The following is a 56506-nucleotide window of genomic DNA, read 5'->3' on the forward strand; positions in this document are numbered from 1 at the left end:
GCCGCGGCCGTGAGCACACCGGAACCGACGCCGGAACCGACACCGGTGCCGCAGCAGACCGCCGCCCCCGCGGGTGATGTCAATCCAGGAAACGGAAACGGCAACAACGGGAACGGGAACGGCGGGGGCAACGGAAACGGCAACGGCGGAGGCAACGGAAACAGCGGCGGGAACGGCAACGGCAACAACGGCGGGAACGGCAACGGCAACGGCAACAAGGGCGGCTGACGGCCGCGGCGTCATTCCGGGAAGTCGATGACCACCTCACCGTCCGCAGACCGGCGCGGCGTCGGGCCGAAGGTGCCCAGAAGGGTCATCGCCCGCTCGTTGCCCGCCGAGATCTGGGTGACGATGCGCCTCGCCGGCCGCGGCCGGTACTTCGCCAGCATGTCCGCCAGCACCCTGCCGAGCCCGCTGCCCTGGTAGTCGTCGGCGACGGTGATGGCGACATCCAGGCTCTCGGGGTCGTGCGGGTAGCGCAGGATCCGGCCGATACCGACGAGATCACCGTGGCCCCCGGGCACCGGGGAGTCGAACGCGGCGAACGCAACGTGGTCGACCCCGTCGACCGTGTCGACCAACTGGCGGAGGGCCGCGGCGTTCAGGATCCGCGTCGGCGACCCGAAACGGGCCCGGACCGACTCCTCGGACAGTCGCAGAAACGCGTCGGCCAGTGCCGGACCGTCGCCGTGCCGAAGGGGTCGCACCAGCACCCGCCGGTCGTCCCTGAGCGATACGACACGCTCGGCCGGCCCATCTTCGCTCAGTGTGCTTCCTCGGCCGTCTTGATCAGCAGCTCGTCGATCATCGTCTGCCGGAACGGCAGCGAACCGGTCTGCACCACCGTTGCCGCCACGTCCCGCAGTTTGCTGTTGGCGTGCTGGCTGGCCCGCACCAGCAATTGGAATCCCTGCTTCGCGGTGAGCTGATAGGAGGCCATGACGATCCCGACGGCGGTGCCGATCGAACGGTTGCTCTCCAGTGCGCTGCGGATCTGCTCGGCGCGCTGTTCCGCGTCACCAACGGCCTTCTCCCGCAGCTCATGCAGCTCGTGGTTCGACCGCACCCTGGCCAGGAGCTCTCGCGAGGAGAACGGCTTGGTGATGTAGTCGTCCGCCCCGGCGGCCAGCCCGCTACCGGCGGCGTCAGCACCGCCGCGCGCCGTCAGGATGATGATCGGCACGCGCGATGTCGGCTCGGCCGCCCGCAGGTCACCGACGAGGTCGAGCCCGCTGCGACCCGGCAGCATGATGTCGGTGACGACCACGTCGACCGGCCTCGCCGTCGATTCGGTCGCTGCCAGCAGCCCGTCCTCGGCGCTCGCGACGGCGTCCACCGCCCAGCCGTCGGCGGCCAGCAGCCGGGTCAGGTACCCGCGCAGGTCGGCGTCGTCCTCGACCACCAGCACCCTGGGCCGTTGCCCGTCGAGGGCGATCTGCTGCCGCGGCAGTCCGTCGGCGTTGCGGGTCACCGGCACAGCGTTCAACGGCAGGGTGACCGTGATGGTGGTTCCGCTGCCAGGGGTACTGGAGAGATCGATGTGGCCGCCGTTCACCCGCACCAGGTCGGCGACGATCGCCAAACCGATCCCGCTGCCCTGCTCCGCACGCGCGCCGCTGCCGCGATAGAAGCGGTCGAACACCTTGCTCTGCTGATCCGGCGCGATGCCCGGACCGGTGTCGGACACCGTCAGTTCCGCGTCCGTGCCGGACGACCGCAGGGTGAGGGTCACCTCGCCGCTGTGGGTGTACTTCACCGCATTGGACAGCAGGTTGGTGACCACCGTCGACCACATGGCACGGTCGAGCAGCGCGGTGACCGGGGCGTCGGGGACGTCGACCGAGAAGGTCAGGCCGGCGTGCTGCGCCGTCGAACGGAACATGCTGGCCACGTCCGCCGTCAGCCCGGCGAGGTCGATCGGGACCGGATCGGGATCCACTGCTGCGGCGTCGGCGCCGGAGAAATCGAGCAGTGCGTCCACCATCCGGCGAAGCCGCTCGGCAGCTCGGAGCGCCGCCTGCAGGTCTTCGCGTTCCACGCCGGAGCGGGCGTCGGAGTCCAGGAGGTCCTGCAACGGAGCGAGCAGCAGCGTGAGCGGGGTGCGCAGTTCATGGCTGACGTTCTGGAAGAACTCCATCTTCGCCCTGTCCAGATCGGCCAGGGCCTGGACCCGTGCCCGTTCCGCCTCGTAGGCGACCGCGTCGGTCAGCGCCACGCGGATCTGCCGCCCCACCACGGTGAAGAACGACCGGTACTCGTCGTCCAGCGGGCGGTAGGGGTTCACTCCCAGGATCAGGGCTCCGACCGGCTCCGTGCGACCGCTGACGGTCAACGGCTGCACCACGGCGGAATCCGGGTGCAGCGGGCCGAGCGGCCCGGCCTCGAACGCGCCGGGGAACATCCCCCGGAGACCGTTCACCTCCTCCACGGACCCGGACGCGATCACCCGGTCGAGGATCCCGGCCGGGTCGCCGGCGACATCGGTCAGCCCGGAGACGCAGGCATCGGCGGCGAGCCCGTAAGCGGCCACCCGCTCCGGTGGTCCGCCGTCCTTCGGCTTCAGGAAGGCGACCGCGAACGGCACGCTCTCTCTGGTCCGCGCAACCACCTCGAGCGCTGCGACACATGTCTCCGCTGCACTGCCCGTTGCGGTCGCCGACAACGCGCCCAGTTCACGCACCATGCGCATTCGGCGCTCGTTCAGGATCTTGCCGGTGACCTCCTTGGCGATCGTCAGCATGCCGACGATGCGACCGTCACTCTCGATGATCGGGCTCTGCGAGAACGTGAAGTAGCACTCCTCCGGGTAGCCGTTGCGGTGCAGGATCGTCTGCTGGTCCTCCGCGTCGACCGTCAGGCCGTCGACGACGACCTTCTCGATCCGCGGGCGGATCGCCTCCCAGCGCTCGGGCCAGGTCGTCTGGGTCCCGACGCCCAGCGCCGCCGGGTGCTTGCCACCGATCAGCGCTGCGAATGCGTCGTTGTAGATGGCTGCGAGTTCCGGACCCCAGTTGACGACGATCGGGAACGACGAGCGCATCGCCATCTGAACCGTGCCGCGGAGCAGCGTGGACCAGGCTCGGGTGGGTCCCAGCGGCGTGCCCGCCCAGTCCATCGATCGGCACAGCCGGCGAACGTCCCCGGGACCGTCGAACAGCGAATCGGCATCCTCGCTCATGGCGGCCACCACCCATCCCGGTCGCGTCGATGGGATCCGTACACGCCGGATCCGCCGCCCATCGTAGGTCCACGAGCGACCATGGTTGGTGGTAGAGAAAGGTGCAAAGGACCCGCCGTCAACAATCCACGCAAACCGGCCGTTAGTCCAGTTGTGCGGACCGGCTAACGGCCGGGGGCGGGTTGTCCGTAGCCCAGCTCGGCAGCGGTCTGACGTGCGCCGTCGTCGATCGGCACCGCGATCACCGCCGTCCCGTAGGCGCAGATCTCGGTCCAGGTGTCGCCGATGTCGGAGGTGTCGAACCGCATGCAGATGATGGCGTTCGCGCCCCTGCCCTTGGCGGAGTCGAAGAGCCGGGTCATCGCCTCGTTGCGGCTCTCGGTGAGCTGCTTGGTCATGCCCTGCAGCTCCCCGCCGAACATCGATTTGAAACCTGCGCCCATCTGGGCAAAGGCGTTTCTCGACCGCACCGTCAGGCCGAAGACCTCTCCGCAGACCCGCTGAATCTGCCAGCCCGCGATCTCGTTGGTAGTGACGACCAGCATGCGCACTCCTTCAGTAAGTGGCGGTGAGTTGCAGTCTCTGTCACTCGGTCACGATTCGCACGCCATGCCAGGCCTCAGGTTGCGTCGTCCTTCTGTTCGGCAACGTCCGGTCCCCCCTCGGAGGTGGCCGACGGCTCGGGCTCCGGCTGGGACATCGGCCCGGGGTTCTCCCCGGTGGCCACCGGGGCGGGCGGGTCCGGGATGGGCAGCACCTGCGCGGTGTCCAGCGCCCTGCGCAGTTCGGCCAGCCGCGCCGTCAGGGCCGCGATCAGTTCCATGTCGGTCGCCTCGGCGAGTGCGCGCTGCTCGATCAGCGGCTGCGGAACGACCTTGACCGGCTCCGGGTGCGCGGCGATGAAGTCCGACAGCTTCGCCTGGCCGGCCCGCAGCCGCGCCCGCTTTCCCTTCTCGTAGTCCCGCAGCGTCTTGACGTGCACCCCGAGCAGGTCGGCGAGCTGTTGCTGGGTCATTCCTGCACGGTTGCGTGCAGCCTTCACTTCGCCCGGTTCTGGCATGCACGCGATGGTAAGGGGCTGCCCCTCCCCATCGGCGCAGCGGCAGCGGTGCGGCACGCCGGGATGTCCCAGAGGGATGTTGCGGAGGAATGTGGATGAGCCGGCCTGTAAGCCGGGTTCTGTTCCCGGGCGCCTTGCGGCGATCCCGTTCGGCGACCATCCATCTCGGCGTACCGTCGCCGGCACGCTCATGCGGTCCACCCGCAGGCTCGGGCGGGCCGCCCTCGAACGCCTGCGCACCGCAACCCTTTGGGGTTGACGGCTTTTCGACCTTGCTCCGGGTGGGGTTTGCCGAGCCGTCCCGGTCACCCGGGGCGCTGGTGGTCTCTTACACCACCGTTTCACCCTGACCGGCACACCCGAAGGTGGCCGGCGGTCTGTTCTCTGTGGCACTTTCCCGCGGCTCACGCCGGGTTGCCGTTGACAACCACCCTGCCCTGTGGAGCCCGGACTTTCCTCGACGGTCCCGCTCTCGCGATCGGGACCGACGCGGCCGCCCGGCCGACTCATCCGCAGGTCATCCTACGACCGGCCGGGTCGCTCCCGTACCGTCGCTGCGTGACGAACGGGGCCCGACAGCGATGACGCCGGCGGTGGCGACTTTCGCCGGTGGTGTCCTGCTGCTGGCCGTTCTCGCGTTCGCCATCGCGCGCCCGCGCGGCCTGCCGGAGGCGGTGGCGGCGGTACCCGCCGCCGTCATCGCCCTGGTCATCGGGCTGATCAGCCCGCAGGCCGCGCTCGACGGGGTTCTCGCCCTCGCGCCGACCATCGGCTTCCTGGCGGCGATCCTGGTGATCGCCCACCTGGTGGAGGCGGACGGGGTGTTCCGCTGGTTGGGGACGGTGCTCGCGGACCGCAGTCGTGGTGCACCGCAACGGCTGCTGACCCTGGTGTTCGGCGCCGCCGCGGTCACCACGGCCGTGCTCAGCCTGGACGCCACCGTGGTGTTGCTGACCCCGGTCATCCTGACCACCGTGCGGCGGCTGGGCGTGCGCGGCGCCCCGCCGGTCTATGCGACCGCCCACCTGTCGAACAGCGCCTCGCTGCTGCTGCCGGTCTCCAACCTGACGAACCTGTTGGCGTTCAACGCCTCCGGGTTGACCTTCCTCGGGTTCGCCGGCCTGATGGCGGGGCCGTGGCTGATCTGCATCGCCGTCGAGTACGTCACCTTCCGGTGGTTCTTCCGCTCCGAGTTGGCCGAGACACCGGAGCCGCGGGCGACATCCGTTGCGTCGCTCCCGGTCCCGTGGACCTCGCTGGTCGTCCTCGGCCTCATCCTCGTCGGCCTTGCAGTGGCTCCCGCGCTGAACCTCGAGTCATGGGTGGTCGCGGCCGTCGGTGCGGTCGCGCTGTCGGTGCGGGCTTTGCGGCTGCGGCAGGTGACGGTGCGGAGCATCGCCACCCAGACCAACCCGTTGTTCCTGATCTTCGTGGCCGCGCTCGCCGTCGTGGTGGACGCCGCGACCGGGCACGGCCTGCAGGCGGCGCTGGCCGCCGTCCTGCCCACCGGTACGTCGCTGCCGTCGCTGATCGCACTCGCCGTCATCGGCGCCATGCTGGCGAACCTGATCAACAACCTGCCGGCCACCCTGGTCCTGCTGGCCGCACTCGGGTCGATGCCGACCGCGGGCGCCGTGCTGGCCGTGCTGATCGGGGTGAACGTCGGACCGAACCTGACCTACACGGGATCGCTTGCCACGCTGCTCTGGCGCCGCGTGTTGCACAGCAAGGGGCACCGGCCCTCGTTGCGGCGGTTCACCGTGCTCGGGCTGCTCACCGTCCCGGCCTGCCTGCTACTCGGCACGACCGCGCTCTGGGCCGCCCTGGCCGTCGGTTGACGGCGGGTTCGACCGGGTCGGTGCTCCGGCCAGGGCCGCCAGCACCTGCTCGTCGGTGGTCTGGCCGAAGTCGTCGTAGCCCTGGTGGACCGCGGAGAACAGTGCCGGGGTCAGCGCGCAGACCACCTCGACGTCCTCGCCCCAGGCACCGTCCTGCTGCTGCGGACCGACCGGCACCGCCACCACCAGTTTCGCCGGCCGGTGCCGGCGGATCGCGGCGACGGCTGCCCGCATGGTCGCGCCGGTGGCCAGCCCGTCGTCGACGACGATGACCACCTTGCCGTCGACGGCCACCGGCGGCCGGCTCCCCCGGTAGCCCGCGGTCCGCCGGCGCAGTTCGGTCAGTTCCCGTCGGTAGACCTCGTCGAACTCGGCGGGGCTCACCCCGAGCCGTTCGAGGATCTGCGGGTTGGTGACCATTTCGACAGCCGTGCCGACGTCGGCGATGGCGCCGATGGCGAGTTCCGGCCGTCCCGGGGCGCCGAGTTTGCGCACCACCAGCACGTCCAGCGGCGCATCGAGCGCGCGCGCCACCTCGGCCGCCACCGGCACGCCACCGCGCGGCAGGCCCAGCACCACCACGTCGTCGCGGCCGGCGTAGCCGGTCAGCAGGGACGCCAGGTGGCGACCAGCCTGTACGCGGTCGGCGAATCTCCTGGGGGTCGACCAGAGCGCCACCCGACCAGTCAATCCCGGTCGGGGCGGACCGGCAAACGGGAACTCAGCCGACCAGGTGGCCGGTGTCGTTGATGGCCCAGACCATCACCGCGCCGCCGTCCTCGACGGTGAACCCGGACAGCGATGCCGTGTCGATCCGCACCCGGTAGGCGACGGTGGAGTCCACCCCGAGCGCGGCCGCCAGGATCATCTTGGCCGGGGCCGCATGGGTGACCAGCACCACCGCAGCGCCCGGGTACCTCGTCGTCGCGTCCTGCACGACGGGTTCGACCCGTTCCCGGATCTCGGTGAAGGACTCACCGCCGGGCGGCGCCGCATCGGGATCCGACCGCCAGGCGGCGAATTCCGCCGGCCACTGCGCCGCGATCTGGTCGGCCCTGAACCCGGTCCAGTCCCCGAGCAGGCCGTCGATCAGCCGCTCCTCAGTGACGACCGGAGCGCCGACCTCGCCGGCGATCGACGCGGCCGTGTCGGCACAGCGCAGCAGCGGCGAACTCAGCACCACGGCCGGGGACAAGGCGCTGACCCGTTTAGCGACAGCCGTTGCCTGCCGTCGGCCCCGTTCGGTCAGCGGCACGTCCCGCCGGCCGGCGAAGCGCAACTCCGCTCCCCAGGTGGTCTGGCCGTGGCGCACCACGACGATCCGGGTCGGCCCCGCCGTGCCGGACCGCGGTAACACCGCTGCCGGCGCGGCCGCGGCCGGATCCTCGCCCGGGGGCTCGGCGGACGGACCGGTCCAGCTGGTTCCGTCCCGGGCGGCGTCCATCGCCTCGTTGGCGAGCCGGTCGGCGTGTGCGTTCTGCGCCCGCGGCACCCACTCGAAATCCACCCTGTCGAACCCGGCCACCAGCGCCGCCGCACGGTTGGCCAGCGGCTTCATGTCCGGGTGCTTGACCTTCCACCGCCCGGACATCTGCTCGACCACGAGCTTGGAATCCAGCCGGGCCGTCACGCGCGACGCGCCGAGTTCCTGTGCGGCTTCGAGCCCGGCGATCAGGCCGGAGTACTCCGCGACGTTGTTGGTCGAGATACCCAGTGCGGCAGCACGTTCGGCCAGCACCGCGCCGTCGAGGGACAGCACGACGGCGCCGTAGCCGGCGGGCCCGGGGTTGCCCCGCGACCCACCGTCCGCCTGCACGATGACCTCACGGGGCGCCATCACGAACGGATGAGGATCGCGCCACATTCCGAACAGCGGACGACGTCCTCGACGCCCGCCGCCCAGATCGCACCGAGCGCGCTCCGGTCGAGATCCATCCGGCAGGCCTCACAGCGCGAGCCGTTCAGCGCGGCGGCCGCCACCCGGCCGCGGGCCCTGATCTGTTCGTACAGGCCGATCAGCTCGGCGGGCATCCCGTCGACCAGGGCGGCCCGTTCGGTCACGGCGCGCCGCAGTTCGTCATCGATGTCGGCGAACGCATCGTCGCGCCGCCGCTCCGCGGCTTCGAGTTCCGCACGGGCGGCCGCGAGGTCCGACTCCGCGGTCGCCAGCACCGCGTCCGCCACCTCCCGGCGCTCCATCAGCTCCAGCGCCTCGTCCTCGAGCGTCGACTGCCGGCGGGCCAGCGACACGACCTCGTGCTGGATGTTCTCCAGGTCCTTGGCAGGCGCGGTGCCCGACGCCAACCGGTCCGCGTCGCGTTTCGCCCTCGCCCGGACCGCGTCGATCTCGTTGTCCAACTTCCTGGCCGCCCGGTCGAGGTCGCTGATCTCCGCCTGCGCGAGCAGGCCCGCATTGCGCAACTCGTCGACCCGCGCGCTGCCCGCGGCGATCTGCGCGAGTTCGGGCAGCGTCCGGCGGCGGTGCTCGGCTGCCGACCTGACCTGGTCGAGGCGCGCGACGTCCAGCAGCCGTCGCTGGACGAAGGGATCAGCTTTCGGGGGCACGGGACCATCCTGTCAGCCGGTGGCAGGGCCCGGCGAACCGGCGTGCAGCGTCCAGGGGTCGGTCCGGGTGTGCGAGACGACCGTGCTGATCGCCGGCAACCGGTCGCCGAGCAGCGCGGCCGCGGCCGGAACCCACGGCCACTCCCCCGCCCAGTGCGCGACCTCGACCACGGCGGGGGCGCCGGGAGACCCGACGAACTCGGCGACGACGTGGTGCCGCAGGTCGCTGGTCAGGTAGACGTCCGCACCCGCGGACCGGGCGTCGTCGAGGAATCCGTCGCCGGCGCCGCCGCAGAGCGCGACCGTGGACACCTGCCGGTCCGGGTCACCGGCCGCTCGGATGCCGCCGACCGTCGCGGGAACGGCGCCGGCGACCAGATCGAGAAATGAGCTCAGCGCGACGGTCTGCGGCAGCCGGCCGACCCGGCCGCTGCCGGTGACGGCCCCGGGCGTGTGCGGCACCAGCGGCCGAAGGTCCGCCAGCCCGAGAGCATCGGCCAGCGCGTCGTTGACACCGCCCGTCGCGGCGTCGGCGTTGGTGTGCGCGGCGTAGTGGGCGACGCCGGCGCGGATCATCCGGTGGATCAACGTCCCCTTTGCCGTGGGCGCCGCAACCGTCTGCACCGGCCGGAACAGCAGGGGGTGGTGGGTGAGCAGCAGCTGCGCGCCGGCGCTGATCGCCTCGTCCACCGTCACGGCGTCGGCATCGACGGCGACCAGCACGGTGTCCACCGCGGCCGACGGGTCGCCGCAGGTCAGCCCGATCCCGGTGTCCCAGTCCTCGGCGAGGTCGGGCGGGTAGGCGGTCTCCAGCACGTCGAGCACGTCCTGCAGTCGGATCACGGGTGCCCCTTCCGGACGCCGGCGGCGCTCACCGGTCACGCGGCGTCCCAGTCTGTCAGCCCGGTGGACAATGGGCGGGTGAGGTCCGACCGACGCCCGTCCGAGGCCAGTGCCCGTTTCCATGTCTGCGTGGTCTGCTCGGGCAACATCTGCCGTTCCCCGATCGGCGAGCAGGTGCTGCGCGCCGCGCTCGCCGACGCCGGGCTGGGCGATCGGGTCCTGGTCAGCAGTGCGGGCACGGGCGACTGGCACGTCGGCCAGGGCGCCAACACCCGCGCGGTCCGCGTCCTGACGGCGGCCGGGTACCCGGAGCACCGGCACGTCGCCCGGATGATCAGCAGAACCGATCTCGCCGGCATCGACCTCGTGCTGGCTGCCGACCGGGGACACCTGGCCGACCTGCGTTCGATGACCGACGAACCCGACAAGGTCGTGCTGCTGCGCTCTTTCGACCCGGATGCCGACGACGACGAGGTGCCCGACCCGTACTACGGTCCGGATTCCGGCTTCGACGAGGTGCTCGCGATGACGGCGGCCGCCGCCCCGGGGATCGTCGCGGAGATCCGCCGCCGGCTGGATGATCCCCCGCTGGACGATCGCCGGTGACGACCACACCCGCCCGGCCGGACGCCGCCGCGCCCACCCGCGGCCGGTTCGCGTTCCTGCTGAGCCCCGGCTGGATCGCCGCCATCCTGGCCGCCATCGCGTTCGCCGTGACCTGTTTCCTGCTGCTGGCGCCCTGGCAGTTCGCCCGGCATTCCGAACGCTCCGCCCAGAACGCGGCCATCGAGGCGGCCCTGGCGGCGCAGCCCGTCCCGGTCGCGGACCTGATGAACCCGGCCGGGCAACCGCCGCAGAGCGCGCTCTGGCGGGTGGTGACGGCCACCGGCACGTTCGACGCAGAGCGGCAGGTGCAGGTCCGGCTCCGGCAGGACTCGAACGGCAACCCGGTCTCCGAGGTGGTCACCCCGTTCCGGCTGGACAGCGGGCAGTGGCTGCTGGTCGACCGCGGCTATGTGTCGTTCACCGACGTCCGCAACGGCGTGCCGATCGCCGACCCACCGCCCGGCCGGGTGACGATCAGCGGCCGGGTGCAGGCCGAGCAGGTCGACCCGCTCAACCGGCAGCCGCTGGCCGTCGACGACCGGATCGAGGCGTACGCCATCAACGTCGGCGCGGTGACCAGCCCGGCCACCGGAGGGCCGGTGCCGGACACCGAGTTCCTGCAGGGCTATATCCAGCTGACCGGCGGAAGTCCCGGTGTGCTCACCCCCATCGACCTGCCGCAGACCGACGCCGGGCCGTTCCTGTCGTACGCCCTGCAGTGGGAGGCGTTCGGCGTCATCGCACTGATCGGCATCGGCGTCTTCGCGTACCGGGAGGTCGCCGCACCGCGACCACCGGACGACCGGGTCGATGAAGGGGCCGGTGAAACGGCCGAAGAAGCGGCTGGCGGCCGGCGGTCCCGCGAACGGTTCGACCGCTCCCAGCTGTACGACGAGTGAGCTCCGCGACCCCGCGGGCCGAGTGGAACGAGCGGGCCGCCGCCGCCGAGCACGCGGTGCTGACCCGGTCGGTCCGCCGGCTGTGGTGTCTGCCGGGCACCAGGCTCGGCGTCATCTCCTGGCCGGCCGGGTGGGGGCACCGGCTGTTCCTCGGCTGGAACTACTGGTGGCAGGCGCACCTGCTCGACTGTGTCGTCGACGCCGCGGTCCGCGACCCGGGCATCGACCGCAGGCCGCTCGCGACCCGCATCGCCCGGGGTATCCGGCTCGCCAACGCCGGCCGGTGGACGAACTCCTACTACGACGACATGGCGTGGCTGGCGCTCGCGCTGCAACGGTCGGATCTGCACCTCGGCACCGACAACCGCTGGGCCGTACGGCGGCTCGCCGCGACGATCCACGCCGGATGGTCGGACGCCGAGGGCGGCGGCGTGCCGTGGCGGCTCGGCGACGTGTTCAAGAACGTCCCGGCCAACGGGCCGGCAGCGATCCTGGCCGCGCGGACCGGGGATTCCCGGCGTGCGATCGACACCGCCGACTGGATCGACGCCCGGCTCCGCGACCCGGCGACCGGCCTGATCTGGGACGGCCTGCGGCCCGACCCCGCGGGCGGCACCCTGTTCGAGCGGACCGTCTACAGCTACTGCCAGGGCGTGGTGCTGGGCGCCGACACCGAACTCGCCGTGCGCAGTGCCGGCGACAGCCAGCGGTTCGTCGCGCGGGTCTGCCGACTGGTCGACGCGGTCCACGCGCGGCTGTCCACCGACGGGGTGCTGCACGGGCACGCCGGCGGTGATTCCGGACTGTTCGGCGGCATCCTCGTCCGCTACCTGGCGCTGGTGGCGGACCGGCTGCCCGGCACCGATGACGCGGCGGAACGGGCGCGGCGGGAGTCCCGGGACCTGGTCCTCGCGTCGGCGGAATCCGCCTGGCGCAACGCCGCCGCGGTCGGGCCCGACACCGGGCCGGTCGGTCCGGTCTTCGGGCCGGAATGGGGCCGTCCCGCGGTTCTCCCGGCGCCCGGGTGGCCACCGGAGCGCGACCTGTCGGTGCAGCTCTCGGGCTGGATGCTGATGGAGGCCGCGGCGGCGATGTCGTCGGTGCGGACCGACCCGATCAGCTAGCCTTCGGCGATGCGTGTCGGTGTCGTCGTGCTGCCCCAGTACCACTGGCCCGAGGCCCGGGCGCGGTGGAAGTCCTTGGAGGACAGGGGCTTCACCCACGGGTGGACGTACGACCATCTGGCCTGGCGGGACCTGGCCGAGCAGCCGTGGTTCGGTACGGTCCCGACCCTGACCGCCGCGGCGGCCGTCACCGACACCCTCCGGCTGGGCACCTGGGTGTCCTCGCCGAACTTCCGCCATCCGGTCACGCTGGCGAAGGACTTGATGACCATCGACGACATCTCGGCGGGTCGCCTGCTGGCAGGCATCGGCGCCGGCGGCATCGGCTGGGACGCCACCGTTCTCGGCCAGTCGACGCTGACGCCCGCGCAGCGCGTCGACCGCCTGACCGAGTTCGTCACGCTGCTCGACCTGCTGCTCACCCAACCCGAGACGTCATGGCACGGCGACTATTTCACCGCGGACCGGGCGAGGATGATCCCCGCGGGGAGCAGGTCCCGGATCCCGCTCATCGTCGCCGCCAACGGCCGCCGCACCATCCAGATCGCGGCCGGCCGCGGGGACGCCTGGGCGACCACGGGTCCGGAGGCCACCGACAGCACCGCCGACCTGTGGTGGGCGGCGGTCGAGGAGCTGGTGCGTCGGTTCGAGAGCGCTGCGACCGGCGCCGGCCGCGACGCCGCGACGATCGACAGGTACCTCAACCTGGATTCCGCACCGATCCTGTCGGTCAGCAGCATGGATGCCTTCACCGACGCGGCCGGCCGGGCCGCGGCGCTGGGCTTCACCGACGTGATCGTGCACTGGCCGCGACCGGAGGGCATCTACGCCGGTGACGACGCCATCCTCGACGAGATCGCTGATCGGCTGACCGGCGGCGAGCTGACGCCGGGCTGAACCTGGACCCTCGGGCTCAGCGCGGCTGAATTCCGCGCCGGGTCGCCGGGTCCGGCGGGTCGATCCGGCCCGCGAGGACCACCGCAGCCGCACCGATCGCGAGCAGGCCGCCCAGCGCCGTCAGCCACGGCCCTGCGCCCACCGACACGTCGCCGGCCTCGAAGACGCCGGCGTCACCCGGGTTGATCGCCCGGTACAGGCCCCACCCGGTACCCATCAGCCCACACAACACCAGCAGGGCGGCGGTGACCCGATGCGGCCGCCGACCGCCGCCGACCGCGGCGACGGCGATGGCCGCGATGACGGCCAGCGCACCGAAGAGCAGGCCGGGCAGCCCCGGGCGGTAGGTGGCCGCGCCGTCCAGGACGTCGTTCAGGTTCGTCCCGGCGATCTCGCTGTCTCCGCTGATCGACCCCCAGCCACTGATCGTGGTGGTGCCGCCGTCCTCGGTTCCGGTGCCGATCCACGGCAGCAGGGAGGACGCCATCATCAGCAGCCCGCCGGCCCCGGCGACCGTCGCCACCCATCGGCGGGCGGCCGCCACCGGCCGTCGGCTGCGCACCGCGTCAGTCGGGAACGACGTCGATCAGCACCTTGCCGACGATCGATCCCTCCACCGCGGCGTGCGCCTCGGCCGCCCTGTCCAGCGGGAAGTGGTGCAGCGGCATCCCGGCCTCGGCGCCGACCCGGACAGCGCTGGCGGCGACCGCGGCGGATACCGCATCCACCGCGCGGGCCTTGACGTCGGCCGGCGCGGTGTAGACGAACACGAACTGCCATCGGGCGTTGGGTGCCATCAGCGCGCGCACCGGGAGCGTGAGCTCCGCACCGCCGTCGTCGGCGTACACGGCCACCGACCCGTGCAGGGCGATCACCGCAGCGTCGATCGCGGCGTTGGCCGCGGAGACCTCGACGACGGTGTTGACGCCGTGCGGCGCGAGCTTGCGGACCTCCTCGACGACATCCTGCCGGCGGTAGTCGACGACATGGTCGGCACCGGCGGCGACCGCGGCCTGTGCCTTTGCCGCACTGCTGACCGTGGCGATCACGGTCGCGTCACTCCAGCGGGCCAGCTGGATCGCCGCATTGCCGACCGCACCGGCTCCGCCGGCGACCAGCACCACGCGGTCCTGCAACGTGCCGGGGCCGAGCTGCAGCGGACCGTCCTCGGTGACCGTCAGGCACCGGTGCGCCGTCAGGAAGGGGATGCCCAGGGCGGCGCCGAGGTCGAAGCTCGCAGCGTCCGGCAGCGGGACGACCTGCCGCACCGGAACCACGGCCTGCTCCTGGGTGGTGCCCTGCGGCCGCTGGAACGCCGCCTCCCAGATCCAGACCCGCCGGCCGAGCATGGCCTCGTCAACACCGGAACCGACCGCGTCGACGATCCCGGCACCGTCCTGGCCGGGCACCTGCGGCGGGTCGACAGCGGCCGCCGAGCCGGACCCGCGCCGGGACTTCCAGTCGGTCGGGTTGACGCCGGAGCGGTGCACCCGCACGCGAACCTCGCCGGGGCCGGGTTGTGGAATCGGCCGATCCGCCAGGGTCAGGACATCGGGATCACCGTGACGGGTGTATTCGACGGCTCGCACCGGACGACGGTAACCCCGGCCCGGGCCGCGGCGGCCAGCGGGTCGATACGCTCGGCCGGTGCCGAACCAGCTCGCCGTCGTGCTCCGGCTCGACGGGGTGATCCATGCCGGCGACGTGGCCGTGCAGTCGTTCGCCAGGCACGCCGCCGGGGCGCTGCCGGCCGACCAGGCGCGCGCCGTGATCGCCGGGATGCGCGGCTTCCTGGAACGCGCCCCCGGGGCGGCGGGGCCGCGCGACGCCGAGGACGGCGACCAGGCGGTGGCCGTGCTGGCCGCTGCCGCGGGTCTTCCGCAGGCGCGGATCGAGGCGGCGCGGCTCGCCTCCCGGCACGATCTGGCGGCGACCGGGTGGCTGCTCGAGCCATCGGACGGGCTCGAGAACCTGCTGGCGTCGCTGCGCGGCGCGCTGGTCGTCGTCCTGACCACCGCTCCGGATCCGGCCGCCGCCGCGGTGCTCGATGCCTGCGAGCTGACCGACCGCGTCGACATGGTCACCGAGGGTCCGGTGACCTCGGTGCTGCCCGTGGTGCTGGAGCGGATCGGAGCGACAACCGCCCCGGAGCGCCTGCTGATGATCGGCACCCGCTGGGTGGGCGAACTGGCCGCAGCGCAGGCTGCGGGCGCCGCCACCGGGATGGTCGACCGGTTCGCCCGGAACCTCGGCACGCCGACCTGGCGGTCCGCCGAGCTCGCCGGACTGGTGGAGCCGGCACGTCAATGGTGCGCACAGCAGGCAGCGGAGGTGGACCGTGAACGTCCCTGACCGGCCGGACGCCCGGCACGCCGACTGGCTGACCCCCGACGGCCTCCCGCCGGACACTCCGACGCACACCATCGCGCACCTGTCGGACACCCATCTGACCTCGCGCGGCGTCCGCTACAACGGGGTCCTCGATGCCGACGCCGCGCTGCATCGCGCTGTGGCGGTGCTGCGGGAGGCGATCGACAGCGGCCGCCGGTTCGATGCCGTCGTGCTGTCCGGCGACCTCGCCGACACCGGTGACCCGGACGCGTACCAACGACTGTCCGCGGCCATCGGGTCCATCGGCCCGGCGGCCGCGCCGCCGCTCCCCGTGTTCGCCACCGGCAACCACGACGTCAGGGTCGAGTTCCACCGACAGTTGCTGCGGCGCAACGACAGCGGTCCCGTCCTGCAGGTCCATGATGTCCGGGGGCTGCGCATCGTCGTGCTCGACTCCACCGTGCCCGGCGCCGGCCACGGTCGACTGGAACCGGACCACATCGATGCCCTGACGCAGGAACTCCGGCGGCCGGCAGAGGCCGGCACGCTGCTGGTGCTGCACCATGCGCCGGTGCCGCCGCCGTCGCCGTTGCTGAGCTACTTTGCACTCGAGGCCGCGTCCCGGCAGGCCCTCGCCGAGGCGATCGCCGGGACCGACGTGCGGCTCATCCTGGCCGGACACCACCACATCGCCCGGTCGGCGATGCTGGGTGCGGTGCCGGTTGCGGTCGCCGGGTCCACCGCCATCCGCACGGACCCGCTGGCGGCGGCCGGCCACGAGCGGACCTTTGCGAGCGGTTCGTTCGACCTCGTCGAGGTGTACCCGGACACCGCGGTGGTCTCGGTGATCCCCGTTGACGGAGCCAGCACGGTGTTCGACCTGGATGCCGAGGGGTGCGCGCAGGTGATCGCCGCGCACCCGATCGACCGTGCGCTCAGCGAGCCTGGTGCACCGTCTGCCGGCCGGTCACCGAGTACGTCCTGATCCGGATCCAGAAGGTCCGCTCGATCAGGTCGGCCCAGGGCCACACGCCGAGCAGGTTCAGCCGTTCGACCTCCGCGGGGTCCTCGACCGTCACCGCCACCCCGCGCACCATCACACTCCAGCCGGCCCGCCGGTCGACGTCGTAGCCGTCGACCTCGAAGGCGACCGGGAGTTCCCGGTCGGCCGCCAGCAGCTTCGACCCGGTCGCGGTCCGGAAGATGACCGACTCGCCGTCCATGCCGTGGTTGACCGGCAGGATTACCGGATCCCCCTGCGACACGAAGGCAACCCTGCCCACCCTGGCCGCGGCCAGCCTGCGCAGGCATTCCTCCCGCGGCAATACGGCAAGGCCTGAATGATCGAGTGGCAAAGAAGTCGTCACGGTGGTGTTCCTCTCCGGTTCACTGCTGATGCGCTTGTCAGTCCTCTGCTGACGATGACGCCCGCGCCGCCGGACGGACAGGGCCGAAGGGCCCGGCTTCGCTACGCGAAGAGAACGGCGGGTTTCGACACGTGCAGGGCTGAATTCGCCGCGCGACGATTGGGTCACAGGCCCGCGGGGTAAGGTGAGGATGGTTCGGGTATTCGCCGATTCCGAAAATGCAGTCATCCCTGGCACTTTCAATGAATCGGCGGTACGAATGCGACAAGCGCACCACCATCCGGGTCGACAGACGGCCGACGGTCGCCGTCCGCGATCGCACCGCTCCCCCGGATCTGCGCTGATCGCCCTCTCGTCTGATCACTCCAGCTCCACCCCGACACCTGCGCGCGCTGAAGACAGCAGCCGCCAGGAGAACGGTGCGGGCGCCACCTGGCCATGAGGCTGCGGGGAGCCGCCAACACTCCCCGGTGAAATAGTCGCGGAAAACCGGCGATACCGGTCGCGATCAAATCTGCCAACCCATACCCGGCTTCTCAGATGTCTTCCCGATGCCCGGTATCCCCACCCACACGCACGTGAGGCGACCATGAGCACCGCGATCTCCAGCACCAGAACCCGCAAACCCCGCGCCCCCAGACCGCCCACCGAGTACTCGGTCCTGCTCGACAAGGTGCAGACGGCCGGCCTGATGAAGCGCCGGTACGGCTACTACGCCGTCAAGTCGACGCTGATGATCCTGGCGACCGCTGGCATCGTGGTCGGAATGATCATGCTCGGCAACACCTGGCTGCAGCTGCTGCTCGCCGCGGCGCTCGGGCTCGTCGTCGCGCACTTCGGGTTCCTCGGCCACGACGCCGCGCACCGGCAGATCTTCCAGTCGAACAAGGCGAACCAGCGGGCCGGCCTGGTGCTGGGCACGCTCTTCAGCGGCATGAGCCTGACCTGGTGGAACGGCAAGCACAACAAGCACCACAACGCCCCGAACCAGATCGGCAAGGACCCGGACATCTTCCCGTCGGTGCTGCACTTCTATCCGGCCGAGAACAAGCAGAGCAAGTCCAGGATCCTGACCTTCCTGCGCCAGCGGCAGGGCTGGTGGTTCTTCCCGCTGCTGACCCTGGAAGGCGTCAACCTGCACGCCCAGTCGATCATCACCAGCTTCACCCGGCGATCGGGCAAGCGGCAGCCGGTCGAGATGACGATCCTGCTGATCCGCTGGGCCGCCTACCTGTCACTGGTCTTCCTCGTACTGGACCTGGGCAAGGCGGCCGCATTCCTCGGCCTGCAGCTCGCCGTCGTCGGGGTCTACCTCGGCTGCACCTTCGCTCCCAATCACAAGGGCATGCCGATCCTGCCCGCCGACGCCAAGGTGGACTTCCTCCGTCGCCAGGTGCTGATGAGCCGCAACATCGTCAGCAACCGGTTCACCACCTTCGCGATGGGTGGACTGAACTACCAGATCGAGCACCACCTGTTCCCGAGCATGCCGCGACCGAACCTTCGTCGCGCGCAGGCCATCATCAAGCCGTTCTGCATCGACAATTCGGTGACCTACACCGAGACCACGCTGCGGAAGTCCTACGCCATCGTCGTGCGGTACCTGAACATGGTCGGGCTGCGTGGCGGGGACCCGTTCACCTGCCCACTGGTGGCCACCATGCGCCCCAGGATCTGACCCCGTACCGACTCCTACAGCACAGCGCTGACGACCGCGGGCACCGCGGTCACCAGCCATGCACCGGCCAGCAGGCACGGGCCGAACGGGATCGCGGACGTCATGGTCAGCCGCCGGGAGATCAGCCCGGCGGCCGCGACGGCCGCGCCCAGCACGAAGGCGAGGGTCACCGCGAGCAGCGCCGACGCCACCGACACGTATCCGGTGGCCAGGCCGAGCGATGCCATCAGCTTGACGTCACCCAGGCCGATCGCCCGCGGCGCCGCGACGGCGGACAGCCAGAACACAAGGGTGAGCACGCCCGCGACGGCGGCCGCGACGAACAGGCTCCCTGCGGTTGGGGACCCCAGCTCGATGACCATCAGCAGGGTGGCGGTGATCGGGACTGCGGGCAACGTCACCGCGTCCGGCAACCGGTGATGGACCAGGTCGACGGCACTCAGGGTGACGCCGAGCCAGCCGATCCACACCACCAGCGGCAGTGTCGGTGCGGGCCAGGACAGGGCGACACCGAGACCGGTGACCGCCGCGGTGGACGCTTCCAGGACCCCGCGCCGGACGACCACACCGCGGCGCAGCCGGCCGAGCAGCAGCCTGATGCCGGTGCCCGCCGCACCACCCGCGAGCACACCGACCAGCACTGCTGCGACGTCGGGTCCGGTGGGCACGGACCCGACGGTCTCACGCCGGGTCGGTATCGCCCCGATTTGTCCCCATCAGGCAGGGCCTTTCACACAGGCCCCATCACACAGGCCCCCTTACACAGGCAGTGGCAGGTCGGTGCGCGCCGCATCCCGCAGCCCCTGCCGCATCGCGGCGACCGGCGCGGGGAACCCCGTCATCAGCTCGAACTGCCGAAAAGCCTGATGCAGCAACAGGTCCAACCCGGTGACGGTGATCCGGCCGGGTCGCCCGGCCGCCGCCAGCGGGGTGGGCCACGGGTGGTAGACGACGTCGAGCAGCACCGGCACCCCGCTGAGCAGGTCGGCGAACACGTCTGCCGCACCCGCGGGGACCGTCGAGACGACCAGGTCGGCCTCGGCCGCCGCCCGCCCGATCGCCTGCGCATCCCAGCCGATCGCCGTTGCCGGCACGGTCAGCCGATGCGCGAGGTCCAGCACACCTGAGGTGCTCTGGGGTCGCCGGCCGGCTGCCACGAGCCGGTCCACGCCGAGCTCGCCGAGCGCGGCGACCACCGCGGCGGCCGTGCCGCCGCCGCCCAGCATCAGCACATTGCGCGGTGCGCCGGCCCCGGCCGCCCGGAGCGCGCCCAGCACGCCGTCGACGTCGGTGTTCTCCGCGAGCCACCGCGTGCCGGGCCGGTACAGGGTGTTCGCCACACCCAGCGCGAGCACCCGCGCACTGCACTCGTCCGCGACCGCCGCCGCGGCAGCCTTGCCCGGCATCGTCACGGAGAAGCCGGCCCATTCCGGTCCCGCGCCACCCACCAGCCCGGGGAGCGCCGCGGCGTCGCAGTCGATGGCGTCATAGCGCCAACCGGCCAGCCCGGACGCCGCGTAACCGGCCCGGTGCAGCGCCGGTGACAGCGAATGGGCTACCGGGGATCCGAGAACGGCGGCGCGACGCGGCTCAGCCGAAGACACCGGCCGCCCTTGCCTTGTCCACGCAGGCCCGGTGCTCCTTGTCGGTGACGCTGAAGCAGGATTCGCCCTTGGCGTTCGCCTTCACGAAGAACAACCAGGAACCGTCGGCCGGATCGAGGGCCGCCGCGATGGCATCCGGGCCCGGCGACGAGATCGGCGTCGGCGGCAGGCCCTTGACGGCGTAGGTGTTGTATGGGCTGCGGTTCGCGCGTTCCTTGGCGGTGGTCGCGATGGAGGCACGGTCCAGCGCGTAGTTCACCGTCGAGTCGAACTGCAGCTTCATCGGCACGTCGAGCCGGTTGTAGATCACCCGGGACACCTTGGGCATGTCGCTCACGATGGACTCCCGCTCGATGAGCGAGGCGATGATCGCCGCCTGGTACGGGGTGATGCCGCGGTTCGCGGCATCGGCGATGATGTCGGTGCCGTTCCACAACGCGGCCGAGGCGCTGACGACGGCCTTGAGGGCGTCTTCCGGCGTCGATCCCGGGGGGATGTCGAAATCGCCCGGCAGGATCATGCCCTCGAGCCGCTTCCGCGGATCGGGCGCCGCACGGACTTCGTCGGCTGCCCACTCGACGACGCCCAGCGTGGCCGGATCGGTCGTCTCGGCGACCTTCCACAGCTCGTCGGCGGTGAAACAGTCCTGCTGCCCGTTCAGCGGGACGCAGGCCGCCCGGGTGATCTCCGAGATGTAGCCGGGCACGACGGCCACCGGAGCCTTGGGATCGGTGGACACCGCGGTGACGTCGGCCAGCTGACGGCCGGGGATCAACCTCACCTGACCGACGCGATTCTCCTTGGCCACCAACGCATCTGCGGTCGCCTGCGCCGAGGCGTTCTTCCGCACCTTGTAGTAACCGGGTCGCAGTGCCTGCACGTCCGCGTCCAGCGCGGCCTGCCGTTGGAAGGCCTCGGCGCTGGCCACCACGCCGGCATCGGTGAGGGTCTTGGCGATGTCCTCCAGGCCGTCGCCGCCCTGCACGCGGATCACCACCTCGGTGTCGCCGGGTCCGGCGTAGTCGGGCACCACGTCGGCCGTGGAACGCCAGAGCACGAAGCCCGCGATCAGACCGGCCACGATGAACACCAGCACGACCACCGCGAACACCAGCCACCGGCGATGGCGCCGGGCAGCCTTCGCCGGGTCCTCGACCACAACGGTCTGCAGCGGCATGGAGGGGTGCGGATCGGCGTCGTCCGGTGACCCGGCCAGTGCGGCCCGCAGCTCCTGGACGTCGAGCTCGCCGGTCTCGCCCTCGCCCCGGCCGAACAGTCCCAGGTGGTCGCTCACCGGCCGCCACCGGCCAGATTGTCGAGCCGGTTCTGCAGGATCCGGATCGCGGCGACCTGATCGACCACCTTCCGGCGGGCCTTCCCCCGGACGCCGGCCTCGGAGAGCTGCCGGTCGGCCGACACCGTGGTCAGCCGCTCGTCGACGTAGACGACCGGGACGGGGGCGATCCGGGCGGCCAGCGCGGTGCCGTAGGCGCGGGCGGCGACGACGGCGGGGCCGTCGGTTCCCCGCAGCGTCTTCGGCAGACCGACCACCACTTCCACCACCTCGTGTTCCTCGACCAATGCGGCGAGTGCCGCGAGGTCCGCATCGCCCTTCGCGTTCCGCGCCAGGGTGGCAACCGGAGTCGCCAGCAGTCCGTGTGGATCGCTCATCGCAACTCCCACGCGAACCGTACCGACGTCAACACCCAGACGCACGCCTTTGCCGGGCGTGTGGTGGTTTCTGCCGGTATCAATCATCGCGGTTCCGTCATCGCGGCTCCATCATCCCTCTGGACGTCCCTTCGGGGACGCAGCCGCACCGCCGGGGTTGCGTCTAACCGCGTCCGGCGCCCAGCGCGGCCCGCAGGGCGTCAACGGCCGCCGGGATGCCGTCCGGCCGGCTGCCCGCCCCCTGCGCCATGTCCTTCTTCCCGCCGCCGCGACCTTCGATGGCGGGCAGGAAGACCTTGGCCAGGTCACCCGCGGCCCAGCCGGCGGACACTGCGGAGCCGGTCAGCGCCACCGCGAAGGCGACGCTGCCGTCGGATGGTGCGAACAGGGCGACGACCCCGGGGCGGCCGCCCAACCGGCCCTTCACGTCGGTGGCCAGGTTGCGGATCTCACCGGGCGCGGTGCCCGGCGGCGCGGTGGCCGCGACCAGCGCGACCCCGCCGACGTCGGACGCGCCGTCGACCAGGGTGGCGGCTGACGCCGACAGCGCGGCGGAGCGGAGCGCGGACAGTTCCTTCTCGGCCACCCGCAGCCGCTCAAGCAGGGCCTCGATCCGGCCCGGCAGTTCCGCCGGCTGCACCTTCAGCGAGCTCGCCAGCTGGGACACCAGGGTGCGCTCGGCGGCGAGCCGGTGAAATGCCTCGATGCCGACCGCCGCCTCGACCCGGCGCAGTCCCGATCCGACGGACGACTCGGCGGTGATCGCCACCGGCCCGATCTGCGAGGAGTGCTCGACGTGGGTTCCGCCGCAGAGCTCGACGGACCACGGCCCGCCGATCTCGACGATCCGGACTGTCTCGTCGTAGGTCTCGCCGAACAGCGCGATCGCGCCCATCGCCTGCGCCTCGGCCTGCGAGCCGTACAGCACCCGGACCGGCAGGTCCTGTCGGACCGCCCGGTTGGTGACGTCCTCCAGTTCGCTGCGGGTCTCCGCCGACAGCGCCTGGTTCCAGGCGAAGTCGAGCCGCAGGTACCCCGGTTTGTTGTAGGACCCGGACTGCAGCGCCTCGGGTCCGAGCACCTGGCGCAGCGCGGCGTGCACCACGTGTGTTCCGGAGTGCGCCTGCCGCGCGCCCAGTCGCCACTCGGGGTCCACCTTCGCCAGCACCTGGGCGCCCTCGGTGAACTCGCCGTCGGTGATCCGGACGCGGTGCACGATCAGCCGCTTGTCGACCTTCTGCACATCCAGCACCTCGGCCGAGGCCCCGTTGCCCAGGATGACACCGGCGTCCGAATCCTGACCTCCGGATTCGGCGTAGAGCGGGGTCCGGTCGAGCACCAGCTCGATCTCGTCCCCGACCGAGGCCACCCCGACCCGCTCGCCGTCCCGGATCAGGCCCCTGACGGTGGCCTCGGACTCGAGTTCGGAGTACCCGGTGAACTCGGTGCGGCCGGCCTCGAGCAGCGGCCGGTAGACGCTCAGGTCCGCGAGCCTGCCTTTTCGCGCCTTCGCGTCGGCCCGGGCCCGTTGCCGCTGTTCCTCCATCAACCGGAGGAATTCCTCGGTGTCGACGCTGAGCCCGGCCTCGGCGGCCATCTCCAGCGTCAGGTCGATCGGGAAGCCCTGGGTGTCGTGCAACAGGAACGCGGTGGAACCCGGGACGACCGCGCTGCCGGCCTCCTTGGTCTCCTGCGCCGCGAGGTCGAACAATTTTGAGCCGGACGCGATGGTGCGCAGGAACGCCTGCTCCTCCTTCACCGCGACCCGCTGGATCCGCTCGAAGTCGGTCGCCAGCTCCGGGTAGGACGGGCTCATCAGCTCGCTGACGGTCTGTGTCAGCCCGGGCATCACCGGGTCCATCACGCCGAGCAGCCGGGCGCTGCGCACGGTGCGCCGCAGCAGCCGGCGCAGGACGTACCCGCGGCCCTCGTTGCCCGGTGACACCCCGTCGGAGATCAGCATCATCGACGAGCGGCTGTGGTCGGCGATGATCCGCATCCGGACATCAGCGCTGTGCTCGGCGCCGTAGGTCAGCCCGGACAGCGCCTCCATCCGGCCGATGATGGGCCGCAGAAGGTCTGTCTCGTAGACGTTGTCGACGCCCTGCAGCAGGAACGCGAGTCGCTCGACACCGAGGCCGGTGTCGATGTTCTGCTGCGGCAGCGGCCCCAGGATGGGGAAATCATCCTTCTTCCCCGACCCGGCGGAGTCGCCCCGCATGTCCTGCATGAAGACCAGGTTCCAGATCTCCAGGTAGCGGTCCTCGTCGGCGATCGGCCCGCCCTCGATGCCGAACTCCGGCCCGCGGTCGTAGTAGATCTCCGAGCACGGTCCGCACGGGCCGGCGACGCCCATCGACCAGAAGTTGTCGGCCATCCCGCGGCGCTGGATGCGGTCCGGCGACACCCCGGCCACCTTCTCCCACAGTTCGGCCGCGTCGTGGTCGGTCTCGTACACCGTGACCCACAGCCGGTCAGGGTCCAGGCCGAAGCCGCCGTCGTCCAGCGATCCGGTGAGCAGCGCCCAGGCGTGCTCGATGGCGCCTTCCTTGAAGTAGTCGCCGAAGGAGAAGTTGCCGGCCATCTGGAAAAAGGTGTTGTGCCGCTGGGACACTCCGACGTTCTCGATGTCCAGCGTCCGCACGCACTTCTGCACGCTCGTCGCCCGCGGGAATGGCGGGGTCACCTGGCCCAGGAAGTAGGGCTTGAACGGCACCATGCCGGCCACCGTGAACAGCAGGGTCGGGTCCTCACTGATCAGGGATGCCGACGGCACCACGGTGTGGCCGGTTCTCTCGAAGTAGCCGAGAAAACGGCGGCGGATCTCGTGGGTCTGCATGGGTCCTCGCTGACAGGGTTTTCACGGAAGAGAGGTGCACGGAAAGAGAAAAGAACCGCTGGGTCGGTCAGGCCGAACGGCGGGCGGCCCGCGGGGCGTCGCGACGCTCGGCGGCCGGACGGCTCGGCGGTGCACCCGGCGCCCGGGGCTCGACCGGCGCCGGCACGGCCGGCCCGATCGCCTCCGGGCCGACCAGCATGACGGCGCCGGTCGAACTGTCGATCAACGGTCGGTAGCTCGCCCTGCGGTTGACGGCGCCCTGGCGGACGTCGGCGGCGAAGGCGCCGACCGCATTGCCGAGTTCGGCGATCGCGTCGGCGATGTCCGCGGCGATCGCGGACGGCGTCACCTTGGCCTTCAAGGCCTCCCGCGCGGCTTCCTTCGCCCTGCGGGTTCGCCTGGTGGCCGCGACGCCGAGCGCAACGCCCGCGCTGAAGTAGTAGATGCGCTTCACGGCTGCCGTCATCCCTTTCGGTGGGCCCTGCGCGTGCGGGTCGATCCGGGGTCGCCCGGACCGGGACGCGCGAGCGTTCAGGGAAGGTTACCCGCCCGGCCCGGGTCCGGGGATCGACCTCCGGGCGGGCCGGGATGAACCGAACGCAGGCATACCGCGTGTCTTCATCAGGTGTGGACCGGTACGGATCGGACGATGGGAGATGATCACCGCATGTTCGGAGAGATCAACGGGTTGCCCGTGCACGTACTGGTGGTGCACGCCGTTGTGGCGCTCATCCCACTGGCCGCCCTGCTGACCGTGTTGTCCGCGGTGTGGCCGGCCGCCCGCCGCCGGTTGGGCGTCGTCACGCCGCTGGTCGCCCTGCTGGCCGTCGGTGCCGCCTTCGCCGCGAAGGAGGCCGGCGAATGGCTGCAGGACCGGGTGCCGAGCAGCCCGCTGATCATCGCGCACACAGATCTGGGCGCCACCATGCTGTGGTTCGCCCTCGGCCTGTTCGTCGCGGCACTGCTCGCCTGGGGCGTGCCGACACTGCTGGCCAGGCGGTCGGGGCAGCCGCCGGCACCGTGGGTCGGCGTGGTCGTCGCAATCGTCGCTGTGGTGCTGTCCGGTGCGGCCGTGTTCCAGGTCTATCGGGTCGGCGAGTCCGGCTCCAAGGCGGTGTGGACCGGCTCGTTCTGTGCTGAACCGATCGCGGCGGACGGCAGCTGCCAGGCGACCGGCTGAGCCTTGCGACTCACCGACCCAGCAGATCCCTGGTCATCGCCGCGGTGAGCCAGCTCCGGTAGCGCTCGGGTGACCATCCCCGTTCGACCACCAACCGCAGGTACGGGCCGGCGTCCATGGCCAGCCAGCACAGGTCGGCCGCCTCCGGTGCGGTGAGCCCTTCCCGCAGGGTGCCGATCGACTCCAGGTGGGCGACGAAAGCGCGCGCACCGGCGAGCTTGTTGCGGTCCGCGATCTGTTGCAGCTCGGCCGCCTGCGCGTCGACATGTGCTGCGGCGGCCAGCACGCCGGCGACTGGCGCAGCACGGACCGCGGTGCCGGTGATCATCGCGGTCCAGAGCCGGACGGCTTCGGCGGGATCGGCGGTAGCGAGGATTTCCTGGACTTCCGACCGCTGCTCCATCGGAACCGGTTCGTCGTCTCCCACCAACGCCCAGTCGTAGGCGTCCTTCAGCAGCGCGAGCTTTCCGCCCCCTGAGGCGAAAACGGTCTTACGGCTGACCCCGGCGGCCGCTGCGATCTCGTCGATGGTCGTCGCCGCGTAGCCCTTTGCGACGAACAGCCGGCCGGCGGCGTCGACAATCGCCCGCCGGGTGGCCCGAGCCTGCTCGTCGCGCACCGCGGACAGATACGCGCGCTTGGACAAATGTGTTGACGGCACCGCCCGCAACTCCCATTCTGAACACGTCAATTCGCTACACCGACGGTAACACGAATGAGGTGGAGACCATGAAGGTGGCGATCATCGGAGCCGGGCCGACGGGTCTGCTGATGGGGATGGGCCTTGCCAGGCGTGGTCACCGGGTGGTCGCCGTCGATCGCGACGAGGGCCCGTCGGCGGACGGAACCTGGGCCCGAAAAGGCGTCATGCAGTTCCACCACGCACATGCGTTCCGCGGCCAGGTGCTGGAATTGCTCACCCTCGAGGCACCGGCGGCGCGGCAGGCATGGATCGAGGCCGGCGCCGAACCGATCGAGATCTCCACGCCTGACGGGCGTGTCGTCGCGGCGGGAGTCCGGTCGCGCCGCATGACGTTCGAATCCGCGCTGCGATCCGCCGCTCTTCAGCAGCCTGGACTGTCCATCCTGCGCGGGCACGTCGATCAGGTGCTGGTCGGCGCCGGCGCCCATGGCCGGACCCGCGGCCTGTCGGTCGGCGGCGCCGAACTGGAGGCCGACCTGGTGCTGGACGCCTCCGGGCGCTCGAGCCGCGTTGCCAGATCCCTGCGGTCCGCGCCGCAGATCGGTGGGGATTGCGGCATTGCGTATGTCGACCGGCAGTACCAACTGCGCGAAGGCATTCCGACACCACCACTGGACAACCCGATTGCCTGGCAGGGCAACTACGACGGATACCTGATCATCGTCTTCATCCACGAACGCGGCATCTTCTCCGCACTGATCGTCCGGTCCACCACTGACCGCTCCCTCGTCCCGCTGCGGCACAACGCGGCCTTCGCCGCGGCCGCGGCGGCCATCCCGGGGCTGGCTGCGTGGACCGATCCGACGGTGGCCCGACCGCTGACGGACGTGCTGCCGGGCGGCGCCCTGCTGAACGTCTACCGCTCCCAGCGGGCTGCCGACGGCGAACTGGCGTCTCCCGGCCTGATCTCCGTCGGCGACGCCGTCTGCACCACCACGCCGAACTTCGGCCGGGGCGTCACCACGTCTTTTCTGCAGGCAGCGGAGCTGCTCCGGCTGATCGACGAGTACGGCTCGGACGGCGCGACGATCGGCGGGTACTTCGACAGCTGGTGCGAGGCGAACATGCGGCCCTGGGTCGAGGACCACATCCGGATGGACGCGGCGCAGAACAGCCGCTGGGCCGGCGAGGACATCGATCTGACGACGAAGCTGCCTTCGGACCTCATCATGTCCGCGGCCGAGCGGGACCCGTCGATCGGCGCCGCAATGGGCCCGTACCTGACGATGCGCGGCCTGCCGTCGTGCCTGGACGCCGTCGAGCCGAAGGCAAAAGCGGTGTACGCGGGCGGCTGGCGCCCGGGGCTGCACCCCGGACCCGGCAGGGCCGAAGTCGCCGACATCGCCCTGCGCGCCGCCCCAGTCGGGACTTTGGGCCCTGGCTCCCGGGCCCAGCCGCATTGAATGCTGACCCTCACGGCCCGACGCTCAGTGAGGATGGCGATGTCACGATCGGCGACACGCAGCGGCTCTGCCGACGGCGGCCTCGGCCTGCACACCCTCGATCGTGCCGAGTGCCTGAGGCTGCTGGAACAGGGCGTCATCGGCCGTGTCGTGTACACCGCCGGGGCGATGCCCGCCGCCCAGCCGGTCAACTACGCCATGGACGGCGACGAGATCATCTTCCGCACTGAGGGCGGCACCAAGATGGAACTCGCCGTGACGAACGCCGTCGTCGCCTTCGAGATCGACGAGATCGACGTCGCCACCCGCAGTGGCTGGAGCGTCCTGGCGGTCGGCGAGGCATATCACGTCAGCAATCCGGATCGGCTCAGCTCGCTGCAGGAACGGATCCCGCCGCCGTGGGCCGCGGGACGGTCGGTGTACACGATCGCCATCCCGACCACCCAGCTGACCGGCCGCCGGCTGCGGAGCGCGGACGCGACCTCCGGGGAGTGACCGACCGGCGGTGATCCGTAGCACGGACCCGCAGCACGGTCTTGCGCTGCCACCCCTCCCCCGCCGTACCCTGTAGCTGCGTCGAATCGAATCGATTCGTGTGACCTGGGTCATGCTCGGCGCGATCACTCAACCGGCCGGGACGACGGGCGTCAACCTCCGTCCAGGCAAGCCGCACCGAACAGGAAGGTCATCCGGAGTGTCCATCGGAGAAACCACCACGAACGAGGTCTTCACCGACCTGATCGCCCCGTTGACCGCCCACCACCCGCAGGCCGCGGCCGCCGACGACTGGCGCCGCACGGCCGTGGTGTACCAGGTGTACCCGCGGTCCTTCGCCGACGCGAACGGCGACGGGATCGGCGACCTGCCCGGCGTCACCTCGCGACTCGACGCGCTGGCCGACCTGGGTGTCGACGCCGTCTGGCTCTCGCCGTTCTACACCTCACCGCAGGCGGACGCCGGGTACGACGTCGCGGACTACCGCAACGTGGATCCGGTCTTCGGCACGCTGGCCGACTTCGATGCGCTGCTGGAGAAGGCCCACGGGCTCGGCCTCAAGGTGATCGTCGACCTGGTGCCGAACCACTCCTCCGACGAGCACCCCTGGTTCCAGGCGGCGCTGGCCGCCGGGCCGGGTTCGCCGGAGCGGGCGCGGTACATCTTCCGTGACGGCCGCGGCGACAACGGCGAACTGCCGCCGAACAACTGGGAGTCCTGCTTCCGAGGACCGGCCTGGACCCGCACGACCAACCCGGACGGCACGCCCGGCCAGTGGTACCTGCACCTGTTCGACACCAAGCAGCCGGACTGGGACTGGCAGAACCCCGAGGTCCGCGAGGAATTCCTCTCGGTGCTGAAGTTCTGGCTCGACCGCGGCGCTGACGGGTTCCGTGTCGACGTCGCACACGCACTGATCAAGGCGCCGGGCCTGCCCGACACCGACCCGCGGGTCGATGCCGGCCCCGACGCCGACCCCGAGGGCTTCTTCCAGACCGGCCCGATGTGGGACCAGGACCGGGTGCACGAGGTGTACCGCTCGTGGCGCGCGCTGCTGGACGGCTACACCCCCGACCGCATCCTGGTCGCCGAGGCCTGGGTCCAGCCGCTGTCCAGGCTGTCCCGGTACGTCCGCGACGACGAGATGCACCAGGCCTTCAACTTCGACTACCTGGAGACGGAGTGGGACGCGGCCGCCCTGCGCCGGACCATCGACTCCTCGATGGCGGCGAACGAGGCCGTCGGTGCGCCGACCACCTGGGTGCTGTCCAATCACGATGTGGTGCGCCATGTCTCGCGGCTCGGCCTGCCCTCGAAGGGCCCGCGGCCGAACGGCATCAGGGCCGACGACCCGCAGCCCGATTACCACTTCGGGCTCCGGCGGGCCAAGGCGTCCAGCCTGATGATGCTCGGTCTGCCCGGTTCGGCGTACCTGTACCAGGGCGAGGAGCTCGGGCTGCCCGACCACACCGCACTGGACGACGACCTCCGGCAGGACCCCACCTGGTGGCGCTCCGAGTACACCGAGGCCGGCCGCGACGGCTGCCGGGTGCCGCTGCCCTGGGAGGCCGACGCGCCCGGACTGGGCTTCGGCCCGACCGGCGCAACCTGGCTGCCGCAGCCGGCCGAGTACGCCGACCTGGCCCGCGACCGGCAACTCGCCGCGGACGGCTCCACGCTGAGCATGTACCAGTCGGCACTCGCCCTGCGCCGGGCGTTCAAGCTCGGAGCCGGCTCGCTGCAGTGGCTTCCGGGTCTGGGTGCCGACGTCATCGGCTACATCAACGGGGAGGTCACCGTGGTGTCCAACATGGGCGACGGGCCGGTTGCGCTGCCGTCCGGCGAGGTGCTGATGTCCTCCGACGAGCTGCCCGGCGACGGGACGCTGCCGGCGGACGTCACGGTGTGGCTGGTCTGAGTACGGTGCTGACGACCCCGCGGCTGCGGTTGCGGCCGCTGACCCGCGGGGACGCAGCGGCGCTGTCGGCATACCGGTCCGACCCTGCCGTCGCCCGGTACCAGCCTTGGACGGTGCCGTTCACCGTGCAGGATGCCGAGAACCTCATCACCGCGCTGGTGGAATCGGACCCGCTGACCCCGGGCTGGTTCCAGTACGGCATCGAACGCCGAGCTGACGCGGCCCTGATCGGCGACCTCGGGGTGCACCTGCACGCGAACGGCATGCAGGCCGAGATCGGTTTCACCCTGTCCGCTTCCGAGCAGGGACAGGGCTACGGCAGCGAGGCGGTGCGGCGCATCCTGGAGCACCTGCTCGTCGAGCGGCGGCTGCACAAGGTGGCTGCCGAGTGCGACGCCCGCAACGAGGCGTCGGCCCGCCTGCTGACCAGGGTGGGCTTCACCCTCGAGGGGCGGCTGCGTTCGCAGACGTTCCTCAAGGGCGAGTGGACCGACGACCTGTGGTTCGGCGTGCTGGCCGACGAGTGGCCCCCCGCTTGAATCAGGGGAGCAGCACCAGTTTGCCCGTCGTCCGGCGACCGGCGAGTTCCTCCTGCGCCGCGGCCGCGTCCGACAGCGGGTAACGGCCCCCGATCAGCACGTGCAGGGACCCGTCCGCGACCCAGCCGAACAGGTCGGCGGCCCTGGCGAGCAGCTCCGCGCGGTCGAGGACGAAGTGGTCGACGTTGGGCCGGGTGAGCTTGAGTGAGCCGCCCTTGTTGAGCCGCTGGATGTCGAAAGGCGGGACCTGCCCGCTCGCGCCGCCGAACAGCACCATCGTGCCGCGCATCGCCAACGAATCCAGCGAGCCGTCGAAGGTCGCTGCGCCCACCCCGTCGTACACGGCAGCCACTCCCCTGCCGCCGGTCAGCTGCCGCACCTTCGCCGGGAAGTCGTCATAGCCGACGATCACCTCGTCTGCGCCGGCACCGCGGGAGAGCGCCGCCTTCGCCTCGGTGGACACCGTGGTGATCACCCGCGCGCCGAGCTTCTTGGCGATCTGGGTGAGCAGCAGGCCGACCCCTCCCGCGCCGGCGTGGATGAGCACCGTGTCGTCGGGCCCGATGCGGAAGACGTCGGTGGCGAGCGCATGCGCCGTCAGACCCTGCAACGCCAGGGCGGCCGCCTGCTCGTCGGACAGCGCGTCCGGGACCGGGATCAGCTTCGCCACCGGCCCGACGGTCACCTCGGCGTAGGACCGCGGGACCTGCAGCCAGGCCACCCGGTCGCCCACCGCGAGTTCGGTGACGTCCGGGCCGAGGGCGATCACCTGACCGGCGCCCTCCCTCCCCGGCACCATCGGCAGCGGCATCGGGTAGACGCCCTCCCGGTGGTAGATGTCGATGAAGTTCACCCCGGCGGCGGCGACCTGGATCGCCACCTCGCCCGGACCCGGCTGGGGAGCCGCGATCTCGGTGTACTGCAGCACCTCCGGACCGCCGGTCCGCTCCAGCTGAACCGCCCTGATCTTTCCTGCGTCGGTCATCGTCACGCCTCTCCGCTCATCCCCGATCCGCTCATCCCCCGATCACTGGTCAGGTTCCCCGCGAATCGTTCGCCGCAACTTCGGTACCCGCTCGGCGAGGGTGCGTTCGGCACCGTAGCCGGTCGGACTGTAGTAGTCCCGGCCGACCAGCTCATCGGGCGGGTACTGCTGCGGCACAACGGCTCCCGGCCGGTCGTGCGGGTAGATGTAGCTCTGTGCGTTGCCGAGTTTCGCCGCGCCCGGGTAATGCCCGTCGCGCAGCGCCGGCGGCACCGAACCGGCCCTGCCGTCCCGGACGTCCGCCATCGCCGCGTCGATCGCCCGGATGACGGCGTTCGATTTCGGCGCCGTGGCGAGGTGGATGGTGGCCTGCGCGAGGGCGATGCGCGCCTCCGGCAGGCCAACCAGCTGGACGACCTGGGCGGCGGCCACGGCCACCGGCAGCGCGGTCGGATCGGCCATCCCGACGTCCTCGGAGGCGTGGATCATCAGCCGCCTGGCGATGAACCGCGGATCCTCCCCCGCCTCCAGCATCCGGGCGAGGTAGTGCACGGCCGCATCGACGTCGCTGCCGCGGATCGACTTGATGAACGCGCTCGTGACGTCGTAGTGCTGGTCGCCGGACCGGTCGTAACGGACGGCCGCCCGGTTGACCGCCCGTTCAACGGCGGCCAGGTCGATGACGGCCGGAGACCCGTCGAACGGCGCCCCGCCGACCTCGCCGACCGAATCGGCCGCCGCCTCGAGCGCGGTCAGGGCCCGCCTGGCGTCGCCGCCGGCCAGGGCGACCAGGTGCGCCCTGGCCTCGTCGGTGATCTCGAAGGCGCCGGCCAGGCCGCGCTCGTCTTTCACCGCCCGATCGACCAGGGATGCGACATCGGCGTCGGTCAGCGGCTGCAGCTGCAGCACCAGCGAACGGGACAGCAGCGGCGAGACCACGGAGAAGAACGGGTTCTCGGTGGTCGCCGCGATCAGCACGATGGTCCGGTCCTCGACCGCGCCGAGCAGTGAATCCTGCTGGGTGCGGGAGAACCGGTGCACCTCGTCGATGAACAGCACGGTCTGCTCGCCGGTCGACCGCAGCCGGGCGGTGGCGTCCGCGATCACAGCCCTGACCTCTTTGACGCCCGCGGAGACGGCGGACAGCTGCGCGAAGTGCCGGCCGGTCGACCCGGCGACCAGCGTTGCCAGAGTGGTCTTGCCGGTCCCGGGCGGGCCGTACAGGAGCATCGATGACGGCGACCCGCCCTGCACCAGCCGGCGCAGCGGCGCCCCCGGACCCAGCAGGTGCGCCTGGCCGGCGACCTCGTCGAGGGACCTCGGCCGCATCCGGGCGGCCAGCGGCGCATGCGGGTCGACGGGGCGGTCCGGCGACCAGGCGGCGGTGCCGGGCCGGGCTGTATCCGGCTGCTCGGCGGTACCGCCCACCGTGAAAAGGCCTGGCTCCGTCGGGCTCACCGCGCCGACGCTACCGGTCGGGCGCACAGAAGTAGGCTGCGGTGCCATGGAGATCCTGCGCTACGCCGCCTTCACCGATCGCCCCGATGGCGGCAACCCGGCGGGCATCGTGCTGGCGGCCGACGGGCTCGACGAGAGCGAGATGCAGCGCATCGCAGCCGATGTCGGATTTTCGGAAACGGCGTTTCTCACTCCCACCGGCCCGGAGACGGCCAACGTGCGGTACTTCGCGCCGATCGCCGAGGTGGCGTTCTGCGGGCACGCGACCATCGCGGCCGCGGTCGCACGGGCAGAACGGATCGGCGCCGGCCGGCTGACCCTGGAGTCCGTGGCCGGCCCGATCGAGGTGACGACGACGCAGAGCGCGAACGGGATCACGGCCACGCTGGTCAGCGTGCCGCCGGTAGTCGGCGAGATACCGGACGAGGTGACGACGGAACTGCTCGCGGCCCTGCGGTTGACGCCGGCCGACCTCGACCCGGCGCTCCCGGTCCGCGTGTCGTACTCGGGGAACCATCACCCGATCGTCGGTGTGCCACTCGACGTGCTGGACCGGCTCGACCACGACCAGCCCCGGCTCGCCGCCGTGATGGCCGCGAACGACTGGGGGGCGACGGTGGCCGTCGTCAGCCGCACCGGCGACACCGAGTTCGAGGCGCGCAACCCGTTCCCACCCGGCGGTGTGCGGGAGGACCCGGCGACCGGCTCAGCGGCCGCCGCACTCGGCGGGTATCTCCGCGCCCTGGGTCTGGTCGACCCACCCGCGACCGTGACGGTGCGGCAGGGCAGGCACATCGGCCGGCCCGGGGTGCTGATCGTCGACATCCCGGCCGGGGACGGCGGCATCGCGGTGTCCGGCGGCGCGGTGCCCCTACCCTGACATTTCACCTGGCCCTGAACTCAGACGGTGGCGTTGACCTCGGCCGGGGCGTTGCTCGCGGCCACCAGCCGGTGCACCAGTCGCATCTTCTCCAGCACGGCCGGCGGCAGCACGAACGGGTAGAGATCCTTGTGCCCCATGGACCGGTTGATCATGTTCAGCGACCAGACCAGCGGCAGCCACAGTGCGATCATCCGGTCGAACCCTGCGTTGCCGGCCAGCGGCTGGGTCGCCGTCGCACCGGCCGGTGCGAAGCCGAAAGCTGCTGCAGTGTCGATGGTGTCGCGGATGTGCAGGTAGTGCGCGAAGGTCTCCGCCCAGTCCTCGGCGGGATGCATGGTCGCGTAGGAGGAGACGTAGTTCTGTTCCCAGCCCTGCGGTGCACCCTGCGAGTAGTGCCGGTCGATGGCGGCCTGGTAGTCCGCATCCGGGTCGCCGAAGAGCTGCTCGAACTCCTGGCGGGCCGGCCCCGACTCGGCCAGCACGATGAAGTAGTAGTGACCCGTCTCGTGCCGGAAGTGCCCCAGCAGGGTCCGGTACGGCTCGTCCATCGAGACCCGCAGCTGCTCGCGGTGCACATCGTCACCCTCGGCGAGATCAAGGGTGATGACGCCCTCGTCGTGCCCGGTGATGACCGGCTGCTGGGCGCTGGAGAGCAGGTCGAACGTCAGGCCGCGGTCCGGGTCCTCGGTGCGGTCGCTGATCGGCAGTCCGAGGTCGACCAGTTCGACGACCAGCCGGCGCTTCGCGGCCTCCGCCTCGGCGAATGCCACCAGGGCGGGATCACCGTCGGCGGGCCGGGTCCGGGTCAACGAACAGGACCGGCACAGCGGCGGACCTTCGGCCGGCACCAGCCAGTTGCAGCCGGCCACGTGCTTGTTCGCGCACACCCGGCGCGGCGGGGCCAGCGTGGTCAGCCCGTCGGACCCGAGCACCGCGAATTCGCGCTGCACGGGGTCGAAGCCGATGGCGTTGCCGCAGCTCAGGCACAACGAGTTCTCGAAGGCCAGTCGTTGACCGCAGTGCGGGCAGGCAAAGTCACGCATGGAAATCCTCAGCGTCGGGGGTGGTGGGCCTCGCCCGGTTCCGGGGGCACGACGGCGTCAAGGCTGAACCGACTTTACTGCCCTGCACGGCTCCCGCCGTACCCTCGCGGTGACCCGGTCGTCGCTCAAGGGGTTTACATGCCCGATGGCCGGCGAGCCAAACGCAAGGAACATCACTCAGTCCAACGGCACTGTCAGTCCAACGGCGCGACGTCGACCGAGACGTCCATCTTCCGGGTCTTGGCGTCGGTGTAAATGACGCCGCGCAGCGGCGGGACGTCGTCGTAGTCCCTGCCCCACGCCAGCACGGTGTACCGCTCGTCGGCGAGTGTGTCGTTGGTCGGGTCGAAATCGAGCCAACTGCCGTCGGCGAGCCGCACCGCCGCCCAGGCGTGGCTGGCGTCGGCGCCGACCAGTCGCTCCTTGCCTGGCGGCGGGTAGGTGGCCAGGTACCCGGAGACGTACCGGCAGGCAAGCCCGACGGAGCGGGCACAGCCGATTGCCAGGTGCGCGAAGTCCTGGCACACGCCGGCCCTGGCCTCGAGCACGTCCATCACAGTGGAGGACACCGACGTGGCGCCGTGCCGGTAGGTGAACTCCGTGAAGATGCGGTGCGTCAGGTCCGTCACCGCCTCCAGGATCGGCCGGCCCGGCACGAACGAGACGTCCGCGTAGTCGCGGATCTGGTCGGGCATCCGCACGAGCGGCGAGGCGAGGGTGAACTCGACCGCCGCGGGCTCGCTGCCGCCCGCCGGCCGTGCCTTCTCCCAGGGCAGCGCGGCGACCCGTTCGTCGAGGGAAGGGGGCGACACCTCGACATCGGACCGGCCGGTCACCACCAGTTCGGTGTGCGCGTCGGTGACGTGGAAGTAGGAGTTCGCGTTGCCGTACCCGTCCACGCTGTGCGCCATGTCGGACGGTCGCGGCTCGACGCTGAGCTGGTGCTGCAGACAGCGCTGCCCCGGTAGGTCCCGCGGGTGCAGGTAGCCGCGGCCGAACGACGTGCCGACCTCGTCGGAGTAGCGGTACACCGTGCGGTGCTCGATGCGGTAGCGACGGGTCACAGGATCCCCTCCCCTGCGACACCGAGCGGCTGCATCGGCGCCGGGTGCCAGAAGTGTTGCGCGGCAACGGCTTCGGCGATTCCGCGGAGGGCCTCGTTGGTACTGTCGAGCAGCTCGAGCAGATCCGGCAGCCGGCCTTCGGCGTCCGCGTCGACCAGGTCCGCCGGCCGCACCCGGCGGAGCCGTCCCTCCAGGTCCTCCAGCCGGCGCTGCGGCCGGGAGGTGCCCGAGGAGTCCGGCAGCGCTCGGAGGTCGGCCCTGGCCTGGGCGACCTGGTACGCGAGCGAGCGGGGGTTGCCCGCGTCGAGCAGCAGCAGCTCCAGCATGGTGGCGATCTGGATGCGGCCGCGGTACCGGCGCCGGTAGGTCACCCCGGACTCGCCGGCCGCCAGCACCGACTCGACCACCAGGGAGTCGACGGCGGAGCTGTGCGAGCGGGTGAGCGTCGCCCGGAGCAGGGCCGTCAGCTGCTGGCCGCGTTCCAGCCGGCGCCCGAGATCCATGAAGTACCAACCGGGATCGCGGACCATGTTCTCGCTGGCCAACCCGGACAGCGCCAGCATGCTCGACAGCACCGCGGTCTGGGTCGACGAGAGGGTGAGCCCACCGCCGTCACCGGGTGCGTCGGCGAGCGCGGCGAGCGCCCGGTCCGTCGCCCCCAGCACCATCCAGGTGTCGCCGGAGAGCTGGTCACGGACCGACCGGGCCGCCTCCCGCAGGCCCGACAGCGACTGCGCGACGGTGCCTTCCTCCGTGGCGTCCACCATCAGGTCCCGGATGTGCGGCAGCGGTTCGGCACCCGGCCGGGCGGCGCCGGTGCCGGACACCTCGGTGACGGCGGAGAGCAGGACCGGGACACAGCCCGCCCCAGGGTGCTCCGGGCGGAAGCGGAACTCGTCCACCCGCTCGCGCGCCACGATCAGCAGCCTGGTCAAATCCTCGGTGCGTTCGGCGTACCGGCCGAGCCAGAACATGTCCTCCAGTACCCGCGGGGATGACGCCGCCTCGGGGCGTTCGGGCTGCACCAGCGGACCCTCGTAGAGCCAGACCCGGCCGTCGACGCGGTCGGCGGCGTCCGGCCTGCCGGACCGCACCCAGACGTCCTTCGCGACGCTGCTCCTGCCCCGGACGCCCATCGGTTCGGTGTCCTGCACCCGGCCGAGGGAGCCCGGCATCGCCACGTACCCGGAGCCGTGCGCCACGGTGAACAACCGCATGCTGACCTGCCCGGCCACCAGGCCGTTGGGCGTGGCCATCGGCGCCTCGGAGAACGGCGCCGCCTGCTGGCCGACCCAGCGGGTCGGCTCGGCCGTCAACCGGTCCCGCCACCGGTCCCGCTCGGCGCGGGTCAGCAGTGCCGGGAACACCGACTTCCCCCGGCCGACGGGCCGCAGCACCATCTGGTCGAGATGGCTGAGCACGTGCGACCGGTCGGCGTCGGTGCCGCACCAGTAGGTGGGCAGCGACGCCAATTTGAGCGATTCACCGAGTACGGCGCGCGCGAGCTTCGGCAAAAACGGTGCCAGGCCGGGGTTTTCGAGAACGCCGCTGCCCAGGGTGTTCACCACGGTGACGGTGCCCCGCCGGCACGCCTCGGTCAGCCCGACGACACCCAGCCGTGATGCGGGGTTCAGGTCAAGCGGGTCGGACCAGGCTGCGTCGACGCGGCGGACGACCACGTCGACGGGTTCGAAACGGCCCATCGAGCGCATCCAGAGCCTGCCCCTGCGGATCGTCAGGTCGGCGCTCTCCACCAGCGGCACGCCCAGCAGGGAGGCCAACATGGCCTGGTCGAACGCGGTCTCCGAGTGGGTGCCCGGAGTCAGCACGACGATCCGCGGGTCCTCCGCCTCATTCGGCGCGACCGAGGCGAGGGCGGACCGCATGGTGTGGAAGTAGGCGGCCAGCCCGCGCGGGGCGCTGCGCCGGAAGACGTCCGGCAGCACCCTGGACACCACCCGCCGATCGGCCATCGCATAGCCGGCGCCGGACGGCGCCTGGGTGCGGTCACCGATCGCGTGGAACGCGCCGGACCCGGTCCGGCAGACGTCGACGGCGTGGAAGAACAGCTGGTGGGCGCCGGGGATGGTGATGCCGTGCGCAGGCCGCAGGTAATCGGGGTGCTGGAACACCAGCTCCGGCGGCAGCAGGCCGTTCGCGACGAGCCGGCCCGGTCCGTAGATGTCGGTGAGCACCTCGTCGAGCAGCTGCGAACGCTGTATCAGCCCGGCCTCCAGCGCGGTCCACTCGGCATCCTCGACGACCAGCGGTAACGGATCGAGCTGCCAGCGTTCCGGCGGAGCGGGCGCGGCGTCGGGATCGGCGCTGACATCGGTGACCGGTGTGTACGTGACGCCGTCGTCCTCGAGCAGGCGCTCCACCCGGCCCGCCAACCGGTTCAGGCCCTGCTCGCCGATGGTGTCCAGCTCGGCGGCGAGGTCCGACCAGCCGGGCAGCAGGCCGCCGTTGATCCCCGTCATCTCGTCGTAGCGGCGATGGTCGCCCGACGGCGCGGTGAGCATGCCGCTGCGGGCCAGGTACGCCTCGACCAGCGACACCCGGCCGGCCACAGCGGGGTCGGCGGACGCGGTCATCGCGCCTCCGATGCCGTGATCGCCCGTGCCCGCCGCAGGTCCAGGATGCCGACCGGCCCGGCGTCGACGGCCAGCAACGCGGCGCGCTCGCGGAGCCGCGCGATGTCGATCGAGCCCTGACCCGAACCCGCCGGGTCGAACCGTCTGGTCCGCCGGGCCTCCGCCTCCATGGCGTTGACGGGAGGCTTGTCGTACGACCGGCCGCCGGGGTGCGACACCCGGTAGGTCGCGCCGCCGAGCGAGACGCCGCCGCCGTTATCGACACCGGCCGGATCGACCACGTCGAACACCAGCGGCGAGTCCGGCGGGATGGTCGGATGCAGCGAGCTCGGCGGCGCCCAGGCGCGGTACCGGACGCCGGCGACCTGCAGCCCCGGAACCGCCGTCGGCTGCAGCGGAACAGGAAAACCGTTGCAGGTGACCATGACCCGGCCCGCCGACGCCCCGGTCAGGCTCACCTGCAGCCGCTCGACCGACGAATCGACGTACCGCGCCGTCCCACCGGCCGTCGCTTCCTCGCCGAGCACGTGCCACGGCTCGATCGCCCAACGCAGCTCCAACTCCAGCTCCCCGACCGTCACGTTGCCCAGCCGCGGGAAACGGAACTCGAAGAACGGATCCAGCCAGCTGGTCTTGAACTCGATGCCATGCGCGCGAAGATCGGCGGCGACCTCCGCGATGTCGGCGATCACATGATGCGGCAACAGGTACCGCCCGTGCAGGTCGTCACCGTGCCGCAGCAACGGCGCGTGCAGCGGTTCGTCCCAGAACCGGGACACCAGGGACCGGACGAGAAGTGTCTGCACCAACGCCATCTGGGCGTGTGGTGGCATCTCGAAGCCGCGGAGCTCGAGCAGCCCCAGCCGGCCTCGGGCGGAATCGGGACTGTAGAGCTTGTCGACGCAGAACTCCGCGCGGTGGGTGTTGCCGGTGATGTCGGTCAACAGATGCCGCAGCGCCCGGTCCACCACCCACGGTGACACGGCGCCGTCATCCCCGGTCTGCCGGCGGATCTCGGCGAACGCGATCTCCAGCTCGTACAGCGTCTCCGCCCGGCCCTCGTCAGCCCGCGGCGCCTGCGAGGTCGGGCCGATGAACTGGCCGGAGAACAGGTAGGACAACGACGGGTGGCGCTGCCAGTGGGTGAGCAGCGACACCAGCAGGTCGGGCCTGCGCAACAGCGGCGAATCGGCCGGTGTCCGGCCGCCGATGGTGACGTGGTTGCCGCCGCCGGTGCCGCGGTGGCTCCCGTCGACGGCGAACGTCTCGGTGCCGAGCCGGCTCTGCCTGGCCTGCTCGTACAGGGTGCCGATGACGGCGACCTGCTCGTCCCAGCTCGCCAGCGGCTGGATGTTGACCTCGATGACGCCGGGATCGGGGGTCACCGACAGGGTCTGCAGCCGTGGGTCGGTCGGCGGTCCGTACCCCTCCAGCACCACCGGTCCACCGGTGGCGGCCGCGGCCCGTTCCACCAGGCCGACCAGCTCGACCCACGGATCCAGTTCCTCGATCGGCGGCAGGAACACATACAGCAGACCGTCCCTGACCTCGGCCACCAGCGCGGTCACCGGTGCCCCGTCCGCGGACACCACCACGGCATGCTGCGTCGTCCCGACCGGGAGCGGCGGGCGCGGGGCCAGTGGATCGACCTCACCGGTCGGCTCGGGCGGCTCCCAGGAGATCGCGTCCAGCGGGAGCCGGAGGCCGGCCGGCGAATCACCGGGCAGCAGCACCAGCCGGCCGCGGCGAAGGCGCCAATCGGCGCTCCCCCAGCCCACCGTCGGTAGCCCGTCCTGCTCCTCCGGTGCGGCAAGCCGGTGCAGCGGCAGGACGAACGCGGTCGGGTCCGTCACCGACCGATCCAGCTCGGCCAGCCGGGCGGCCCTGGCGTCGGGAGTGTCGTCGGTCAGGTCCTCGGTGACCGGGTCACCGGCCGGCATTCGGACCTGCTGCGCAAGACGGCCGAGCGCGTCCTCGTACGCCGGCCGGACCTGCCCGGCCGGCAACCCGAAACCATCGGCGACCGCCGCGATGAACCGGCCGGCGTCCGATGTCGCCACGGTCGTCGCGGTCGTCGGCCGGGCGGCGCCGGGGTCGGCGAGCAGCGCCGGGTCGGACCACAGCGGCAGGCCGTCAGCCCGCCAGTGCAGGGCAATCTGCCAGCGGGGCAACGGTTCTCCCGGATACCACTTGCCCTGCCCGCGGTGCACGATCCCGGTGGGCGCGTAGATCGCTCGCAGCCGCTCGGCGAGCACGCCGGCGCGTTCGCGTTTCTGCGGGCCGTCCGCGTCCGTCGTCCACTCGGCGGCGGTGCTGTCGTCGATCGAGACGAAGGTGGGTTCGCCGCCCATCGTCAGCCGGACGTCACCAGCCTCCAGTCGCTTGTCGACCAGCGCGCCCACCTGCTGCACCTCGGCCCACTGCTGCGGGCTGTACGGCAGGGTGACCCGCGGATCCTCATGGATCCGCCGTACCAGGTTGGAGTACTCCAGGGTGGTCTGCGCGATGCCCGTCGAGCCGCTGATCGCGGCAGCGGTGGTGGGGTGCGGGGTGGCCGAGAGCGGGATGTGACCCTCGCCGGCGAACAGGCCCGACGTCGGGTCCATCCCGATCCAGCCGGCCCCGGGGATGTACACCTCCGCCCACGCGTGCAGGTCGGTGAAGTCCGCCGACGGCCCGGACGGGCCGTCCAGCGAGGCGATGTCCGACGCCAACTGCACCAGGTAGCCGGACACGAACCGGGCGGCGAGCCCCAACCTGCGCAACAGCGAGACCAGCAGCCAGGCGGAATCCCGGCAGGAGCCGATTGCCGTGGTCAGGGTGTGATCCGGCGTCTGCACGCCCGGTTCCATCCGGACCGAGTAACCGACCCGCCGCTGCACGCACGCGTTGAGCTGCACCAGGAAATCCACGATGGGTGTGTTCGGCCAGATCTCGAACTCGTCCAGCCACCGCCGGACCTCCGGCCCTGGACCCGAGCCGGGAGCACCCTCGTCCACAGGCCGCAGGTAGGGCTCGAGGTCGGCGGCCAGGTCCGCCGGGTACGCGAAGCCGTAGTGCTCCGCGTACTCCTCGATGAAGAAGTCGAACGGGTTGACGACGGTCAGGTCCGCTTCCAGGCCGACCGTGATGGACAGCTCGGTGGCCCGCTCAGGGAAGACCAGCCGGGCCATGAAGTTGCCGAACGGGTCCTGCTGCCAGTTGATGAAGTGGTCGGACGGCTCGACCGTCAAGGAGTAGGACTCGATCCGGGTCCGCGAGTGCGGCGCCGGCCGGAGCCGCACCACATGCGGATGGATGGTGACCAACCTGTCGAAGCGGTAGGTCGTGCGGTGCTCCAGGGCCACCTTGATCGCCACACTGATCCCCTCAAGAGTCGGAACTGCCGAACACCCGCATCGGTAGTGCCGCGTTCAGGGATGCCGTTGGTCGCACACTCTATTCAGCCCGTGTTTCCGGCTTGGTACATCGGGGGCGGAACGGACGTCCCGGCCGGATGTATCGATCGACGGTCATCCCTGCTCCCACGGTCGTGACTTCCTCGCCGGCCGTCCTGATTGCCACCCTGCTCGTCGTCAACCTCGTCATCGTCGGAACCTTCGGCGGCGTGTGGTGGTTGCTGTGCTCCATCCGCCCGCGCTTCCCCGCGGCGACACCAACCACGATCAGCCGGCTGACGTCGCCGCCGCCGGTCCCCGTGGCGGTCACCGGCGTGGTCGCGGCCGGTCCTGACGGGCCGGTGACATCACCGCTGAGCCGGGAGAGCTGCGCGTGGTACCGGCTGAACTCGTTCCGGCGTCGGGAGAGCCTTGACTCGTCCGTCCGCTACGAGAAGGTCAGCGAGCTGATCAGTGACGGCGACGTCGTGATCAGCGACGGAACCGGGTCGGCGACGCTGTCCATGGGCGACGTCGAGCACTACGGCGGCTGGCTCGTCCAGTCGACGAGCACCCCGCGTCGACCGGCCGGCACCGGCGTCCTCGACCGCGCCGGAACCGCTCTGCTCAGCCGCGGGCTCCGGCAGGACGAGTATGTGATCCCGATCGGCGCGACGGTGACCGTGATCGGTCGTCTCGTGCTGGACCGTGGCCGCCTGCGACCGGCCGACGGCACCCACCCGCTGGCGGCGACACCTCAATCTCTGCAGCAGTTCCAGGCCGGCCAGCAGGAGATCAGCCGTCGATCCCGGCAGACCGCGCGGCTGATGCTCGTTCTCGCGGTCACGACAGCGGCACTGCTCGACGCGGTCGCGCTGTGGGCGATCTTCGGGTGATTCTCAGGCCGGCGGCGCCGGCTTCGGCGGCACGAAGTCGACCCCGGCCTCCTTGCGCTGCTGGGCGGTGATCGGCGCCGGCGCCCCGGTCAACGGGTCGAAACCGCCGCCAGACTTGGGGAACGCGATCACCTCGCGCAGCGAGGTCGCCCCGGCCAGCAGCATGACGATCCGGTCCCAGCCGAACGCGATGCCGCCGTGCGGTGGCGCTCCGAACGCGAAGGCGTCGAGCAGGAAACCGAACTTCTCCTGCTGCTGCTCCTCTGTCAGCCCCATCACCGCGAACACCCGCTGCTGGATGTCCGCGCGGTGGATACGGATGGACCCGCCGCCGATTTCGTTGCCGTTGCAGACGATGTCGTAGGCGTAGGCGAGTGCGGAGTCCGGGTCGACGTCGAACGTCTCGAGCGATTCGGGCTTGGGTGAGGTGAAGGCGTGGTGCACCGCGGTCCAGGTGCTGCCCGCGCCGCCGACCGACACGTCGTCGGTTTCGTCGGTGCGCTCGAAGAGCGGGGCGTCGACCACCCAGCAGAACGCCCAGGCGCTCTCGTCGATCAGACCGCCCCGCTTGCCGATCTCGACCCGGGCGGCACCGAGGAGTTCCTGGCTGCCCCGGCGCGCGCCGGCGGCGAAGAAGACCGCGTCACCGGGTTCGGCCCCGACAGCCCCGGCCAGGCCGGCCCTCTCATCATCGGAGATGTTCTTCGCGACGGGGCCGCCGAGTGTGCCGTCATCGGCGATCGTCACGTACGCAAGGCCGCGTGCCCCGCGCTGCTTGGCCCATTCCTGCCAGGCGTCGAAGCCGCGCCGGGGGGTGCTCGCGCCGCCCTTCTGCACAACGGCCCCGACGTACGGCGCCTGGAAGACCCGGAACGGCGTGCCGGCGAAATAGTCGGTGAGCTCGGTGATCTCGAGGTCGAAGCGGAGGTCGGGCTTGTCCGAGCCGTAGCGGTTCATCGCGTCGGTGAAGGTGATCCGCGGGATTGGCGTAGTCAGCTCGTGCCCGATCAGCCGCCACAGCGCCGCGATGACGTCCTCGGCCACCGCGATCACATCGTCCTGGTCGACGAACGACATCTCGACGTCGAGCTGGGTGAACTCGGGCTGCCGGTCGGCGCGGAAATCCTCGTCCCGGTAGCAGCGGGCGATCTGGTAGTAGCGCTCCATCCCGGCGACCATCAGCAATTGCTTGAACAGCTGCGGGGACTGTGGGAGGGCGTACCAGGATCCTGGCTTCAACCGGGCCGGCACCAGGAAGTCCCTGGCACCTTCGGGGGTCGAGCGGGTCAGCGTCGGCGTCTCGATCTCGACGAACTCACGCGCGTCGAGCACCGCCCGCGCCGCACCGTTGACCGCCGAGCGGAGCCGCAGCGCGGCGGCCGGACCGGACCGACGAAGGTCGAGGTAGCGGTACTTAAGCCGCGTCTCCTCGCCCACGGAGATCGAGTCGTCGATCTGGAACGGCAGCGGCCCGGACTCGGACAGCACCTGCAAATCGGTGGCCTCGACCTCAATTGCGCCGGTCGGCAGATCCGGGTTCTCGTTGCCCTCCGGCCGGATCGCGACCGTTCCGGCCACCTGGACGCAGAACTCGCTGCGCAGCGCATGGGCGGCAGCGAGCACCTCGCCGGAGTGGAAGACGACCTGGGCCACACCCGAGGCGTCGCGGAGGTCGATGAAGATGACGCCGCCGTGATCGCGACGCCGCGCCACCCACCCGGCGAGAGTGACGGTCGCGCCGTCGTCGGTGGGGCGCAGGGAGCCGGCAGTTCGATCGCGGAGCACAGGGATTCCTCTGGAAGGGGACGGAGGGACCCGGCGATCCTACGGCTGTCGCGGGACAGCCCTTCTGCCTACGCACCCCAGTTGCACTCTGTCATCGGGGTGAAACAATCTGTCGCCATCGGGTCCGGCCCGATCGATTGTACGTTTCGGGCGATTTTCGATTGTTCCGATCGCCACTAGTCCCGCCGGGACGCGGACCCATGCACCGCGACACAGAAGAGCGGTACGGCCACCGACATCTGCGCGTTGTTGATCTGACGAAGGGCGGTCCCCAGTCTGCCCTTTCCGCCTTTCTGGCGGTTGACACTCCGACCCTAGGTTGAATTAGATCAAGGTGGCGGGTGATCGACCCGTTAAGGCGATCAAAGGGGATAGCCATGCGCAGATCACTGTTCCGTCGGCTGCTGTGCACCGTTGCGGTAATCATCACCGGAATGGTCGGACTTGCCGGCCCGTCGGCTGCGGCTGATCCGGACTCCGTGCTCGATTTCGCTGCCGGTCAAGCCTGCGATTTCGCGCTCAGGGTCGAAGTCAACGGCTCATCAAGAGTCCAGAGGACTTTCTACGATCGCGACGGCAACCCAGTGCGAACTCTGTCGGCCGGCACAGGCTCCACCCTGACCTTCATCAATCTCGACCGCCAGCGGAACACCTACACAACGAAATCCAACGGTGCGGTCGCTCGCACGGTCCCCAACGGCGACGGGACATCGACCGTGACGACCGGCGGACACAACGTCATCTTCCTGTTCCCCACCGACATCCCCGCCGGCCCATCGACCACCCTGTACGTCGGCCAGGTTGTCTATCTCACAGATGATGCGAGCAAGTTCACGCTTCTCAAGACGAGCGGTCGGAGCGTCGACATCTGCAAGGTCGTGAGCTGAAGAACGTTTCCGCGGGAACGCCTTCTAAAGCTGAAACACCGGCGTGTCCGGCAAACACGCCGGCACACGCGTCGCCGTTTGCTGACGGCCCCTGGTTCAGGAACCGCAGAACGTGCCGGGCGGTGCTCCCGGGGCCACCGTGTAGATCGTCACGAGAATCAGCCCGTCAACGGGATCCCACTCCCAGTAGGTCACCTGCACGCAGGTATTGCTGCCCGAACTCGTCGGTGCCGCAGCGGTGGTCGAAGTGGTGCCGGTCGGCTGGACCGACTTGCTGCTGACAGGCGTGGTCGGCTTGCCGGTGGTTGGTTTCGCTTTGCCTGACATCCTGGCATCGCTGGTGGTGATTGCAGTGGCCACGGCGGTGGGCGAGACATTGATCGCGACAGCCACGGTCAGCATGGCGACGGCAGCGGCCGTCATAGCGCGGGTGGTCAGCGATGAATGCACCGTCATCATGAACTCCGTCCGGCGCACGTGTCACGAACCGCAGGTGGTGCCGGCCGGGGCGTCGGGCGCGACGACAGCCGTTCGGGTCCAGGCGCCGCCGTCGGCCGGATCGAACTCCCACACCGGGACCCCTAGGCACGGCCACGTCGTCCGGTCAACGGCCGGCGGGCGCGGAATCGACGGCAGGGCGGCGGAGGTTGACCGCGCGACCGCGGACAAGCCCCGACGATCGCCTCCGCAGATGTTCGCGTCCGGAGGGATCTGAGTGACGCAGCGGTTCGCCAACCAGGTGCTCTGGGGGCGCGCATCGTCGCGTGCGTCAGCCAATCCGTTGCCCAGCATGGTGTTCCCCACGGCGACGGTGCCTGTGACAGGCGGATAGCCCGGCACGGCCGCCAACCAGATTCCATACCTGGCATTGCCGTTCAAGCGGTTCCCGATCAGCACGTTGTCGTCGTTGCCGGCCGCGACCACGATGCCGCTGTTGGTGCCTCCCGTTGCTTCGTTGCGGTACAGCAATCCGTGAGTGACGTTGGGTAGTGCTGATGGTTCGGGGAATCTGATGTTGATTCCCGATCCGCTATTGCTGATTCGATTTCTGGATATCACCAACCCGACATTGCTGTTGGGATTCGTGTAGTTGGCGAGCCGATTGACGCCGATCGATGGGGTACCGCCCTTGAGCCTGTTTGCGTCGACGATCAATCCGATGTTTCCCCCGCCCACGATGATGCCCAGACTCGGCTGCTCTGCGGCTTCGGTCGTATCGATGTCATTGTGGCTCACCTCACCGGAGACCACGCCACAGATGAGGAAGCCGACTCTCGTGCGCTTGACAACGTTATGAACAATCCTGATATCTGAATAGTAATGCTCCCCGTCGACGGACATCGCTTCGCTGAGGTTTACGAAGGAGTTGGCACTGACGACGGCATTGCGGAGATCACTCTCGTCGGCATAGAGGCCGACACGCTCAGGACCACCAACCACCCCTCGGAAGCAATTCCTCGTGACAACAGACGTTTGGTCCCCCACACTGCCGAAGTGTATGGCGAAGGTACTGGAACCCTCGAGCACGTTACGGCGTATCTGATAACCAGAGCCTTGATCGCTCGTCGTGATTCCCGTCGTTGTTCCGGCAATCACGAAGCCGTCGATCGTTGTTCCGCTCGCATTCTTGCCGAGGGTCACAGCGCCGGCGATGACTGCGGAACCGGGGGGCGGGGCACCGTCGCCGAAACAGTCGAGGTCGGGCGCGGCGGGCGCCAGGGCAGTCAGCTTGACGGCTTTGTCAACAGTGACGTCCCCGGCATAGGACCCGCCGCAGACGTGCACGGTATCGCCGGCCACGGCGGCGTCGATAGCCTGCTGGATCGACTTGTACCCGGCATCCGGGCATTGGACGCCGTCGTCATCGACCACCACAACTCTCGGCCCACCGGTGGCGACCGCCGGCACGGCAGGCAGCATCAGGACACCGGCCAGAACAGTGAACAACCCAAGACGCAATTGCGACCTCATCCGGACCCCCTCGGCACTTGCATCCGCAATCAGCACCCACGACAGGACGCCATCGACCCAAACCCGGCGCCGGAGACCACGATCCGCCTGTTGCTTACGGAACGGAGAGTGGCCATTGCGCCACTGGTGCTACGCCATTAGGTGTGGTAATGGACGAATCCCGAACTTTCCCCGAGAATTCCCTGATCGACCGGGGAGGGGCGATGCGGGAGGACGACATGCTCCGGCTCAGTGTGGAGTGCGCGCGGATGGCGGTACTCGGAGAGGACTATGCACAATTCCTTGCCGATGGCGTGCACCGGATATTGAGGCCTGACGCCGGGGTCGGTGTGACCTACCTGCCTGTCAAGCCCGACGAACGAACCGACGTCAACGTCGTACTGTCCGGCGCTCCGCCCTATCCGGCCGAACTCGCTGTCGAGGCCACGAAGCGCATGGATCGTCATCCGATTCTTGGACAGCCGAATTGGACAACGCTGGGCACCCAGCGGGTGAGCGACCGGGTGACACTACCCAAGTTCTGGGACACCGACGTCTGGTTCTACTTCCACGGTCACGTCGACGGCAAGTACGGTGCAGGGGCGCCCTTGTTTTCCAGCTCGGAATGCATCGTCTTCATCGGGGCACACAAGTCGCGGCACGATTTCGACGACGCCGAGATGAGCGTGTTGGACGCCATTCGGGGGCCGCTCGGTTCGGCACTCGCGTTTCGTGCTGTGTGGGACGAGGCCACCACCCGCCTTCGGCAAACTCTCGATGTCGAGATGCCCGGCGACCGCCTTTCCGCCCGCGAAGCGCAGGTGCTGACACTGGTCGCAAAAGGGTGGATCAACCAACGCATCGCGCACACTCTTGGGCTGAGCGAACGGACGGTCCGCAAGCATCTGGAGAACATCAACGCGAAGCTGGGTGTGACCAACCGAGCGGCAGCGGTAGCCCGTTGGAAGGCCCTGTCCGTCCCCTGACCCGCGAGCCACTACCGGCCGGCGTTCAGAGAAAGCCGATCAACGCGAGCGTTCCCACCAGTCCACCACCCGTAGGGCACGCAGCGTGGCCCACCGGCTGGGTCCCGGCTCCTCCATCACGAACCACGACCGACCCGAATAGCCGCGGTAACGCGGCCACAAACCGTCCGGCCGGCGGGCACGCTCGACGAGCTCGATGGCATCGGACAACCGGTCGTCCGCAGCAGCACCGGCCGCCCGGAAGTGCTCGAGACCGCGCAAGACGTCGAAGTGCCATTGCGGCGGGAACGGGAAACGCGTCATCGCCGGGTTGACGACCTCGCCGGTGCTGTGCGATCGGTACAGCCGGTGGTCGAGAAAGAACCCGCGGCCGCCCGCCATCGCAGCCGAGACGTCGACATCACCGCCCTGGTAGGCGAGCAACGCATCGAGGACGCTGATGGAGGTGTGGAACGACCCGTGCCGCGACCCGTCCCGCTCGGAACGGCAGTTCCAGCCGCCGTCGGGGAGCTGATGCGCCAGCAGCCACCGGACGGCCGGATCGACTCGGGCATCGGAATAGCCGAACGACGCGGCCAGCAGTACGAACATGCCCGTGATGCACGCCTCCGGGAGCCGGGCCGACTTCGCGATGTTCAGACCACCGGAGAAGTAGCTCGCGCCGTCCCAGATCTGCCGGCAACCGGCCAGCGCCTGCGGATTGCCCGCCTGCAGGCCGAGCCAGTGCAACAGCAGCAGGGTGTACGTCGTCGATGTCCACTTGGGGCTGTACAGCGCCCCGTCCCACCGCCCGTCGGAATCCTGGAGGGCGAGTAACGCAGCGCCCCAGCCCTTTTCCGCGACCACGGCGCGTTCCGCCGCCACCTCCCCAGGGGAGGCGCCGGCCAGATCGCGCAACACCTGCCAGCGGATTGCCGGATCGCCTTCCAGCAGCCAGGACACCATCCGCTCGCGGTCGGGAGAGGTGCTAATGGGCGACCCGACCCTGCAGGGCGTATGCCCCCGCGATGAGTTCCATCGACCGGTGCTTGGCGGCGGCGCCGTGCGCGCGGGTGGAGATCAGCATCTCATGCACCCCGAACCGGTCCGCCAACTCGTCAAGGCCCTGGGCCACATTGTCGGCTGTGCCGACGACCTCGGTGCTGCCCATCGCCCGGATCAGGTCGAGTTCGGCGGGACTGTACGGGTACGCCGCCGCCTGCTCGGGGGTCGGGATCTCCTGCAGCCGGCCAGATCTCAGTAGCACCATGGACAGCGCCCCGGCCCTGGCCTCGTACGCGGCAGCCTCCTCGGTGTCCGCCGCGAGGGCCGTCACACCGATCATCGCGTACGGCTCCGTCAGGGTTTCCGACGGCCGGAACAACGAGCGGTACAGATCCAGGGCGGCGTCGGTGTTGCCACCGGCGCCGGCGAAATGGTGCGCGAAGGCGAACGGCAGTCCGAGCCGCGCCGCCAGCCGTGCCCCGTAATCCGACGAGCCCAGGATGTACACCGGAACCGGGTACGCCGGCGTCGTGCGGATGCGGGAGAACGGGTGATCTGCCGGGAAGTCGCCGTTCATGAAGTGCTGGAGCTCCGCGAGCTGCTCGGCGAAGTCGGACCCGGCCCCGTCCATCTTGCGGCGCAGCGCATATGCCGTGAGCTGGTCGCTGCCCGGCGCACGACCCAGGCCGAGGTCGATACGCCCGGGATGCAGTGCTTCCAGCGTGCCGAACTGTTCGGCCACCACCATGGGCGCATGGTTCGGCAGCATGACGCCGCCGGACCCGACCCGGATGGTGCTGGTCACAGCAGCAATGTGGGCGAGAAGAACGGCCGGCGCCGACGACGCGACCGCCGGCATCCCGTGGTGCTCGGCGACCCAGAACCGGTGGTAGCCCAGCTGTTCCGCGTGCACGGCGAGGTCGGTGGTGGTGGCCAGCGCCTCGCCGACCGAGCTGCCTACCCCGACCCCGGCCAGTTCCAGCACCGAAAGCCGGAAATCCCGCCGTCCTGCGTCCTTCTCAAATGGTGCTCGTTCACTTGTCGTCGTCACCCGTGTGTCCTCTCGTTGACCTTCTCTGAGGTCCAACCGGGCGGTGCGACGGGCTGTTCCCCGACGATCGAGCGCCCGCGGGTCAGACGTCGAGCAGTGGATGCGGCGAACCGTGCTCCTCGGCCGGCCGGCGCTGGTACACCTGCACGTGCTCGGCCAGACCCGAGAGTCGTTCGGCGCGCTGCTCCTTGCCGCCCGACTTGGTCACCCAGTCGACGTACACCCGCTGGTCGTCGGGCCGCAGCGCTTCGAACGCCGCCAGCGCCGCATCATCGGCCTGCAGAACGGCCGCCATGTCGTCCGGTACCGCAACACCCCGTGCAGTGATCATCGTCGAATCCCATCCCGAAGTCCCAGTGCTGCTCGAAACACACTCCGCTGCCATCCTGCCCCCCGCCGCGCGCACCTGCCAGATCAGATCAGCCCGTTGACGTGACCTCTGCCGCACGCTCCTCGAAGAACGTCCGTTCGGCCGCCGTCCGCGCGCACCCGGCGGCGTTGCACCATTCCATTCCGGCCTCGCGAGCCCTGCCCAGCCGTGCGAGGAGCTGGGCGCGCGCACCGAACGCGTACGGATAGCGCTCCAGGCCGCCGAGGGCCAGCACCTCGTCGAGATCGGCGAGCCCTTTCTCGGGGCCCAACAGGTAGCTCACCGCGACGGACCGGCCGATGGCCACCGTGGCCGACGGCTCGATCTCCAGCAGCGACCCGTACAGCTCGACAACGCGGGCCCAGTCGGTGGTCGCCACACCGGACGCTGTGGCGTGTTCGGCTGCGATGGCGGCTTGCAGGGTCATCGGTCCCGGCCGCGGCCGGCCGAGCGGGCCGCGGACCAGTTCCAGGCCGCGCTCGATCAGCACAGGGTTCCAGCGGCGACGGTCGGCGTCGTCGAGCAGCACCTGCCGGCCGTCGTCACCGATCCGGCCCCCGGCGCGTCCCCGGGTGAGCAGGATCAGTGCCAGCAATGAGGTGAACTCGGCGTCGGTCGGCCTCAGCGCGTGCAGCGCGGTCGCCAGGTACTGGGCGCGATCGGCCAGATCGTCGTCGGTCAATTCCTCACCGCTCGCCGCTGTGTGTCCCAGGGTGAACGAAAGGTGAACGACCCGGCGGACCGCGGGCAGCCGTGCATCGACGGTCGCGTCGTCGGGGAGATCGAGCGCAGGCCCGGCAGCGGCCAACTTCTTCTTCGCTCTCGTCAGCCGGGCGGCCATCGTCGCGGTGGGCAGCAGGAAGGCGGCGGCGATCGCCGCTGTCGGCACACCGCAGGCCAGACGCAACGTCAGCGCGATCTGGTCCTCGACGGAGATCCGCGGGTCACAGCACAGCACCACAAGGCGCAGGTCCTCGTCGCCGATCACCCCGACCTCGGTGCCGATGTCGGCCGCGTCGCCCGCGGACCGGAGGCTGCCGGCCGTCAGGATCACCGCACGTCGCGCCGCCTGCGCCGTCCGGATCCGGTCGATGGCCCGCCGCTTGGCCGCCGTGATGAGCCACGCCTCGACCGATTCCGGAACTCCACGCTCCGGCCAGGTCTGCAGGGCGAGCAGGAACGCGTCTGCCGTCGACTCTTCCGCGATGTCGAGATCCCGGACCGATCGCAGGGTGACGGCGAGGACCCGACCGGATAGTTCCCGTTGGGCCCGCGCCGCCACCTCGGCGATCGCCGGAGGAACCACGGTCAGCCGCCGATCTCCCAGATCGGCCGCAACTCGACGTACCCGTACGGCGCAGGGCAGCGTTTGGCCAGCTCCAACGCGGTGGCATCGTCGGCGGCCTCCACGAGGTAGTAGCCGCCGACGACTTCCTTGAGTTCGGGCAACGGATTGTCGATGGTGTGCACCTCGGCCGTCCGGGTTCCGCGCAGATAGCTGGCCGTCGACGTCGGCTGCAGCGCCTCACCGCCGAGCATCGTGGCGCCCGCCTCCGCCACTTCCTTCGCGAAAGCGTTGTGTTGCTGCATCGACTCGGCGAATGCCGCCTCACCGCCCTCCGCGTACGCCGTCTCGCGCTCGACGATCACCATCAGGTACTTGGGCATGCGCTCTCCTCGTCACTGCCTCGAATGTCAAAGTTCGATAGGTCGCCCGCTGCGACGCCGTCATCGATCCAGACGGAGCACCCGTGGACGTTTCGACAACGCCCGCGATCTTTCTCCCAACGGGGCACGTGGGCGACCTCACTTTCGGATGATCGTCGCCGTCGGTTACGATGAGACGTTCTTGGAGTGTGTCGCGCCGCTCTCGACGACGGATTTCTCATCATTCGGGACTGCGACAGGAACCCGCCAACCGGGCCGGTTCCCGACGCTCCTGTCCACGATGATTGGTTTTGATGTCCTCCGCTGCTGCTCTTGATTCGACCATGCTCGTCACTGAATCGATTAACTCGGTCTCGATCGACTCCGAGTTGATCAACACCGATCTGCCCGCCGACCAGGTGATCCTCGACGAGGAGATGGCAGATTCCGGCCCGCGTTTCACCGACCTCGACCTCCCGCCGGCGCTGCTCCGCGCCGCCGCCGACCTCGGCTTCGACATCCCCACCGCGATCCAGGCAGCTGCCATCCCGGCACTGCTGTCAGGTCGCGACATCACCGGCGTCGCGCAGACCGGAACCGGCAAGACCGCCGCGTTCGGCATGCCTCTGCTGGCCTCCATCGAGCCGCGACGCGGCGTGCAGGCACTCGTCCTGACCCCGACCCGCGAGCTCGCCGTCCAGGTCGCCGAGGCGATCAGCACGTTCGCCGCGCACCTCCCGGCCGTCCAGGTGGTGCCGATCTACGGCGGCGCCAGCTTCCTGCCGCAGCGCGCCGCCCTGCGCGCCGGCGCGCAGGTCGTCGTCGGCACTCCGGGCAGGATCATCGACCACCTCGAGCGCGGCACGCTCGACCTGTCGGGCTTGAAGTTCCTGGTCCTGGACGAGGCCGACGAGATGCTGCGAATGGGGTTCGCCGAGGACGTCGACCGCATCCTGACCGACGCCCCGGGCGAGCGGCAGACCGCCCTGTTCTCCGCGACGATGCCGCCGGCCATCCGGAACATCGCCCGCAAGCACCTGTCCGACCCGGTGGACATCGCCGTGTCCCGGCAGTCGTCCACCGTGGACGCCGTCCGGCAGACGTACGCCATCGTCCCGTTCCGGGACAAGGTGGACGCCCTGACCCGCATCCTCCAGGTCTCCGACGGTGACGCCACCATCGTGTTCGTCCGCACCAAGGACGCCTGCGACCAGGTCGGCGCCGATCTGCTGGCCCGCGGCGTGTCCGCGGCCGCGATGAACGGCGACGTCCCGCAGAAGGAACGCGAGCGGATCATCGAACGGCTGCGTGACGGCCGGCTCGACGTACTCGTCGCCACCGACGTCGCCGCCCGCGGGCTCGACGTCGAGCGGGTCGATCTGGTGGTGAACTTCGACGCACCGGGCGAGCCCGAGGCGTACGTGCACCGCATCGGCCGGACGGGCCGCGCCGGCCGGACCGGCAACGCGCTGACGTTCTTCACCCCGCGCGAGATCGGCCGACTGCGGGCGATCGAGCGGGCCACCCGCAACACCCTCGAGCAGATCACCCCGCCGACCGCCGCCGACGTGGCAGCGCACAAGGCGACCAGGGTGCTGGAGAAGGCCGTCGAGCGGCTCGGCGGCGGATCGCTCGCGCACTACCGCCAGGCGGTCGCCACCTTCCTGTCCGAGCAGGACCTGACCGCGGGCGAGTTGGCGGCAACCCTGCTGGCGCTGGCCGCCGGTGACGACGGCTCGGTCGCCGAGCAGCGTCAGTCGACGCCGTCCTTCGCCCCCGAGCGGGACGAGCGCGGCCCCGCCAGGTCCACCGGCGAGCGCGGCGCGCGGCGCCGCGATCCGATCGGTCCGCGGTACCGCGTGGCGGTCGGCCACACGCACGGTGTGCGGCCCGGCGGCATCGTCGGCGCCATCACCGCCGAGGGCGGCTTGAACGGTAAGGACCTCGGCCGGATCGACATCTACGACACCTTCTCCACCGTCGAGATCGCCGGCCAGCTGTCACCCGCCGTCGTCGGGCGGATCTCCGCGGCCAAGGTCAGTGGGCAGTCGCTGCGCATGGAGCTGGACTCCGGGGACTACGACGGCCGCCGCGCCGGCGTACCCAGGTCGGCCCCGAGCGGACCGCGCAGGACCGGCCCGACCCGCAACGGCGAGCGGCACGGCAGCGATCGGCACGGCAGCACGCGAGAGCGCCGGTCCTACGCACGCTGACCGACCGCACTGACCAATCGGGCCGGTGACCTTCCAGGTCACCGGCCCGCTGGCATGATGTCCCGATGACCACTCCGGCCCGGTTCGACCGGGACGCGCTGGAGTTCGCCAGAGCGGTCACCTTCTTCGACGCGATCTTCGCCTTCGCCGTCACGCTGCTGATCACCACCGTCGACGACTTCTCGCCCGACGCGTGGTCCAGCCTCGACGCGCTGTTGGAAACCAACGGACCATCGCTGCTGGCCTTCGCGATCAGCTTCATCGTGGTGGTCTCGTTCTGGCGGGCGAATCACCGAGAGGTCACCAGCTTCGCGGCCCTGGACGGACGCGGCATCCTGCTCAACTGCGCGGTGATGTTCGGGGGCGTGCTCATCCCGTTCACCACCGAGGCGCTCGGCAAGCTTGACCTCCCGCTGCCGGTGGCCGTCTACGCAGTGGTGATCTCCGGGACCTACCTGATGCAGTTCATCGTCGTGTTCGACGCCGACCGGCGTGGCCTGCGCGGCACCCGGATGAGCCCGCGCGAGAAGAAGTGGGCGCTGCTGGGTGCCGCGATCCTGCCGGTGGTCTTCCTCGGCTCCATACCGGTCGCCTACCTGGTGTCCCCCAGTTGGGCGCAACGGTGCTGGATCGTCCCGGCGGTGATCTATCCCGTCCTCGGCAGGCTGGAGCAGCGTTCGGCGCCGGCGAGAACCGGTGATGGGACACCTGCGACGGGGAACACACCGGCATGACCCCGATCCGGGTGGCCATCGCCACTCCCCTGCCCGCCGACCTCCGGCACCTGATCACCAGCGTCGACCCCGGCATCGAACTGCTCGTCGACGACGCCCTGCTGCCGCCGATGCGACACCCCGGGGATCACGACGGCGACCCAACGTTCCACCGGACTCCCGACCAGCAAGCCGCTTTCGACGCCCTACTGGCCGAAGCCGATGTGCTGTACGGCATCCCGGACACCAGATCCGAGGCACTGGCCCCCGCGGTGCGGGCGAATCCGAGACTGCGCTGGGTGCACACGATGGCCGCCGGCGGCGGCGCCCAGGTGAAGGCCGCCGGACTGACCGCCGAGGAACTCGACCGCGTGCAGTTCACCACCTCGGCCGGCGTGCACGGCGGGACGCTTGCCGAGTTCGCGCTGTTCGGGGTGCTGGCCGGCGCGAAGGACCTGCCCGGGCTGCAGCGCCAGCAGGCGGCGCACGAGTGGCCGGGGCGCCGGCCGCTGGGTCAGGTCGGCGAGCAGACCGTGCTGGTGGTCGGACTCGGCGGTATCGGCACCGAGACCGCTCGGCTGCTCAAGGCTTTCGGTGCAACGGTGCTGGGTGTGAAGCGCACCGTTGAACCCGTCGACCATGTCGACGAGGTGTACGGCACCGAGGATCTGGCCAAGGCGATCAGCCGGGCCGATGCCGTCGTCGTCACCCTGCCCGGCACCGATGCGACCACCGGGCTGATCGACAGGACGGTGCTCGACGCCGCCCGGCCCGGGCTCGTGGTGGTCAACGTCGGACGTGGCACCGTCATCGACGAGCCGGCCCTGATCGACGCGCTGCGGTCCGGCCAGGTCGGCTCCGCATACCTCGACGTGTTCGCGG

The 56506-nt window shown here is 70.5% G+C and carries 52 protein-coding genes, 1 other RNA gene and 1 pseudogene (1 of these 54 cut by a window edge); 21 read left to right on the top strand and 33 right to left on the bottom strand.

What is annotated here, in order from left to right; all coding sequences use genetic code 11:
* A pseudogene (locus tag ACVBEQ_RS22325) lies at window positions 1–228 on the top strand (hypothetical protein); the annotation flags it as partial.
* Between the two features lie 11 nt (window positions 229–239).
* Here the strand turns inward: ACVBEQ_RS22325 and ACVBEQ_RS22330 are convergent.
* From ACVBEQ_RS22330 to rnpB, 5 genes are all read right to left on the bottom strand, one after another.
* Complete coding sequence (locus ACVBEQ_RS22330; protein ID WP_447155603.1) at window positions 240–713, bottom strand: GNAT family N-acetyltransferase; 474 nt, start codon at window positions 711–713, stop codon at window positions 240–242.
* Between the two features lie 50 nt (window positions 714–763).
* Window positions 764–3178 (bottom strand): ATP-binding protein, encoded by a 2415-nt coding sequence (locus tag ACVBEQ_RS22335; RefSeq protein ID WP_447155604.1) that lies wholly within the window; start codon window positions 3176–3178, stop codon window positions 764–766.
* Window positions 3179–3342: 164 nt separating this feature from the next.
* On the bottom strand, window positions 3343–3723 hold the full coding sequence (locus tag ACVBEQ_RS22340; protein ID WP_447155605.1) for a YbjQ family protein: 381 nt from the start codon (window positions 3721–3723) through the stop codon (window positions 3343–3345).
* 74 nt (window positions 3724–3797) lie between these two features.
* Window positions 3798–4238 (bottom strand): helix-turn-helix domain-containing protein, encoded by a 441-nt coding sequence (locus ACVBEQ_RS22345; protein WP_447155606.1) that lies wholly within the window; start codon window positions 4236–4238, stop codon window positions 3798–3800.
* Between the two features lie 92 nt (window positions 4239–4330).
* Window positions 4331–4747: RNase P RNA component class A (gene rnpB, locus ACVBEQ_RS22350), an RNA gene on the bottom strand.
* 72 nt (window positions 4748–4819) lie between these two features.
* On the opposite strand from rnpB, the gene ACVBEQ_RS22355 reads away from it, so the two are divergent.
* Window positions 4820–6076 (top strand): SLC13 family permease, encoded by a 1257-nt coding sequence (locus tag ACVBEQ_RS22355; RefSeq protein WP_447155607.1) that lies wholly within the window; start codon window positions 4820–4822, stop codon window positions 6074–6076.
* Here ACVBEQ_RS22355 and ACVBEQ_RS22360 read toward each other — a convergent pair.
* The 4 genes from ACVBEQ_RS22360 to ACVBEQ_RS22375 are packed head-to-tail and all read right to left on the bottom strand — an operon-like array spanning window position 6032 to window position 9484.
* Window positions 6032–6754 carry a phosphoribosyltransferase gene (locus ACVBEQ_RS22360; protein WP_447155608.1) on the bottom strand — a complete coding sequence of 241 codons (723 nt, stop codon included), beginning with the start codon at window positions 6752–6754 and terminating at the stop codon, window positions 6032–6034. The genes ACVBEQ_RS22355 and ACVBEQ_RS22360 overlap by 45 nt on opposite strands.
* 43 nt (window positions 6755–6797) lie before the next feature.
* On the bottom strand, window positions 6798–7913 hold the full coding sequence (locus ACVBEQ_RS22365; protein ID WP_447155661.1) for a bifunctional RNase H/acid phosphatase: 1116 nt from the start codon (window positions 7911–7913) through the stop codon (window positions 6798–6800).
* The gene (locus ACVBEQ_RS22370) at window positions 7913–8641 is read right to left on the bottom strand and encodes a zinc ribbon domain-containing protein (protein ID WP_447155609.1); all 729 of its coding nucleotides are present in this window, start codon (window positions 8639–8641) and stop codon (window positions 7913–7915) included. The genes ACVBEQ_RS22365 and ACVBEQ_RS22370 overlap by 1 nt, the downstream gene beginning before the upstream one ends.
* A 12-nt stretch (window positions 8642–8653) precedes the next feature.
* Entirely contained in the window at window positions 8654–9484 is an 831-nt protein-coding gene (locus ACVBEQ_RS22375; protein ID WP_447155610.1) for a Nif3-like dinuclear metal center hexameric protein, read from the bottom strand.
* 78 nt (window positions 9485–9562) lie between these two features.
* On the opposite strand from ACVBEQ_RS22375, the gene ACVBEQ_RS22380 reads away from it, so the two are divergent.
* The 4 genes from ACVBEQ_RS22380 to ACVBEQ_RS22395 are packed head-to-tail and all read left to right on the top strand — an operon-like array spanning window position 9563 to window position 13010.
* Complete coding sequence (locus tag ACVBEQ_RS22380; protein WP_447155611.1) at window positions 9563–10090, top strand: low molecular weight protein-tyrosine-phosphatase; 528 nt, start codon at window positions 9563–9565, stop codon at window positions 10088–10090.
* Window positions 10087–10989, top strand: coding sequence for an SURF1 family cytochrome oxidase biogenesis protein (locus ACVBEQ_RS22385; RefSeq protein ID WP_447155612.1), 903 nt, complete (start codon window positions 10087–10089; stop codon window positions 10987–10989). Before ACVBEQ_RS22380 ends, ACVBEQ_RS22385 begins: the two co-directional genes overlap by 4 nt.
* Window positions 10986–12113: a glycoside hydrolase family 76 protein gene (locus ACVBEQ_RS22390; protein ID WP_447155613.1), complete on the top strand. Its 1128-nt coding sequence runs from the start codon at window positions 10986–10988 to the stop codon at window positions 12111–12113. Before ACVBEQ_RS22385 ends, ACVBEQ_RS22390 begins: the two co-directional genes overlap by 4 nt.
* A 9-nt stretch (window positions 12114–12122) precedes the next feature.
* Entirely contained in the window at window positions 12123–13010 is an 888-nt protein-coding gene (locus ACVBEQ_RS22395) for an LLM class flavin-dependent oxidoreductase (protein ID WP_447155614.1), read from the top strand.
* Between the two features lie 16 nt (window positions 13011–13026).
* On the opposite strand, the gene ACVBEQ_RS22400 is transcribed toward ACVBEQ_RS22395, so the two are convergent.
* Together ACVBEQ_RS22400 and ACVBEQ_RS22405 are read right to left on the bottom strand one after the other, a co-directional pair.
* Window positions 13027–13572, bottom strand: coding sequence for a hypothetical protein (locus ACVBEQ_RS22400; RefSeq protein ID WP_447155615.1), 546 nt, complete (start codon window positions 13570–13572; stop codon window positions 13027–13029).
* 4 nt (window positions 13573–13576) lie between these two features.
* A complete protein-coding gene (locus ACVBEQ_RS22405; protein ID WP_447155616.1) occupies window positions 13577–14599 on the bottom strand; it encodes an NADPH:quinone reductase in 1023 nt (340 codons plus the stop codon).
* 58 nt (window positions 14600–14657) lie between these two features.
* Between ACVBEQ_RS22405 and ACVBEQ_RS22410 the strand changes: the two genes are divergently transcribed.
* Both ACVBEQ_RS22410 and ACVBEQ_RS22415 read left to right on the top strand, forming a co-directional pair.
* The gene (locus tag ACVBEQ_RS22410) at window positions 14658–15362 is read left to right on the top strand and encodes a hypothetical protein (RefSeq protein WP_447155617.1); all 705 of its coding nucleotides are present in this window, start codon (window positions 14658–14660) and stop codon (window positions 15360–15362) included.
* Window positions 15349–16326 carry a metallophosphoesterase family protein gene (locus tag ACVBEQ_RS22415; protein WP_447155618.1) on the top strand — a complete coding sequence of 326 codons (978 nt, stop codon included), beginning with the start codon at window positions 15349–15351 and terminating at the stop codon, window positions 16324–16326. The genes ACVBEQ_RS22410 and ACVBEQ_RS22415 overlap by 14 nt, the downstream gene beginning before the upstream one ends.
* Here the strand turns inward: ACVBEQ_RS22415 and ACVBEQ_RS22420 are convergent.
* A complete protein-coding gene (locus tag ACVBEQ_RS22420; protein WP_447155619.1) occupies window positions 16277–16708 on the bottom strand; it encodes a pyridoxamine 5'-phosphate oxidase family protein in 432 nt (143 codons plus the stop codon). The genes ACVBEQ_RS22415 and ACVBEQ_RS22420 overlap by 50 nt on opposite strands.
* Before the next feature lie 589 nt (window positions 16709–17297).
* Between ACVBEQ_RS22420 and ACVBEQ_RS22425 the strand changes: the two genes are divergently transcribed.
* A complete protein-coding gene (locus ACVBEQ_RS22425; RefSeq protein WP_447155620.1) occupies window positions 17298–18386 on the top strand; it encodes a fatty acid desaturase family protein in 1089 nt (362 codons plus the stop codon).
* Between the two features lie 14 nt (window positions 18387–18400).
* Here ACVBEQ_RS22425 and ACVBEQ_RS22430 read toward each other — a convergent pair whose 3' ends face one another.
* The 6 genes from ACVBEQ_RS22430 to ACVBEQ_RS22455 form a co-directional block, all read right to left on the bottom strand.
* The gene (locus ACVBEQ_RS22430; protein ID WP_447155621.1) at window positions 18401–19054 is read right to left on the bottom strand and encodes a prepilin peptidase; all 654 of its coding nucleotides are present in this window, start codon (window positions 19052–19054) and stop codon (window positions 18401–18403) included.
* Window positions 19055–19144: 90 nt separating this feature from the next.
* Window positions 19145–19990, bottom strand: a complete 846-nt coding sequence (locus tag ACVBEQ_RS22435) for a shikimate dehydrogenase (RefSeq protein ID WP_447155622.1) — start codon at window positions 19988–19990, stop codon at window positions 19145–19147.
* Window positions 19977–21284: an endolytic transglycosylase MltG gene (gene mltG / locus ACVBEQ_RS22440; protein WP_447155623.1), complete on the bottom strand. Its 1308-nt coding sequence runs from the start codon at window positions 21282–21284 to the stop codon at window positions 19977–19979. Before mltG ends, ACVBEQ_RS22435 begins: the two co-directional genes overlap by 14 nt.
* On the bottom strand, window positions 21281–21748 hold the full coding sequence (ruvX, locus tag ACVBEQ_RS22445) for a Holliday junction resolvase RuvX (RefSeq protein WP_447155624.1): 468 nt from the start codon (window positions 21746–21748) through the stop codon (window positions 21281–21283). Before ruvX ends, mltG begins: the two co-directional genes overlap by 4 nt.
* A gap of 76 nt (window positions 21749–21824) precedes the next feature.
* Window positions 21825–24500 carry an alanine--tRNA ligase gene (gene alaS / locus ACVBEQ_RS22450; RefSeq protein ID WP_447155625.1) on the bottom strand — a complete coding sequence of 892 codons (2676 nt, stop codon included), beginning with the start codon at window positions 24498–24500 and terminating at the stop codon, window positions 21825–21827.
* A 67-nt stretch (window positions 24501–24567) separates the two neighbouring features.
* A complete protein-coding gene (locus ACVBEQ_RS22455) occupies window positions 24568–24966 on the bottom strand; it encodes a hypothetical protein (RefSeq protein ID WP_447155626.1) in 399 nt (132 codons plus the stop codon).
* A 201-nt stretch (window positions 24967–25167) separates the two neighbouring features.
* On the opposite strand from ACVBEQ_RS22455, the gene ACVBEQ_RS22460 reads away from it, so the two are divergent.
* A complete protein-coding gene (locus ACVBEQ_RS22460; protein ID WP_447155627.1) occupies window positions 25168–25680 on the top strand; it encodes a DUF2231 domain-containing protein in 513 nt (170 codons plus the stop codon).
* A 10-nt stretch (window positions 25681–25690) separates the two neighbouring features.
* Here the strand turns inward: ACVBEQ_RS22460 and ACVBEQ_RS22465 are convergent, their stop codons facing one another.
* A complete protein-coding gene (locus ACVBEQ_RS22465; protein WP_447155628.1) occupies window positions 25691–26341 on the bottom strand; it encodes a TetR/AcrR family transcriptional regulator in 651 nt (216 codons plus the stop codon).
* Between the two features lie 68 nt (window positions 26342–26409).
* Between ACVBEQ_RS22465 and ACVBEQ_RS22470 the strand changes: the two genes are divergently transcribed.
* The 4 genes from ACVBEQ_RS22470 (at window position 26410) to ACVBEQ_RS22485 (ending at window position 30738) form a co-directional block, all read left to right on the top strand.
* Entirely contained in the window at window positions 26410–27786 is a 1377-nt protein-coding gene (locus tag ACVBEQ_RS22470; RefSeq protein ID WP_447155629.1) for an FAD-dependent oxidoreductase, read from the top strand.
* A gap of 39 nt (window positions 27787–27825) precedes the next feature.
* A complete protein-coding gene (locus tag ACVBEQ_RS22475; protein ID WP_447155630.1) occupies window positions 27826–28281 on the top strand; it encodes a pyridoxamine 5'-phosphate oxidase family protein in 456 nt (151 codons plus the stop codon).
* 199 nt (window positions 28282–28480) lie between these two features.
* Window positions 28481–30199 (top strand): glycoside hydrolase family 13 protein, encoded by a 1719-nt coding sequence (locus ACVBEQ_RS22480; RefSeq protein WP_447155631.1) that lies wholly within the window; start codon window positions 28481–28483, stop codon window positions 30197–30199.
* Entirely contained in the window at window positions 30187–30738 is a 552-nt protein-coding gene (locus ACVBEQ_RS22485) for a GNAT family N-acetyltransferase (protein ID WP_447155632.1), read from the top strand. Before ACVBEQ_RS22480 ends, ACVBEQ_RS22485 begins: the two co-directional genes overlap by 13 nt.
* A 1-nt stretch (window position 30739) precedes the next feature.
* Here the strand turns inward: ACVBEQ_RS22485 and ACVBEQ_RS22490 are convergent, their stop codons facing one another.
* Entirely contained in the window at window positions 30740–31705 is a 966-nt protein-coding gene (locus ACVBEQ_RS22490) for a quinone oxidoreductase family protein (protein ID WP_447155662.1), read from the bottom strand.
* A gap of 60 nt (window positions 31706–31765) precedes the next feature.
* Window positions 31766–33181, bottom strand: a complete 1416-nt coding sequence (locus tag ACVBEQ_RS22495) for a replication-associated recombination protein A (RefSeq protein ID WP_447155633.1) — start codon at window positions 33179–33181, stop codon at window positions 31766–31768.
* 46 nt (window positions 33182–33227) lie between these two features.
* On the opposite strand from ACVBEQ_RS22495, the gene ACVBEQ_RS22500 reads away from it, so the two are divergent.
* Window positions 33228–34061: a PhzF family phenazine biosynthesis protein gene (locus ACVBEQ_RS22500; protein WP_447155634.1), complete on the top strand. Its 834-nt coding sequence runs from the start codon at window positions 33228–33230 to the stop codon at window positions 34059–34061.
* Between the two features lie 20 nt (window positions 34062–34081).
* Here the strand turns inward: ACVBEQ_RS22500 and ACVBEQ_RS22505 are convergent, their stop codons facing one another.
* From ACVBEQ_RS22505 to ACVBEQ_RS22520, 4 genes are all read right to left on the bottom strand, one after another.
* On the bottom strand, window positions 34082–35107 hold the full coding sequence (locus ACVBEQ_RS22505) for a zinc-binding metallopeptidase family protein (protein ID WP_447155635.1): 1026 nt from the start codon (window positions 35105–35107) through the stop codon (window positions 34082–34084).
* Window positions 35108–35301: 194 nt separating this feature from the next.
* Window positions 35302–36171, bottom strand: a complete 870-nt coding sequence (locus ACVBEQ_RS22510) for a transglutaminase family protein (RefSeq protein WP_447155636.1) — start codon at window positions 36169–36171, stop codon at window positions 35302–35304.
* Window positions 36168–38765, bottom strand: coding sequence for a circularly permuted type 2 ATP-grasp protein (locus ACVBEQ_RS22515; RefSeq protein ID WP_447155637.1), 2598 nt, complete (start codon window positions 38763–38765; stop codon window positions 36168–36170). The genes ACVBEQ_RS22510 and ACVBEQ_RS22515 overlap by 4 nt, the downstream gene beginning before the upstream one ends.
* Window positions 38762–42124 (bottom strand): transglutaminase family protein, encoded by a 3363-nt coding sequence (locus ACVBEQ_RS22520; RefSeq protein WP_447155638.1) that lies wholly within the window; start codon window positions 42122–42124, stop codon window positions 38762–38764. The genes ACVBEQ_RS22515 and ACVBEQ_RS22520 overlap by 4 nt, the downstream gene beginning before the upstream one ends.
* A gap of 137 nt (window positions 42125–42261) precedes the next feature.
* Between ACVBEQ_RS22520 and ACVBEQ_RS22525 the strand changes: the two genes are divergently transcribed.
* Window positions 42262–43038 (top strand): hypothetical protein, encoded by a 777-nt coding sequence (locus tag ACVBEQ_RS22525; protein ID WP_447155639.1) that lies wholly within the window; start codon window positions 42262–42264, stop codon window positions 43036–43038.
* Between the two features lie 3 nt (window positions 43039–43041).
* On the opposite strand, the gene aspS is transcribed toward ACVBEQ_RS22525, so the two are convergent.
* Window positions 43042–44823, bottom strand: a complete 1782-nt coding sequence (aspS, locus tag ACVBEQ_RS22530) for an aspartate--tRNA ligase (protein ID WP_447155640.1) — start codon at window positions 44821–44823, stop codon at window positions 43042–43044.
* Between the two features lie 479 nt (window positions 44824–45302).
* Here aspS and ACVBEQ_RS22535 point away from each other — a divergent pair, with 479 nt between their 5' ends.
* Window positions 45303–45710 (top strand): hypothetical protein, encoded by a 408-nt coding sequence (locus ACVBEQ_RS22535; RefSeq protein WP_447155641.1) that lies wholly within the window; start codon window positions 45303–45305, stop codon window positions 45708–45710.
* 96 nt (window positions 45711–45806) lie between these two features.
* On the opposite strand, the gene ACVBEQ_RS22540 is transcribed toward ACVBEQ_RS22535, so the two are convergent.
* Both ACVBEQ_RS22540 and ACVBEQ_RS22545 read right to left on the bottom strand, forming a co-directional pair.
* Window positions 45807–46166 carry a hypothetical protein gene (locus ACVBEQ_RS22540; RefSeq protein WP_447155642.1) on the bottom strand — a complete coding sequence of 120 codons (360 nt, stop codon included), beginning with the start codon at window positions 46164–46166 and terminating at the stop codon, window positions 45807–45809.
* Window positions 46167–46190: 24 nt separating this feature from the next.
* A complete protein-coding gene (locus ACVBEQ_RS22545) occupies window positions 46191–47681 on the bottom strand; it encodes a right-handed parallel beta-helix repeat-containing protein (protein ID WP_447155643.1) in 1491 nt (496 codons plus the stop codon).
* Window positions 47682–47884: 203 nt separating this feature from the next.
* Between ACVBEQ_RS22545 and ACVBEQ_RS22550 the strand changes: the two genes are divergently transcribed.
* On the top strand, window positions 47885–48646 hold the full coding sequence (locus tag ACVBEQ_RS22550; RefSeq protein WP_447155644.1) for a response regulator transcription factor: 762 nt from the start codon (window positions 47885–47887) through the stop codon (window positions 48644–48646).
* Between the two features lie 39 nt (window positions 48647–48685).
* Here the strand turns inward: ACVBEQ_RS22550 and ACVBEQ_RS22555 are convergent, their stop codons facing one another.
* From ACVBEQ_RS22555 to ACVBEQ_RS22575, 5 genes are all read right to left on the bottom strand, one after another.
* Complete coding sequence (locus ACVBEQ_RS22555; protein ID WP_447155645.1) at window positions 48686–49591, bottom strand: hypothetical protein; 906 nt, start codon at window positions 49589–49591, stop codon at window positions 48686–48688.
* A gap of 22 nt (window positions 49592–49613) precedes the next feature.
* A complete protein-coding gene (locus ACVBEQ_RS22560) occupies window positions 49614–50681 on the bottom strand; it encodes an LLM class flavin-dependent oxidoreductase (protein WP_447155646.1) in 1068 nt (355 codons plus the stop codon).
* 82 nt (window positions 50682–50763) lie between these two features.
* Window positions 50764–51012: a YdeI/OmpD-associated family protein gene (locus ACVBEQ_RS22565; RefSeq protein ID WP_447155647.1), complete on the bottom strand. Its 249-nt coding sequence runs from the start codon at window positions 51010–51012 to the stop codon at window positions 50764–50766.
* A gap of 88 nt (window positions 51013–51100) precedes the next feature.
* The gene (locus ACVBEQ_RS22570; RefSeq protein WP_447155648.1) at window positions 51101–52357 is read right to left on the bottom strand and encodes an RNA polymerase sigma factor; all 1257 of its coding nucleotides are present in this window, start codon (window positions 52355–52357) and stop codon (window positions 51101–51103) included.
* 2 nt (window positions 52358–52359) lie between these two features.
* Window positions 52360–52719, bottom strand: a complete 360-nt coding sequence (locus ACVBEQ_RS22575; protein ID WP_447155649.1) for a YciI family protein — start codon at window positions 52717–52719, stop codon at window positions 52360–52362.
* A 323-nt stretch (window positions 52720–53042) separates the two neighbouring features.
* On the opposite strand from ACVBEQ_RS22575, the gene ACVBEQ_RS22580 reads away from it, so the two are divergent.
* The 3 genes from ACVBEQ_RS22580 to ACVBEQ_RS22590 all read left to right on the top strand — a co-directional run.
* Complete coding sequence (locus ACVBEQ_RS22580) at window positions 53043–54911, top strand: DEAD/DEAH box helicase (RefSeq protein ID WP_447155650.1); 1869 nt, start codon at window positions 53043–53045, stop codon at window positions 54909–54911.
* Window positions 54912–54976: 65 nt separating this feature from the next.
* On the top strand, window positions 54977–55645 hold the full coding sequence (locus tag ACVBEQ_RS22585) for a TMEM175 family protein (RefSeq protein ID WP_447155651.1): 669 nt from the start codon (window positions 54977–54979) through the stop codon (window positions 55643–55645).
* Window positions 55642–56506, top strand: the 5' portion of a protein-coding gene (locus tag ACVBEQ_RS22590) for a D-2-hydroxyacid dehydrogenase (protein ID WP_447155652.1). Its footprint extends 182 nt past the window's final position; 865 of the gene's 1047 nt are visible here — the first part of the coding sequence; its start codon is at window positions 55642–55644; its stop codon lies beyond the right edge, outside the window. The genes ACVBEQ_RS22585 and ACVBEQ_RS22590 overlap by 4 nt, the downstream gene beginning before the upstream one ends.

Source organism: Nakamurella sp. GG22 (assembly GCF_052976845.2).

Excerpts from the sequence above, each read along its gene's own strand:
- ACVBEQ_RS22335 (WP_447155604.1), bottom strand. The coding sequence starts at position 3,178 with ATGAGCGAGGATGCCGATTCGCTGTTCGACGGTCCCGGGGACGTTCGC.
- ACVBEQ_RS22340 (WP_447155605.1), bottom strand. The coding sequence starts at position 3,723 with ATGCTGGTCGTCACTACCAACGAGATCGCGGGCTGGCAGATTCAGCGG.
- ACVBEQ_RS22345 (WP_447155606.1), bottom strand. The coding sequence starts at position 4,238 with ATGCCAGAACCGGGCGAAGTGAAGGCTGCACGCAACCGTGCAGGAATG.
- ACVBEQ_RS22355 (WP_447155607.1), top strand. The coding sequence starts at position 4,820 with ATGACGCCGGCGGTGGCGACTTTCGCCGGTGGTGTCCTGCTGCTGGCC.
- ACVBEQ_RS22365 (WP_447155661.1), bottom strand. The coding sequence starts at position 7,913 with ATGGCGCCCCGTGAGGTCATCGTGCAGGCGGACGGTGGGTCGCGGGGC.
- ACVBEQ_RS22395 (WP_447155614.1), top strand. The coding sequence starts at position 12,123 with ATGCGTGTCGGTGTCGTCGTGCTGCCCCAGTACCACTGGCCCGAGGCC.
- ACVBEQ_RS22425 (WP_447155620.1), top strand. The coding sequence starts at position 17,298 with ATGAGCACCGCGATCTCCAGCACCAGAACCCGCAAACCCCGCGCCCCC.
- ruvX (WP_447155624.1), bottom strand. The coding sequence starts at position 21,748 with ATGATTGATACCGGCAGAAACCACCACACGCCCGGCAAAGGCGTGCGT.
- alaS (WP_447155625.1), bottom strand. The coding sequence starts at position 24,500 with ATGCAGACCCACGAGATCCGCCGCCGTTTTCTCGGCTACTTCGAGAGA.
- ACVBEQ_RS22455 (WP_447155626.1), bottom strand. The coding sequence starts at position 24,966 with ATGACGGCAGCCGTGAAGCGCATCTACTACTTCAGCGCGGGCGTTGCG.
- ACVBEQ_RS22460 (WP_447155627.1), top strand. The coding sequence starts at position 25,168 with ATGTTCGGAGAGATCAACGGGTTGCCCGTGCACGTACTGGTGGTGCAC.
- ACVBEQ_RS22470 (WP_447155629.1), top strand. The coding sequence starts at position 26,410 with ATGAAGGTGGCGATCATCGGAGCCGGGCCGACGGGTCTGCTGATGGGG.
- ACVBEQ_RS22475 (WP_447155630.1), top strand. The coding sequence starts at position 27,826 with ATGTCACGATCGGCGACACGCAGCGGCTCTGCCGACGGCGGCCTCGGC.
- ACVBEQ_RS22500 (WP_447155634.1), top strand. The coding sequence starts at position 33,228 with ATGGAGATCCTGCGCTACGCCGCCTTCACCGATCGCCCCGATGGCGGC.
- ACVBEQ_RS22505 (WP_447155635.1), bottom strand. The coding sequence starts at position 35,107 with ATGCGTGACTTTGCCTGCCCGCACTGCGGTCAACGACTGGCCTTCGAG.
- ACVBEQ_RS22515 (WP_447155637.1), bottom strand. The coding sequence starts at position 38,765 with ATGACCGCGTCCGCCGACCCCGCTGTGGCCGGCCGGGTGTCGCTGGTC.
- ACVBEQ_RS22525 (WP_447155639.1), top strand. The coding sequence starts at position 42,262 with ATGTATCGATCGACGGTCATCCCTGCTCCCACGGTCGTGACTTCCTCG.
- ACVBEQ_RS22540 (WP_447155642.1), bottom strand. The coding sequence starts at position 46,166 with ATGACGGTGCATTCATCGCTGACCACCCGCGCTATGACGGCCGCTGCC.
- ACVBEQ_RS22545 (WP_447155643.1), bottom strand. The coding sequence starts at position 47,681 with ATGAGGTCGCAATTGCGTCTTGGGTTGTTCACTGTTCTGGCCGGTGTC.
- ACVBEQ_RS22550 (WP_447155644.1), top strand. The coding sequence starts at position 47,885 with ATGCGGGAGGACGACATGCTCCGGCTCAGTGTGGAGTGCGCGCGGATG.
- ACVBEQ_RS22555 (WP_447155645.1), bottom strand. The coding sequence starts at position 49,591 with ATGGTGTCCTGGCTGCTGGAAGGCGATCCGGCAATCCGCTGGCAGGTG.
- ACVBEQ_RS22565 (WP_447155647.1), bottom strand. The coding sequence starts at position 51,012 with ATGATCACTGCACGGGGTGTTGCGGTACCGGACGACATGGCGGCCGTT.
- ACVBEQ_RS22575 (WP_447155649.1), bottom strand. The coding sequence starts at position 52,719 with ATGCCCAAGTACCTGATGGTGATCGTCGAGCGCGAGACGGCGTACGCG.
- ACVBEQ_RS22580 (WP_447155650.1), top strand. The coding sequence starts at position 53,043 with ATGCTCGTCACTGAATCGATTAACTCGGTCTCGATCGACTCCGAGTTG.
- ACVBEQ_RS22585 (WP_447155651.1), top strand. The coding sequence starts at position 54,977 with ATGACCACTCCGGCCCGGTTCGACCGGGACGCGCTGGAGTTCGCCAGA.